56 protein-coding genes (2 of these 56 running past the window's edge) are annotated in these 57,671 nt (G+C 46.4%); 29 read left to right on the top strand and 27 right to left on the bottom strand.

Annotation, left to right across the window (positions count from 1 at the left end; translation table 11 throughout):
- Positions 1-514, bottom strand: partial view of a 4-hydroxyphenylpyruvate dioxygenase gene (hppD, locus tag L4D19_RS06160; protein WP_428451698.1) — the 5' portion only. It extends 563 nt beyond the left edge of the window; only the first 514 of its 1,077 coding nucleotides appear in the window; its start codon is at positions 512-514; its stop codon lies off the left edge, out of view.
- A gap of 310 nt (positions 515-824) precedes the next feature.
- On the opposite strand from hppD, the gene L4D19_RS06155 reads away from it, so the two are divergent.
- Together L4D19_RS06155 and L4D19_RS06150 are read left to right on the top strand one after the other, a co-directional pair.
- Positions 825-1,790 carry a CHAD domain-containing protein gene (locus L4D19_RS06155; protein WP_428451697.1) on the top strand — a complete coding sequence of 322 codons (966 nt, stop codon included), beginning with the start codon at positions 825-827 and terminating at the stop codon, positions 1,788-1,790.
- Positions 1,791-1,867: 77 nt separating this feature from the next.
- Positions 1,868-3,691, top strand: coding sequence for a hybrid sensor histidine kinase/response regulator (locus L4D19_RS06150; protein WP_428451696.1), 1,824 nt, complete (start codon positions 1,868-1,870; stop codon positions 3,689-3,691).
- A 94-nt stretch (positions 3,692-3,785) separates the two neighbouring features.
- Here L4D19_RS06150 and L4D19_RS06145 read toward each other — a convergent pair whose 3' ends face one another.
- Positions 3,786-4,265 carry a glutathione peroxidase gene (locus L4D19_RS06145; protein WP_428451695.1) on the bottom strand — a complete coding sequence of 160 codons (480 nt, stop codon included), beginning with the start codon at positions 4,263-4,265 and terminating at the stop codon, positions 3,786-3,788.
- 196 nt (positions 4,266-4,461) lie between these two features.
- Here L4D19_RS06145 and yhfZ point away from each other — a divergent pair, with 196 nt between their 5' ends.
- The 9 genes from yhfZ to L4D19_RS06100 all read left to right on the top strand — a co-directional run bounded on the left by yhfZ (position 4,462) and on the right by L4D19_RS06100 (position 13,122).
- Complete coding sequence (gene yhfZ, locus L4D19_RS06140; RefSeq protein ID WP_428451694.1) at positions 4,462-5,358, top strand: GntR family transcriptional regulator YhfZ; 897 nt, start codon at positions 4,462-4,464, stop codon at positions 5,356-5,358.
- Positions 5,359-5,396: 38 nt separating this feature from the next.
- Positions 5,397-5,774, top strand: a complete 378-nt coding sequence (locus tag L4D19_RS06135; protein WP_428451693.1) for a hypothetical protein — start codon at positions 5,397-5,399, stop codon at positions 5,772-5,774.
- Entirely contained in the window at positions 5,768-6,646 is an 879-nt protein-coding gene (locus L4D19_RS06130; RefSeq protein WP_428451692.1) for a phosphotriesterase family protein, read from the top strand. The genes L4D19_RS06135 and L4D19_RS06130 overlap by 7 nt, the downstream gene beginning before the upstream one ends.
- Positions 6,647-6,662: 16 nt before the next feature.
- On the top strand, positions 6,663-7,022 hold the full coding sequence (locus L4D19_RS06125) for a DUF2620 domain-containing protein (RefSeq protein WP_428451691.1): 360 nt from the start codon (positions 6,663-6,665) through the stop codon (positions 7,020-7,022).
- Between the two features lie 12 nt (positions 7,023-7,034).
- Positions 7,035-8,336, top strand: coding sequence for a YhfT family protein (locus L4D19_RS06120; protein ID WP_428451690.1), 1,302 nt, complete (start codon positions 7,035-7,037; stop codon positions 8,334-8,336).
- 98 nt (positions 8,337-8,434) lie between these two features.
- On the top strand, positions 8,435-9,613 hold the full coding sequence (locus L4D19_RS06115) for a YhfX family PLP-dependent enzyme (protein WP_428451689.1): 1,179 nt from the start codon (positions 8,435-8,437) through the stop codon (positions 9,611-9,613).
- A complete protein-coding gene (locus tag L4D19_RS06110) occupies positions 9,606-10,817 on the top strand; it encodes a phosphopentomutase (RefSeq protein ID WP_428451688.1) in 1,212 nt (403 codons plus the stop codon). Before L4D19_RS06115 ends, L4D19_RS06110 begins: the two co-directional genes overlap by 8 nt.
- A gap of 251 nt (positions 10,818-11,068) precedes the next feature.
- Complete coding sequence (locus L4D19_RS06105; protein WP_428451687.1) at positions 11,069-12,394, top strand: PTS sugar transporter subunit IIC; 1,326 nt, start codon at positions 11,069-11,071, stop codon at positions 12,392-12,394.
- A gap of 146 nt (positions 12,395-12,540) precedes the next feature.
- Positions 12,541-13,122, top strand: a complete 582-nt coding sequence (locus L4D19_RS06100; protein ID WP_428451686.1) for a hypothetical protein — start codon at positions 12,541-12,543, stop codon at positions 13,120-13,122.
- A gap of 59 nt (positions 13,123-13,181) precedes the next feature.
- Here L4D19_RS06100 and L4D19_RS06095 read toward each other — a convergent pair whose 3' ends face one another.
- The 10 genes from L4D19_RS06095 to L4D19_RS06050 all read right to left on the bottom strand — a co-directional run bounded on the left by L4D19_RS06095 (position 13,182) and on the right by L4D19_RS06050 (position 21,279).
- Positions 13,182-14,201, bottom strand: coding sequence for an adenosine deaminase (locus tag L4D19_RS06095; RefSeq protein WP_428451685.1), 1,020 nt, complete (start codon positions 14,199-14,201; stop codon positions 13,182-13,184).
- Positions 14,202-14,277: 76 nt separating this feature from the next.
- On the bottom strand, positions 14,278-14,556 hold the full coding sequence (locus L4D19_RS06090) for a molybdenum cofactor biosynthesis protein (protein WP_428451684.1): 279 nt from the start codon (positions 14,554-14,556) through the stop codon (positions 14,278-14,280).
- Between the two features lie 354 nt (positions 14,557-14,910).
- Entirely contained in the window at positions 14,911-15,687 is a 777-nt protein-coding gene (gene befA, locus L4D19_RS06085; RefSeq protein ID WP_428451975.1) for a beta cell expansion factor BefA, read from the bottom strand.
- Between the two features lie 53 nt (positions 15,688-15,740).
- Complete coding sequence (gene mog / locus L4D19_RS06080) at positions 15,741-16,274, bottom strand: molybdopterin adenylyltransferase (protein ID WP_075765793.1); 534 nt, start codon at positions 16,272-16,274, stop codon at positions 15,741-15,743.
- Positions 16,275-16,466: 192 nt separating this feature from the next.
- Positions 16,467-17,192, bottom strand: a complete 726-nt coding sequence (locus tag L4D19_RS06075) for a 3-ketoacyl-ACP reductase FabG2 (RefSeq protein ID WP_428451683.1) — start codon at positions 17,190-17,192, stop codon at positions 16,467-16,469.
- Positions 17,189-17,653, bottom strand: coding sequence for a hotdog family protein (locus L4D19_RS06070; RefSeq protein ID WP_428451682.1), 465 nt, complete (start codon positions 17,651-17,653; stop codon positions 17,189-17,191). The genes L4D19_RS06075 and L4D19_RS06070 overlap by 4 nt, the downstream gene beginning before the upstream one ends.
- Entirely contained in the window at positions 17,646-18,878 is a 1,233-nt protein-coding gene (locus L4D19_RS06065; RefSeq protein WP_428451681.1) for a beta-ketoacyl-[acyl-carrier-protein] synthase family protein, read from the bottom strand. Before L4D19_RS06065 ends, L4D19_RS06070 begins: the two co-directional genes overlap by 8 nt.
- Before the next feature lie 57 nt (positions 18,879-18,935).
- Positions 18,936-19,364 carry an acyl-CoA thioesterase gene (locus L4D19_RS06060; protein ID WP_428451974.1) on the bottom strand — a complete coding sequence of 143 codons (429 nt, stop codon included), beginning with the start codon at positions 19,362-19,364 and terminating at the stop codon, positions 18,936-18,938.
- Positions 19,365-19,413: 49 nt separating this feature from the next.
- On the bottom strand, positions 19,414-19,785 hold the full coding sequence (locus L4D19_RS06055) for an ApeI family dehydratase (RefSeq protein ID WP_428451680.1): 372 nt from the start codon (positions 19,783-19,785) through the stop codon (positions 19,414-19,416).
- Positions 19,786-19,803: 18 nt separating this feature from the next.
- Positions 19,804-21,279, bottom strand: coding sequence for an AMP-binding protein (locus tag L4D19_RS06050; protein ID WP_428451679.1), 1,476 nt, complete (start codon positions 21,277-21,279; stop codon positions 19,804-19,806).
- A gap of 1,037 nt (positions 21,280-22,316) precedes the next feature.
- Here L4D19_RS06050 and L4D19_RS06045 point away from each other — a divergent pair.
- The gene (locus L4D19_RS06045) at positions 22,317-24,062 is read left to right on the top strand and encodes a CHRD domain-containing protein (protein ID WP_428451678.1); all 1,746 of its coding nucleotides are present in this window, start codon (positions 22,317-22,319) and stop codon (positions 24,060-24,062) included.
- Positions 24,063-24,116: 54 nt separating this feature from the next.
- On the opposite strand, the gene L4D19_RS06040 is transcribed toward L4D19_RS06045, so the two are convergent.
- From L4D19_RS06040 to L4D19_RS06030, 3 genes are all read right to left on the bottom strand, one after another.
- Positions 24,117-24,485 carry a hypothetical protein gene (locus L4D19_RS06040; RefSeq protein WP_428451677.1) on the bottom strand — a complete coding sequence of 123 codons (369 nt, stop codon included), beginning with the start codon at positions 24,483-24,485 and terminating at the stop codon, positions 24,117-24,119.
- A 376-nt stretch (positions 24,486-24,861) separates the two neighbouring features.
- Positions 24,862-27,966 (bottom strand): efflux RND transporter permease subunit, encoded by a 3,105-nt coding sequence (locus L4D19_RS06035; protein WP_428451676.1) that lies wholly within the window; start codon positions 27,964-27,966, stop codon positions 24,862-24,864.
- Positions 27,966-29,045, bottom strand: coding sequence for an efflux RND transporter periplasmic adaptor subunit (locus tag L4D19_RS06030; protein ID WP_428451675.1), 1,080 nt, complete (start codon positions 29,043-29,045; stop codon positions 27,966-27,968). Before L4D19_RS06030 ends, L4D19_RS06035 begins: the two co-directional genes overlap by 1 nt.
- Positions 29,046-29,279: 234 nt before the next feature.
- Here L4D19_RS06030 and L4D19_RS06025 point away from each other — a divergent pair, with 234 nt between their 5' ends.
- Positions 29,280-29,975, top strand: a complete 696-nt coding sequence (locus tag L4D19_RS06025) for a TetR/AcrR family transcriptional regulator (protein ID WP_428451674.1) — start codon at positions 29,280-29,282, stop codon at positions 29,973-29,975.
- Between the two features lie 95 nt (positions 29,976-30,070).
- Here L4D19_RS06025 and L4D19_RS06020 read toward each other — a convergent pair whose 3' ends face one another.
- From L4D19_RS06020 to L4D19_RS06010, 3 genes are all read right to left on the bottom strand, one after another.
- Complete coding sequence (locus L4D19_RS06020; protein WP_428451673.1) at positions 30,071-30,934, bottom strand: GNAT family N-acetyltransferase; 864 nt, start codon at positions 30,932-30,934, stop codon at positions 30,071-30,073.
- Positions 30,935-31,019: 85 nt separating this feature from the next.
- A complete protein-coding gene (locus tag L4D19_RS06015; protein ID WP_428451672.1) occupies positions 31,020-31,799 on the bottom strand; it encodes a ribonuclease H1 domain-containing protein in 780 nt (259 codons plus the stop codon).
- A 161-nt stretch (positions 31,800-31,960) separates the two neighbouring features.
- Complete coding sequence (locus L4D19_RS06010; protein WP_428451671.1) at positions 31,961-32,869, bottom strand: LysR family transcriptional regulator; 909 nt, start codon at positions 32,867-32,869, stop codon at positions 31,961-31,963.
- A 152-nt stretch (positions 32,870-33,021) separates the two neighbouring features.
- Between L4D19_RS06010 and L4D19_RS06005 the strand changes: the two genes are divergently transcribed.
- Both L4D19_RS06005 and L4D19_RS06000 read left to right on the top strand, forming a co-directional pair.
- On the top strand, positions 33,022-33,570 hold the full coding sequence (locus L4D19_RS06005) for a carboxymuconolactone decarboxylase family protein (protein ID WP_428451670.1): 549 nt from the start codon (positions 33,022-33,024) through the stop codon (positions 33,568-33,570).
- 74 nt (positions 33,571-33,644) lie between these two features.
- The gene (locus L4D19_RS06000) at positions 33,645-35,225 is read left to right on the top strand and encodes a 2Fe-2S iron-sulfur cluster-binding protein (RefSeq protein ID WP_428451669.1); all 1,581 of its coding nucleotides are present in this window, start codon (positions 33,645-33,647) and stop codon (positions 35,223-35,225) included.
- A gap of 103 nt (positions 35,226-35,328) precedes the next feature.
- Here L4D19_RS06000 and L4D19_RS05995 read toward each other — a convergent pair whose 3' ends face one another.
- Entirely contained in the window at positions 35,329-36,228 is a 900-nt protein-coding gene (locus L4D19_RS05995) for an AraC family transcriptional regulator (protein WP_428451668.1), read from the bottom strand.
- Positions 36,229-36,414: 186 nt separating this feature from the next.
- On the opposite strand from L4D19_RS05995, the gene L4D19_RS05990 reads away from it, so the two are divergent.
- The gene (locus L4D19_RS05990) at positions 36,415-37,566 is read left to right on the top strand and encodes an iron-containing alcohol dehydrogenase (protein WP_428451973.1); all 1,152 of its coding nucleotides are present in this window, start codon (positions 36,415-36,417) and stop codon (positions 37,564-37,566) included.
- A gap of 381 nt (positions 37,567-37,947) precedes the next feature.
- Here L4D19_RS05990 and L4D19_RS05985 read toward each other — a convergent pair whose 3' ends face one another.
- Entirely contained in the window at positions 37,948-38,400 is a 453-nt protein-coding gene (locus L4D19_RS05985) for an Lrp/AsnC family transcriptional regulator (protein ID WP_428451667.1), read from the bottom strand.
- 149 nt (positions 38,401-38,549) lie between these two features.
- Here L4D19_RS05985 and L4D19_RS05980 point away from each other — a divergent pair, with 149 nt between their 5' ends.
- Positions 38,550-39,485 carry a DMT family transporter gene (locus L4D19_RS05980; RefSeq protein WP_428451666.1) on the top strand — a complete coding sequence of 312 codons (936 nt, stop codon included), beginning with the start codon at positions 38,550-38,552 and terminating at the stop codon, positions 39,483-39,485.
- Positions 39,486-39,578: 93 nt separating this feature from the next.
- Here the strand turns inward: L4D19_RS05980 and L4D19_RS05975 are convergent, their stop codons facing one another.
- Positions 39,579-40,400: a MipA/OmpV family protein gene (locus L4D19_RS05975; protein WP_428451665.1), complete on the bottom strand. Its 822-nt coding sequence runs from the start codon at positions 40,398-40,400 to the stop codon at positions 39,579-39,581.
- Between the two features lie 169 nt (positions 40,401-40,569).
- The gene (locus L4D19_RS05970) at positions 40,570-41,577 is read right to left on the bottom strand and encodes a succinylglutamate desuccinylase/aspartoacylase family protein (RefSeq protein WP_428451664.1); all 1,008 of its coding nucleotides are present in this window, start codon (positions 41,575-41,577) and stop codon (positions 40,570-40,572) included.
- Positions 41,578-41,802: 225 nt separating this feature from the next.
- Between L4D19_RS05970 and yidA the strand changes: the two genes are divergently transcribed.
- Positions 41,803-42,612, top strand: coding sequence for a sugar-phosphatase (gene yidA / locus L4D19_RS05965; RefSeq protein ID WP_428451663.1), 810 nt, complete (start codon positions 41,803-41,805; stop codon positions 42,610-42,612).
- Between the two features lie 65 nt (positions 42,613-42,677).
- Here the strand turns inward: yidA and L4D19_RS05960 are convergent, their stop codons facing one another.
- From L4D19_RS05960 to L4D19_RS05945, 4 genes are all read right to left on the bottom strand, one after another.
- Positions 42,678-42,857, bottom strand: a complete 180-nt coding sequence (locus L4D19_RS05960) for a hypothetical protein (RefSeq protein WP_428451662.1) — start codon at positions 42,855-42,857, stop codon at positions 42,678-42,680.
- Positions 42,844-43,143, bottom strand: coding sequence for a hypothetical protein (locus L4D19_RS05955; RefSeq protein ID WP_160648985.1), 300 nt, complete (start codon positions 43,141-43,143; stop codon positions 42,844-42,846). Before L4D19_RS05955 ends, L4D19_RS05960 begins: the two co-directional genes overlap by 14 nt.
- A 356-nt stretch (positions 43,144-43,499) precedes the next feature.
- Entirely contained in the window at positions 43,500-43,691 is a 192-nt protein-coding gene (locus L4D19_RS05950; protein WP_075765859.1) for a hypothetical protein, read from the bottom strand.
- Positions 43,692-43,995: 304 nt separating this feature from the next.
- Positions 43,996-44,406 carry a GFA family protein gene (locus L4D19_RS05945; RefSeq protein WP_489685910.1) on the bottom strand — a complete coding sequence of 137 codons (411 nt, stop codon included), beginning with the start codon at positions 44,404-44,406 and terminating at the stop codon, positions 43,996-43,998.
- Between the two features lie 109 nt (positions 44,407-44,515).
- On the opposite strand from L4D19_RS05945, the gene L4D19_RS05940 reads away from it, so the two are divergent.
- Entirely contained in the window at positions 44,516-44,875 is a 360-nt protein-coding gene (locus L4D19_RS05940) for a winged helix-turn-helix transcriptional regulator (RefSeq protein ID WP_428451661.1), read from the top strand.
- Between the two features lie 129 nt (positions 44,876-45,004).
- Here the strand turns inward: L4D19_RS05940 and L4D19_RS05935 are convergent, their stop codons facing one another.
- Positions 45,005-45,988 (bottom strand): SphA family protein, encoded by a 984-nt coding sequence (locus L4D19_RS05935; protein WP_428451660.1) that lies wholly within the window; start codon positions 45,986-45,988, stop codon positions 45,005-45,007.
- Positions 45,989-46,721: 733 nt separating this feature from the next.
- On the opposite strand from L4D19_RS05935, the gene L4D19_RS05930 reads away from it, so the two are divergent.
- The 10 genes from L4D19_RS05930 to L4D19_RS05885 form a co-directional block, all read left to right on the top strand.
- A complete protein-coding gene (locus L4D19_RS05930; protein ID WP_428451659.1) occupies positions 46,722-48,254 on the top strand; it encodes a hypothetical protein in 1,533 nt (510 codons plus the stop codon).
- A gap of 14 nt (positions 48,255-48,268) precedes the next feature.
- Positions 48,269-49,105, top strand: a complete 837-nt coding sequence (locus L4D19_RS05925; RefSeq protein ID WP_089153686.1) for a hypothetical protein — start codon at positions 48,269-48,271, stop codon at positions 49,103-49,105.
- A gap of 292 nt (positions 49,106-49,397) precedes the next feature.
- On the top strand, positions 49,398-50,522 hold the full coding sequence (locus L4D19_RS05920) for an OmpA family protein (protein WP_428451658.1): 1,125 nt from the start codon (positions 49,398-49,400) through the stop codon (positions 50,520-50,522).
- Between the two features lie 258 nt (positions 50,523-50,780).
- On the top strand, positions 50,781-52,226 hold the full coding sequence (locus L4D19_RS05915) for a catalase (protein WP_428451657.1): 1,446 nt from the start codon (positions 50,781-50,783) through the stop codon (positions 52,224-52,226).
- Positions 52,227-52,377: 151 nt separating this feature from the next.
- Positions 52,378-53,445, top strand: a complete 1,068-nt coding sequence (gene dhaK, locus L4D19_RS05910) for a dihydroxyacetone kinase subunit DhaK (protein WP_428451656.1) — start codon at positions 52,378-52,380, stop codon at positions 53,443-53,445.
- A gap of 14 nt (positions 53,446-53,459) precedes the next feature.
- On the top strand, positions 53,460-54,185 hold the full coding sequence (dhaM, locus tag L4D19_RS05905) for a dihydroxyacetone kinase phosphoryl donor subunit DhaM (RefSeq protein WP_428451655.1): 726 nt from the start codon (positions 53,460-53,462) through the stop codon (positions 54,183-54,185).
- A gap of 238 nt (positions 54,186-54,423) precedes the next feature.
- Positions 54,424-54,837 (top strand): FixH family protein, encoded by a 414-nt coding sequence (locus tag L4D19_RS05900; protein ID WP_428451654.1) that lies wholly within the window; start codon positions 54,424-54,426, stop codon positions 54,835-54,837.
- Positions 54,838-54,934: 97 nt separating this feature from the next.
- A complete protein-coding gene (locus L4D19_RS05895; RefSeq protein WP_428451653.1) occupies positions 54,935-56,092 on the top strand; it encodes a cytochrome-c peroxidase in 1,158 nt (385 codons plus the stop codon).
- 21 nt (positions 56,093-56,113) lie between these two features.
- Entirely contained in the window at positions 56,114-57,133 is a 1,020-nt protein-coding gene (locus tag L4D19_RS05890; protein ID WP_428451652.1) for a hypothetical protein, read from the top strand.
- A 409-nt stretch (positions 57,134-57,542) separates the two neighbouring features.
- Positions 57,543-57,671 carry the 5' portion of a hypothetical protein gene (locus tag L4D19_RS05885; RefSeq protein ID WP_160648977.1) on the top strand. It continues 69 nt past the right edge of the window, so only the first 129 of its 198 coding nucleotides appear in the window; its start codon is at positions 57,543-57,545; its stop codon lies off the right edge, out of view.

Genomic DNA, 57,671 nt, shown 5'->3' with positions numbered 1-57,671 from the left:
TAACGTTATGGGTAAGATGATCGATATATTCCAGCCCAGCATCCAATGCCGCCATCCGTTCTTTGTAATCCGGATAGTAGTCAAAATCAATTTCGTATATATCATGCTCGCCATAGCGATCAACCAGGTAAATCAGGGATTCACCGATACCATAGATAGCAGGTATGTTCAGCTCCATCGGCCCCGCCTGAGGCGCACACGCCGTCGCCCCTTTTTCAACCGCATAGGCAAGTGCCTGAGTAGAGTCAGCCACGCGAAACGCCATGGCATTCACACTGGCACCGTGTATACCAGCAAAACCTGATGCCTGAGAATGAGCCTCACCATTAACAATAAAATTAATATCGCCCTGTCTATACAACCACACCGACTTGTGCTTGTGCTTGGCGACCTCTGCAAACCCCATTAAGCGAAAGAGGTTTTTCAAATTTGCGATACCCTCTGGGGTCGGAGCTGTGTATTCCACAAATTCAAAGCCGTCCGTGCCCATTGGATTATCAATCATCTTGCTCATCCGTATTATCCTCACTGTATGTCTTCAGCTGCCGTGTTTCAGGAGATCCGGCGCTTACTAATAGGATTAGCATTTCTAACGAAATGATGAGACATTTCCCGGGCAAAAGATGTTACACAAATGTAAATCAATTTCGTAAACTCAGATTGACAATATGCAACTTAAGTCTTGAGCAAGGTAAAGAATAAAAAGTTGCCAGCTAATAGTGGTAACAAGATTATTTATATTTTTTGCAACCCAGCTAGCAGTTTCGAAAGCTTTACGCCATTCCTCAGCAACAACTACTAAGCTTTGTTAAAGAGGTGAAGGAATGAACGTTAATAAGAGAGACCAGCTAAAACTACCCAAAAGAGTTAACCCTAAAATAAAGCTATCGGCCTCAGCCGAAATATACCTACCCACTTTCCATTTTCTCAATAATGAATATCTCCATGCATTACGGCATGAAAAAGGTATTATCCGTGACGATGATATCGAGTTTCTTCACCAATACCGAGTAGCACTTCGCCGATGCAGGACGCTGATCAGCTTGCTCAAGGCCTTGTTCGAGCCCCGCCCAAAAGCCATGCTCAACAATGAACTCAAAACCATGATGCAAAAGACCAATCTGCTGAGGGATCTCGATGTCTTTCTGTTCAAGATGGATGAGTATTTTGTCTGCCTGGACCACTCTCACCACCAGGGACTGATCCGGTTTATCGACGAGCTGCAAGACGAACGGCAAAAAGCTTTCAAGGAACTAAAGAAATGGCTAAAAACAGACAACTATGAACAGCAATGTACCCTCATTCAAGGCTTACTGGCCGAGATGGAGAGTACCCAAACAGAAAAAGGACATATCAATAGCCGGGAGTTTGGCCATCTGGTCATTTGGCGCCACTTTCAGGGAACACTGTCACTCTGCAATCAACTCGATAGCAATAGTACTGACAATGCAATACATCGACTAAGAATTCGCAGCAAGAAGCTCAGGTATCTACTCGAGTACTTCTCCCCTATCCTGCCGCCTAAAGTCCGTAAAAAGCAGATAAAGAGTTTGAAGCAACTGCAAGATGAACTCGGTGAGTTCAATGACTCTTCGGTACAGATACAGTTTTTTGAACACTACCTACTTGGTAAGAAAACAAGCACCCACCGTTATAAGGCAGTCACCCAACTCAAAGAGATAACTAAGCGACACCATATCGAATCAAAACAACAAGTTATTACCAAAATCGCATTGTTTACACAGCCCGATAACGTTGAAAGCTATAAAATCTACTCTCCTAAGAAGTAGCTATTTTTTCGTGATAATTCATATTGTTGAACTATACTCGCAAATGAAATCGATTGAATTGCTACTGGGTGCAAACCATGCCACAAGACCTGAACAAGGTGAAAAAACTAAAAGTCTATATCATTACCTTGATATGCATCTTGGGGTTTAGCGTTATCTTACTCATCCCGTTTTTAGTCAATAACCTGCAAGAGAGAAATGCCTTAGACAAGAACCTCTTAGCAATTAAGCAAGCAACGCAAGATATTATTTACTTTGACGAAGTGTTAACCATGTCTGCCCGCATGTACGCATTCACCCAAAATCCTTCTTGGGAAAAACGCTATTTGCACACGACAAATAGTTTAGATAACGCATTAGAAATGGCGCAGTCTTTAGAGCCAACAGTAAAAGATGCTATTCAAGCCACTTCAAAAACTAATAACCAGCTCATTGCGATAGAAATGAATGCTATCGAGTTAGTCAAAAGCCAACGCTTCACGGATGCTCAATCTTTACTATTAAATGATCAGTACTTTGAATTAAAAGCCGAGTACGAAGAGTATGTACACCGAGCACTACAAAATGCCATACACCACAACGAGGTAGTCATCTTACAAAAGATTACCAAAACCAAAAACTGGCTACTCAGTTCAGCGTTTTTACTATCCATTTTGTTTTTTTCACTGCTTATCTACTTCTATTCTTACAACAAGAAAACAGAAGCTTTAATTCGCTCAAAAATTGATGAATTAAACAACAAAGTGCAAGAACTCGAAGCGTTAGCCTATGAATTGGACTCAGCAAATAATGCAAAATCTGAACTACTGGCAAAAATCTCCCATGAACTCAAAACACCTATCAATGGCATCCATGGCAGCCTACAACTGATTAAGTCCCAGAAAGTAAACGAAGAGGCGCTATTACTGGTTAACAATGCAATATCATGTAGCGACATGCTAGTAAGGCTAGTTGACGATATCCTAGACTTCTCCAAACTAAAATCAAGCAAATACACCCTCAATTCAGATGACTATGACCTCAGCGCTTTGTTCGCTTCTGTTCAACAGATCTACACTCAAGAATGCAATGCCAAAGGCATCAAGTTCCATTTATCTCAGAAGATAAGCTGCCCAAATCGATTCTGCGATGGATTACGCCTGAAACAAATAATCTTTAACCTGCTCAACAATGCCGTAAAATTTACTCACAGCGGAACCGTTTCTCTTACCGTAAAAGAACATGCTAACCCGGAACTGATATTCATAGAAATTACCGATACCGGAATCGGGATGGACCATTCAACACAAGCCAAGTTATTTAACGATTTTGAACAAGGTGACAGTTCAATCACACGTGTTTATGGCGGCACAGGCTTGGGGATGTCTATCGTTAAAGCGCTTGTGGAACTTATGGGTGGAAAAATACATGTTTCAAGTGAGCCGAGCATGGGAACCAAAGTCTCTCTGCAGCTTAACTTAGCTATCCCCAGAGATGTGACATCGAAACCAGAAACAACATGTAAACCTGATTATCTTGATTCACTAAAAAACCTAGATGTTCTTGTGGTAGAGGACAACAAAGTTAATCAGTTCATCATAAGTAAACTTCTTAAGAGTGTTGGTATTTCCCCTGTAATCACTAATAACGGACAAGAAGCACTGGATTCAGTCTCTAATGATACTCAACTGGTCTTAATGGACATTCAGATGCCGGTAATGGATGGTGTGACCGCATGCCAATACATTAAACAATCCAGGCCAGAGCTGCCTATTCTCGCTGTAACAGCAAATGCGCAAGAGAGTGATATCAAATACTACCTCAACAAGGGATTTGAAGATGTTATTCCCAAACCAATTAAAATGGACGACTTATATTTATCTATGCACAAAGCCGTTGCCGCCTCCAACATTCAACTTTAGAGAACATAAAGTAGGATTCAATTCAGCCCGCTAGATATAAAAAAAGCCTGACAAGTTCAGGCTTCCGAAGATCTGTCATAAGCTGTGAAGACAATCAGCTCAAGGCTCTTTTAATATCGCCTTCAATCGACTCCGGCGCTTTGGTCGGCGCATAACGCTTCATGGGCTTGCCGTCTCTGTTGATCAGGAATTTGGTAAAGTTCCATTTCACTTTTTGTCCGAGTAAACCAGGTAGCGCCTTTTTCAAATATTGGAATACCTCATGGCTATCCGGGCCATTCACATCCACTTTTTCGAACATCTGAAAATCAACGCCATAATTAATCTGACAGGCTTCAGCGATTTCATCGTTGCCACCCGGCTCCTGACCACCAAACTGATTGCACGGAAAACCTAAAATAACCAGCCCCTGGTCTTTGTACTTGGCATATAAGTCTTGCAGGCCCTGGTACTGAGGGGTAAAACCACATTCACTGGCCGTATTAACGACTAACACCACTTTACCGGCGTAATCACTCATTGAAATCTGCTCACCGCGGATCGAATTAGCAGAGAGGTCGTAAAATGTTGTCATTTTGAATCTCCATTAGCTACCTTGCCATCATTCTGATGCTAGCACTTATACGTAGTAACTTATCAGATCAGATTAGAATTATTATTCTAATTTTAAATTAAGAACCTGATCGCATATTTAATTTACCTCACTATAAATAAATTACTGCTGTTGATAAATTAAAACTTCAGAATATTGAAGATAAAATAACAGCATTATGACAGCACAGTACATCAGTAAAGAAGGCGCGGCGATCATCAACGTTGCCCGGTATTTAATGACAACCTCAGTCAATGACAGACTAAGAACCATAGACTCTTTATCTGAAGAAATCGGTGTGTCTGTCGGTTTTATTCAAAAAGCGCTGATCACCATCGAAAAGCAAGATGCTGTCTCGTTATCCAAACAAGGAAGAAATGGCACATTTATCTCCCGGCTTGACTATCAGGCACTGGTCAAGCTTGCCGGTTTTTTACATGTTGTCTGCGCCATGCCGCTACCCTATACCAAGCACTATGAAGGACTTGCCAGCGGGCTAAAGAAACAAATTGGCGACCTGCCGCTGTACTTTGCCCATATGCGAGGTGCAGACGTTCGAGCCGAATGTTTAAAAGCAGGCACCTATGACATTGCAATCATGTCCAAGCTGGCTGCACAAACCTATTCAGACGGCTTTGTAACCGCCATCGACCTTGGTAAAAACTCCTATTCCCACGAACATAGGTTGATTTATCGAACAGGTGAATATGATGCCATTAAACGTGTCGGTGTTGACCCCGACTCACCGGATCAAAAAGTACTAACGAAACTCGCATTTGAAAATTCGCCTGTCGAGGTTGTAGAAATCAATTATGCCGATAGCCTTACTCACTTAGTTAACGGTGAAATTGATGCTGTTGTCTGGCTGCCGGAAGCCATCGACATGAAAAAGTATGGCCTGACAGAAAAATCACTTGGCCATATCGAACAATGTAACCTGGCTTCAGATGCTGTGATGCTAGTACGCGGTGATGCAACACACATCAATGCACTGCTTCGAAAGCTCATCAATATTCACGAGTTACTGGACCACCAGCAGCAGGTCGTAAAAGGGATGATTACCCCTAGTTACTAAGCACTGCCTGTAAATGGCTCAACAGATAAGAGGTTGCTATGAAGGAACGACTCGCCTTGCTAAGGCAAGCTGATGTTATAAGCCAACATGCCTATACAGGGACACTCGAAGCGGCACAGTTTCTTTCCGGGCACCTGAATATCGACACTTGTAATGAGCAATTCCAGATGGCAATGACGCATCTGGCAAGGGCTATCGATCGCATCACTGCCGGGGAGCCTATTTCAGACGGGTTGGATCCTGAACTCCTCGGCGAAATCTACCAGGATGACGCATATGAACAAATATCAGCACTCAATCTCGCCACGTTGACATTTTATGATATTGCAGCAGTGCCCGAGGCTGAGAATTCTTTTTTAATCAGCAATTTATTTTCGCTCTTCTGCGCTAGTCAATATGAGGAAGAAGCATGTTAATCAACGCCGACGGTTATACCTACTGCCACGAGCACCTGCACATTGATCTCTCTTTGCAAAAAGGGGATATCGACTGCCGACTCGACCAATATGAGCTTCTTCGCGACGAGATGCGTGATTTAATCCACGCCGGCGTATATAACATCATCGAAGTGACAAATTCTTTTATGGGAAGAAATCCTCATTTTATTGAAAATTTAATCAAAGACACTGGTATTAATGTTGTTCTTTCAACAGGCTATTACATTGATGGTTTCTTCCCTACCCAGTTGTACACGCAATCCGCGCAAACGATCTGCAAAGAAATGGTCAGAGAAATCGTCGACGGTATCGACGGTAGCCACCTCAGGGCCAGCGTCATCGGGGAAATTGGCAGTAGTGAGAACCACTTTACAGATACCGAACAAAAAGTCTTCAAAGCCGCAGCAATGGCACACTATGAAACAGGCAGACCAATTTCGACCCACCAGTCGATGAGCACCATGGGACGTCACCAAATTGAACTGCTCAAGGGCTACGGCGTCGATATGGAAAAAGTCACCATCGGCCACTGTGATTTAAAAGATAACCTCGACGACATTCTCTGGCTGCTTGATCAGGGCTGTTTCGTCCAGTTCGATACAATTGGCAAAAACAGCTATTACCCCGACGCCAATCGCGTAGCAATGCTCAAGGCATTATCCGAATACGGTTTACTCGACCGGGTGATGTTATCCATGGATATCACCCGTCGCTCTCACTTAAAACAAAATGGCGGACTGGGTTTTTGTTACCTGGTCGACACCTTCATTCCAATGCTGCGGAACAGCGGCATTAGCCAGAAGGAAATCGACGCCATGCTCAAACATGCCCCCTACTCTCTATTTGGTTAAACACAAGGTTATTCCTATGAAAAAGATTGGTATTGCTGGCCTTCAACGTGAGCAAATAAAAGAACAAATCAAAATCGCCGCACCGGACCAATTCGAGTGCTTCATCCTCAACGATATGGATGCTGCATTAAAGGTGAAAGCCGGTGAGCTTGATTACTATATCGGCTGTTGTAATACAGGGGCTGGCGCCGCACTCTCCATCGCGATAGCCATTATCGGGTTTAACCAGAGCTGCACCATTGCCAAACCGGCAATACGAGCCAAAGAAGATGAAGTACAGCGTTTTGTCGCCGAAGGAAAAGTTGCCTTTGGCTTATCGGTCGAACACGTCGAACATGCTGTCCCCATTCTCGTCTCAGCACTTGCTAACAACTGATAGGGCAAGAATATGGATATCATGAACTTAGGCCTGGTCGCCATACTCTGCGCCATGACGGCACTGATTGCCAACATGAGCGCCTCTGTCTTTCATGATGGGATCCGCCCCATCTTGCCGCAACTGGTCGAGGGCCATATGACCCGCCGTGATGCAGGCTCTGTCGCTTTCGGCCTGTCGATTGGCTTTGTTGCTTCTGTCGGGATCTCGTTTACCCTGTCAACCGGCCTGCTAAACCCATGGCTGCTTTTTCTCCCGACCGATATTCTCGGCGTTATGATCGGAAGCAGGCTACTTGCGGCATTGGCTGGCGGTCTATGGGGCATACTGGTGGTAACTTCACTGAGCGGGGTTAATGCCGTCCTGACCGGGTTACCTATCGATGCACTGGGCGCATTAGGCGAGCTCGGTACACCCGTTATGTCTGCCTTTGCTCTTTTCCCTTTGCTAGCCATCTTCTATCAATTCGGCTGGAAAGCCGGGGCGTTAGCAGGTGTCGTTATTCTGGTATCACGCCTATTAGTGATGAAATATACCGGTATTTATCCCGAGTCTATCCAAATCTTTGTCGGTATGCTGATGCTGGTCGGTATTGCTATCAACAAGGATATTACGGATAAAAAGAACGGCATTAACCCGCCAGATATGTCCGGTATGCATAGCCTGTTCGAAGAGCGCACCAAGCGCATCGTAAAAAACCTGCCGCTGCTGGCAGCTACAGGGGCATTGATCGCCATTATCACCAATGCAGGGATCTTCGCAGGCTCGGAGGTATCCATTTACTCCCTGGCCGACGCCTACAAGATTGCCGATCCTCTCGAGCAAGATAGTGCTATCAAGCAGGTCGCACTTTCTGAATTTATGCGGGGACTTGGCTTCATTCCGCTAATTGCTACCACAGCCCTGGCAACAGGGGTCTACGGCGTAGTCGGTATGACCTTCGTCTTTGTCGTGGGCTACCTTTCACCCAATATTCCAGTCGCAGCCATACTTGGCGCACTGACAATCTGTATCGAAGTGATGTTGCTACGTAAAGTCGGCCACTTTCTCGAGCGTTTTCCCTCTATCCGAAACGCGTCCGACAATATCCGGAACTCGATGAATACCCTCATGGAGTTTGCGCTGCTAATTGGTGGTGTCCTTGCCGTAATGAAAATGGGCGAGACAACCGGCTTCACCATTTTCGCCGTTTTATACTTCCTCAACGAAGTGATGGGACGGCCAATCCTGAAGATAGCAGCACCGGCAGTGGCGGCCATACTGACAGGTATCATTTTAAACCTGCTCTATATTCTGGGACTGTTCGCTCTCTAACCACCGGGTCAACAGAGCCAGTCTCACTCCCCCAAATGGTCATGATTATTTGATTGCCCTTGTGGGACTGGCTCACCTCGTCTTGAAAAGGTAATTTCATGTTCCTTACAGCGCTAAAACAGCAAAATCCGGCTCTTATTGATAGCGCCATCACATTGCTAGAACGTGGCTTAATCCTTCCCGATACCTACGTGATCGACGTTGATCAGTTCAGGGAAAATGCCCGGCTGATAAAAGCACAAGCAGATAACTACGGAATCCGCCTTTACGCCATGACCAAGCAGTTTGGTCGCAACCCCGTATTGGCAAAGATACTGATTGATGAATTCGACTATGCCGGCATTGTCTGTGTCGATTTCAAAGAAGCTCGGACAATGCATCAGGCTGGGGTGAAAATCGGTCATATTGGCCACTTGGTGCAGCCGCCCAGCCATCATGTACCTTTCGTTGTTTCAACCATCCAACCTGAAGTCATCACCGTATACTCATTAGATAAAGCACAAGAAATATCACTCGCCGCGCAACAGGCAGGCCGGTATCAAAACATTCTGCTTAAGTTCTATCGCTCGACAGACCGTCTCTACGTCAATCAGGAGGCAGGGTTTCCATTAGAGTCACTCGCCGAGATCATCGCGCAAGTCAGCCAATTACCAAACATCCATATTATGGGCCTTACGCACTTTCCCTGCTTTCTCTACGATGCGGAGGAAAACAGCACGCTGGCAACCCCGAATATGGACACACTGCGTTTAGCAAAACAACGTGCAGACGAACTAGGCTATCAATTGGAGCAACTCAATTGCCCCTCTTCCACCAGCTGCGAAACCATCCCTCTTATCAAGCAACTTGGAGGTACCCACGGTGAACCCGGCCATGCCCTGACAGGGACGACGCCATCAAACAGAAACGGAAGTCAGCCTGAAAAGGTTGCCATGCTGTATATCACCGAAGTATCTCACCAGTTCGAAAATAATAGCTACTGCTTTGGCGGCGGCTACTATCATCGCTGCCAACTCGAAAAAGGCTTGATCAGAGAACAGCTGTCAAGCCGTACCGAAGACAAGCTCGTCACTATCAGCAACGACGATGATTCGAATATCGATTACCACCTGAAACTTGATTACGCATGCGCCGTCGGTACACCGGTCGTTATGGCATTTCGAACCCAGATTTTCGTCACTCGTAGCGATATCGCCCTTGTTGAAGGCATTCCTACTACAGCCCCCAAGCTGCTTGGCATATACGATTCACTAGGAAATGAGGTTCATCATGGCTAAATTCATTGTTGTGGTATTAGATGGCTTCGGTGTCGGTGAGATGTCTGATGTACCGGCCGTTCGTCCGCAAGACTGCGGCGCCAACACCGCTGCTAAGCTACTCAATCACTTTCCGCTCAAGCAATTACCTACTTTGGAAAAGCTGGGACTGATCAACATCGTAGACGCAACAAACTCAGTCATGACCCCCAACCCAAAGGCAAACTGGGGGATAGCGGACTTAGCCCACTACGGTTGCGACACATTCATGGGGCACCAGGAAATCATGGGTACCCGGCCCAAACCCCCGTTAGAAAAACCATTCAGTGAATCGATCGACGATATAGAACAAGCATTGCAACTCGCCGGTTATCAAGTTAAGAGGATCTTCGTCAAACACCTTCAGCTACTCATGGTCAGTAACAGTATTGTTATCGGAGATAATATCGAGGCTGACTTGGGCCAAGTTTACAACCTGACCGCAAACTTCAACCAAATTAGCTTCGAAGAGCTCAAAGAAATCGGTCAAATCGTACGATCTGCCAATGCGGTGAGCCGAAATATTGCCTTTGGTGGTTATGTCCCCTCAATGGACAATATTCTCAACGCCATCGAACTCAAAGCAGATGAATTCGGAATCGAAAAGTATATCGGGATCAACTCGCCTGACTCTGGAGCCTATGACGATGGGTTCCAGGTTGTTCACTTGGGGTATGGTGTCGATGCCAATACTCAGGTCCCTTTACAGCTAAGCAAGGTTGGCATTCACACCTACCTGTACGGCAAAGTTGCCGATATAGTCCAAAACGAGGCCGGGACTTCTTACACGTCTGTTGTCGATACTGATCAGGTATTCGAGTTACTCATCAATGATCTTAAAGATAAAAGCGGCTTCTTTTGCGCCAACGTTCAAGAAACCGATCTCTCCGGTCATCAACAAGATCCCAAGAGATATTGGAATATTCTGGAAAAAGCCGATCGCGGATTAGCTGCCGTCATAGAGACAATGGACCAGAACGATCTTTTGGTGGTAATGGCTGATCATGGCAACGACCCTTTTATCGGTCACACCAAGCACACCCGTGAACAGGTTCCATTAATGCTATATAGCTTAAAGATGCAGGGCGTTGCTTTAGGTAAACGAAAAACAATGGCCGACATCGGCGCCAGCGTTTCAAGCTACTTTAAAGCACAATTACCCGAATCAGGCCAATCCATAATATAGGAAACTAGAAACTAATTTATCACTATACATTGAACTATATAAACAAATTAATATTAATAACGAGGGGTCAATATTAACACCGTTAATTACATAAAAATCAATTTGTAAATAGTCATCAAACTTTAAATAAACAAGGCTTATGCAATGAAACTACGTCTTTGCTGTTCAGTTGGCATATATATCCACATGCCAAAAACAATAGTGGAACGTGTAATAACAACTAATAACCCAATAACGTAGAAGGACCTACCATGTCTATTTTTTCAAAAACGATGGACTTTGTAGAAACAATAGTTTCTCCCATGGCGGCAAAGATATCTTCTCAACGCCACATCAACGCCATAAAGGATGGTTTTGTCGCTACAATGCCGTTCTTGATTGTCGGCTCACTGTTGCTGGTATTGGCTTACCCTCCCGGCGACGGTAACTTCTTTTTGGATGGCTGGCATGCACTGATAGACATCATTGGGCAGCAAAACATCCTGGCTCCTTTCCAAATAAGCATGGGTATCTTTGCCATCTATGCCGCATACAGTATTGGCTACAGCCTGGCTGAATCCTACGGCCTGAGAGCACTTAACTCTGGCTTGCTGTCAATGTTTACCTTCTTGCTAGCCGTTGCCCCGGTGCAGTTCATCGACAATGTCGGTGGCATAATGCCTATCACTAATATGGGAGGTACCGGTGCGTTTACAGCCATCTTATCCGGCTTGTTCGTCCCAGAGCTACAACGCTTCCTTAAAGCCAAGAATATCAGGCTCAACCTTCCTGAAGCTGTACCGCCAAAAATTTCTGCATCATTTGACTTGTTGATCCCCGTTATCGTTATCAGCATTATTGTCGCTGCAATCAATGCAGTGCTGGGTAATTATGATTTAAATATTCCATCGGCAATAATGGCTTTATTTGCCCCACTTATCTCTGCCTCAGATTCATATATTGCATGTCTATTTGCTGTCATTATGATTCAACTGCTATGGTTTGGTGGTATTCATGGTTCATCCGTTGTCGTTAGTGGTATTTTATATCCGATATTAATCATCAACCTTGGACTCAATCAAGACGCGCTAGCCGCTGGTGAAGAGCTTCCTAAGATATTCGTCAACCCGATCCTCGACTTTTTCATCTTTGTCGGTGGCGCTGGCGGTACATGGGGATTTGTTGTTCTTATGATGCGTTCTAAATCAACCCACCTTAAAACCATTGGCAAGATGTCAATTATCCCAAGCTCATTTAATATTAACGAACCCGTTATTTTTGGTACGCCTATCGTAATGAACCCTAACTATTTCATTCCCTGGATGCTTTCACCGATCGTGAATACCAGTATTGTATGGTTAGCTTTTAAAACAGAGATCATTTCAAAAATCATCGCCCTTCCACCCTGGACAATGCCGGCACCTATTGGTGCAGTCATTGCCACCAACTCAAGTACAGCTGCAATAGTTGTTGTATTGTGCGTTGCGGTCAGTGTCGTAATTTACTACCCCTTCTTTAAAATACACGAGAAGCAATTGCTAAAAGAAGAAAATGCGACCACTAACGAGACAACTGAACTGAAACCTTCAGAGGCATAAGAGGTTTTGGCCAGGAGAAACACATAACCTAATCTCCTACCGGCAGGGCCTTAACTCAAGGATAACCATATCGTTGAAAAGGTTCTGCCTTTCATGTTTCGACATGCGTATACTACCAGCAAGACATATCCTTTTTCTCGGGTACCATGACGCAACTACACAACGCGCTTCAACAAATGGGGCTTTCCGCGCTGGATTTCAGCGAACACGAGCATACTTTTCTCGATCAGTTTCTGAACATTAGTGCTCCTTTATTCGACAAAATCTGCCAGCATCGGCCAGACAAACCCAGTCATGATTTGATACTCGGGCTGTTGACCAAATCGCACCAAGAAGCACTCGATAACTTCCAGGCGACTGAACCTAAAACGGCTGAACTAAAAGCAATGTTCAGTGATAAAATCGGGGCCGAACATGCCGATAAGTTTACCGAGCTGAGCCATGATGAAGTTACTGTTATCTCAACTCTGTGGTTTATGGCACAAGGTTATACCGGCATTGATTATAGCTATGCCAATGATCATGCAGTGGAAATCGCAGAAAAGCTGAATAAAGATGCAACGGCCGAAACAAGGCAGGAAAAGACAGAACATTACCGAAATCGCTTCATGAAAGCCTATTACACTGGCATCGATTTTGCGCGTAAAGAATCTAAAACTAATACCCCTTCGGCTAATTTCGCTGAAGCCATCAAAAACGGTCTAAAACGATTGCTTGGTAAACGCTAACAAGTCGTTCCCCATCGCACTCCTGTTGATATAGCGCCTACCTAACACAGGTAGGCGTCTTAAATAATCGGTCTAAAATTCAGATCCAGATAATGCTGCAAGCGCGCATGGAGTGCCGCCTTCTCATCCGATGTAAGAAAGCTCGCCTCAATGGCATTAGAGCTAAAGTTAGCCATATCCTTTTTAGATAACTTAAACTCGTTAGCAACCGCCATGAAATTATCAATCATATAGCCATCGAAGAAAGCCGGATCATCGGAATTGATCGTGACACATACGCCCCTTTCAAGTAGGTCGGCAATATTGTGTTCGTTCATCGCCGAAAACACGCCCAGTCTGACATTCGACAAGGGACAAACAGTCAACGGGATACGCTTTGATACCAAGTGCTCGACCAGCTTTTCATCATCAGTACAACGCACCCCATGGTCAATTCTAGTAACTTGTAATTGCTCCAAAACGTGCCAGATATTATCAACAGGGCCATCTTCCCCGGCATGTGCAACGGTTAGAAAGCCAGCCTGTCTGGCCTTTTCAAACACCTGAGCAAACTTCTCGGGCGGATTTCCCACCTCTGATGAATCTAAACCAACAGCAATGATGTTATCTTTATATGGCATCGCTTGCTGCAATGTCTCCAACGCCTCATCTTGCGATAAATCCCGCTGGAAACACATAATCAAACGGCTAGTAATCTCCATTGTTGAACGTCCTTCTTGCAGGGCGCGACTAATGCCATTCACAACAGTTCCAAATGCAACGCCTCTTCGGGTATGAAGCTGGGGATCAAAAGAAATCTCGGTATGCACTACATGCTCTTCTTTGCACCGCTCTAAGTACGCCCATGTCAGATCATAGAAGTCTTGCTCGGTATTCAGTACTGAAACACCCAAGCTATACAGTGCGTAAAATGCTGACAAATCGCTAAAAGCATAGGCCGCACGAACATCTGCAATAGTTTGATATGGGATAGACACCTGATTCCGCTTTGCCAATTCCAGTATCATTTCAGGCTCTAATGTGCCTTCAATATGGAGGTGTAACTCAATTTTAGGCAGCGCTCGAATAAACCCTTCCATACACATCTCTCTCGATAATCGCTCGCTTTAAGATCATCTGAGTAATAGTGTAGTTGCTGAGCGGCATTAGCTGAGCTTAAAACTTATCGAGCCGACCTCGCATCATGAGCATGCCAAACAGAGACAGCACAATTCCGGTAGAGATAATGACCACGTTTTTATTTTTGGCTTCTGCAATAGCGTGCTCTGCGCTGAATGAGGAAAGCAAATCACCACCACCAGCGGCCAAAAACTGGTTCATATCCGAGAACACCTGCTCCTGGCCGAGCATACCGCCCAGTGACACGCCTCCCCACAATAATGAAAGCACACCAAGAAGAATTGATATCAGCCCCCAACTTCTTTTAACATCCATATTATTACCCATGTGAATAGATGAGACGAAAATAAGATAGCGATACCATGCTAAAACCTTGAAGAAAGCCTGAATAAATATCAGTTTGATATGCGCTATGAATTATCTAAAAAGAAAATGAGGACTAAATCAAAAGCAATTCACCAAGCTACGAGCCACCGCACTTAATGATAAAACTATTCTTTGTGGGGATGAGAAATTGCAGAGTTTTGTTGAGACAAGTAGTAATTATTAATTAAGGCAAAATAACCGAAAATAAATATAATAAACACATCTCACTCTTTAATTAATAGACAAACAAACCCTTCCGAATATAACCGGAGTAAGAGTATTGTGAATACAGTATTCCTCTATTTATTTAGTCGTCAAATCCGTATCTATCCAGTACTTAGAACCAGAGATATTGGCATCGAGCAACAGTCCCTTTTCATCAATCTGATAGATCGCCATTCCTCCATTGTATTTGGCTGTTAATTCCGCACTTTCGGTACCAGCGACAGCACCCATTTCGGATGTCGCTTCCCAACCATCGTCGACAAAACCGTCGAAGGTTTTCTGATCTTCAAACAAAATAACCTGCTGATAAAACTTTCCGCCAATCCCAGCAGCCAGCCCAGCCCCAAACATTTTCATGTAGGTACGCTGATCGGTTTTACGGTTCACGGCAACACCTGCACCTTGACTGGTATGAAGCATCAGAGAGAACTTGCGCGAATCAAAAACGGCATAGCCATAGGCGTTATCAAACAAAAGTTTGGCTGAGGGTTGCTCATTGAACAGTCGGACCAGCGCGGTATCAGACATCGTATCCAGGGCCAATCGTGCTTCTTCGGGGGTTTCAGGTTCCAGCATCTCATCGAGCTTGGCTTCACCGGCTTCAAGCCACTCTTTGCCCTTCTCGATAGAAGCATCAGTCCACTCACCGGCGGTATTAAACGCCTCCTCGCCCCAGCTTGATACCGAATCCCATGTCTCTTTCGAAAACTCCGAAACGCTATCCCAGGCTTTTTTTGAGCTCTCGCTAACTTTGCTGCCTATGTCCGAAGCGGTTTCTTTAAGCTTCTCCCAACTGGCATGTGCAGGCATCGCCAATAAGCTCATGGCAACAATAAGTGCTTTAACCTTCACGATATCTCTCCGAGTAATGCTGGCAACCCAAACGGCTACCAGCATATCAGTTACGATTACTTCTTTTTAGGACGGAAAGGCTTCATCACCTCTTCGTTACACTCAAGGTAAGGGCCTTCCATCAAATCAATACAGTAAGGTATAGCAGGGAAAACGGCATCCAGACATTCACGAATAGATTTAGGCTTACCCGGTAGGTTAACAATTAGGCTGTCGGCACGAAGACCTGCTGTCTGACGCGACAGAATTGCGGTAGGTACAAACTTCAACGACTCGGCACGCATCAGCTCACCAAATCCCGGCATCATGCGATCACAAACAGCCTCTGTTGCCTCAGGAGTAACATCACGCTTGGCCGGGCCAGTACCGCCTGTTGTCACAATCAGACTACAGTCTAGTTCATCGGCCATTTTGATTAGCGTCGCTTCGATAACGTCCTGCTCGTCAGGGATCACTTCGTAGACAGGCTCCCACTCCGACACAAGATAGTCGTTCAATGTTTCGATAATTGCCTTGCCCGAAATATCATCGTACACACCTGCACTCGCACGGTCGCTAACCGTCACAATACCAATTCTAGCTTTTGTCATTTGTTATCCCTCAGACCTACGTCTTGCTTGTTAGATAGAGCGATTACAAGCCGACAAGCTCTGCCGACTCGCAATACAATCACATTAAATGCAAGTTTAAGGAATATAGTGAGCGGGATAAACCTCTAAATCGAAAAAAACGTGCCCAAAAAGTGGTTTACTGTCTATCCCGTGCCAAAACTCAAGCTACTGCTATATCAACCCGCCGTTCACCGATATCACCTGGCGGGTAACATACGCAGCAACGTCTGACATCAGGTAGCCCACCAGCCCCGCGACTTCCTCTGGTTCACCCATGCGGCGCATCGGAATAATGGGTAGAGACTGCTCTTTGACATGCTCTTCCACCATGCCGGTATCAATGAGCCCCGGTGCCACACAGTTAACGGTGATTTTGCGTTTCGCCAATTCCAGTGCCAGTGATTTAGACGCTCCTATCACCCCGGCCTTGGCCGCACTGTAGTTCGTCTGGCCGCGGGTTCCCATAATGCCGGAGACCGATGCCAAAGTGACGATCCGCCCTCCCTTGCGCAGCTTAATCATAGGCATTACACAGGGGTGAAGGACGTTGTAAAAACCATCCAGATTAGTATGAACTACGCCGTCCCAATCATCTTCGCTCATTGCCGGGAACGCCGTATCGCGTGATATACCGGCATTGCTGACAACCCCATAATAAGCACCATATTCAGCAATATCAGCCTCAATAACGTCACGACATTGCTGGCGGTCTCGGATATCAAACTGGATCAGCCGCCCTTCCCCACCAAGTTGCCGGATCTCGGCCAGGGTTAATTCAGCCCCGGCGTGATCACCCATATAATGGACAACTATTGTAAAACCATCTTTAGCAAGCTGGATGGCAATAGCGCGTCCAATTCCTTTACTTGCGCCTGTCACTAGCACCTGACGAATCATATAGGGTCCTTTTTTATCGTTTGTTCCAACTTTTTCTTTGACGGTATAAATAAGTTCAACTGACTGCTGGCAAGCAAGTTCCCCTGATGTTCTATACGACAGGCAAACACAGCCATGCCGTTATTTTCCATCACTTGCTCGGCGTAGATATCCAGCACCTGATGTTCTTCAAAAGCACTGCATTCGGCCTGATAGCGACGACAACCAAGCAGAAACCCCACAGGGGATGCTTCTCCCCGCTTAGCCGCATGGTAGCCAGACCAGCCCGCCACAGTCTGCGCCATCAGCTCGACCCCGACAAAGCCGGGAATAACCCGGCTCTCGGTATCAAAAAACAGATTCTGCTCGCCTACGATCACCCTGCAATGAACATGGCTGTCGCCAACATCCACCAGCTCGTCAACCAGTGCCATCGGCGATTCATGAGGCAGCAACTGATGCAAGTGAGGATATTCAGCCATGAGCATACCCGAAGATTAAACTGATATTGTTTCCGCCGAAGGCAAACGAATTGCTCAGCAGCGCAGGTTCAACCAACGGTGTTCCAGGTTTAACCAATGCCACCGGTGCCAGTGACGGATCTATCTGGCCGTCATTCACCTGAAACGGCAGTGGCAACTGATAGCGAAGAACGTGCCAGCAAATGGCGGCTTCTACCGCACTCGCCGCCCCCAACGTATGCCCGGTAAGCGGTTTAGTTGAGCTGACGGGGGTATTGGCGCCGAATACACGGTGAATCGCCTTGGATTCCATGGCATCATTGAGCGGCGTCGATGTTCCATGGGCATTGATGTAGCCAATGCTCTCAGGCTTCAGGCCGGCATCATCAAGCGCCTTGCGCATTGCTTCCTCGGCACCATTACCTTCTGGATGCGGAGCTGAGATATGGTGGGCATCGGAGCTGTCTCCAGCTCCCAGCAACGCAATCGGCGGGACGTTTTTTGTATGCTCGGAGTCTTCTGTCGCCAGTGACAACAGCATAAACGCGGCCGCCTCACCAAGGTTTATTCCCTTGCGGTTTTCACTGAACGGGTTGCAGAATGTATCGGACATGGCCTCCAGACCACTGAAGCCGTTTAGCGTGAACTGGCACAATGAGTCACAGCCACCAACTATCACCGCATCCACCATACCAGCCTTGAGCAACCGCTTGGCAGAGATAAACACCCGTCCGCTCGATGAGCACGCTGTCGAAATCGTATATACAGGTCCGCTCAGGTCAAAATAGGCCGCGATAAACTCACCGAGGTTATTCGCTTCATGCACACTGTAATCAAAGTGCTCCGGCAATTGGCCAGACTCTAAGTTCTCTGTGAGCGCGATTTCAGTATCAGACGTTCCAGAGGTGCTGGTACCGGCGATGACGGCAACGCGATCACGGCCGTATTTATTAATTGCCTGCTGAATCGGATCGGCAATTTGCAGCAAGGCAGACAGTGCCAACCTATTATTATAAGCATTATAGATTTGAAGATTTTCGGGGATCTCGGGAAGTTCACCGGCCACTTTACCAATCACGGTATCTGCCCCGCTATTTAGCAAATTGGAGACCGGCTGCAATTGGGGGTGTGTTCCATCCCGAAGCCGCTGGTGAATATCCTGATGATTATCACCCAACGCTGAATTAAATCCACACCCGTGAATATAAACCGGTGTAGAGGTGTACTTCGCTATTTTCGTAGTCATTGCTATCCTTCGCTTATTATATCGACAACGCTTGTATTCAAGGCTCTCAATGAATCATTAGACGTGGGCGCTCAACGCCTCGACCTTGTCGGTGAACACGCGGGGTGAAGCCAGTCGCATTTCATCGTCATCAACACCCACGGCCACCTGCACGGTATGTGCCCGGCTCATCCGCTCGCCAGTCTTGGCATCTTGGATCACATAGTTAACCCGCAGTCGGTTCTCCCACTCCACCAAAGTTGCTATCACGCGGATTTCGTGATTAAAGGGGATCGCCCTGATGTACTTGATCTGTGCATCGATCACCGGCCAGGTATAGCCGGATACCTTCATCTCGCGGTAACCATATTGAAGCTTTTCCATTAACACCCGGCGAGCTTCCTCAAAGAAACGAAAGTAGTTACCGTGGTAGACAATCCCCATCGGATCGGCATCGTTGAAAGAGGTCACTAAGGTGACTTCTGCACTCAGTGCCGGGCTCTGCATTGAAATGGTGCCCATCGTTTTCTTCCTTACAACAAATACATCAAAACGGTTATTGCGCTGCTTCCAGCCTAATTTTTCCCGAAGAGTGAGTTACACGCTCTTCAGCTCTGTCGGTGACAGAATAAAAACTGAACTGCAACTTCCCTTTTTCCGCGAGCCAGTTCAGCGACAGCTCGACTATCGAGTCTGGCCTAATGGGTTCCTGAAATTTAATAGCTTCCATACCACCAAACTCGGAAGGCGTTTTTAATAAGGTCTTACCGTAGTAGATCGCCCAGTCAATTTGGGTGACACCGGGCAATAACGGGTAGGAAGGAAAGTGCCCCTGAAAATCAACGATATCGGCATCCACCTTGAGCCGAAGAAGGGCACTGCTGTTCGTAAGCTGGGTATCGATAACGGTCGGCTTGCGTTTATTCACTGTGACTGTGCTCATGAGTTATTTGAAAAACTTTTCCAGATCCCGGACCAGACGTTTCCCCTGGCTATTGAGCGGGATCTCTTCGACCTCCCGAAACCGGCGGGGGATCCCGACAGGTTCCAGCCAACGTCTTAACTGCTGTCGCACATCGAGCCAGAACTTCCCTTTGCCTATGGCCTGAATATGCTGCTGCCCTTCAGAAGTCAGAGTGATCACAGCAGCAAGCACCACTCGTCTGGAGCCGTCCACCGGCAAAACAGCCGCTTCTTCAACCCAACGTAACTGGCACAGGCGGCGCTCAACTTCAGTCAGGGAGATCCGCTTTTCTTCCACCTTTACAACCCGATCCGAGCGACCATTTAGGGCAAAGTGGCGCTCACCCATTAGTTGGCACTGATCACTGGTCTGATACCAATTATCCGGGTCGATAAAAGGCGAACAGACACGCAGGCAGCCATCGGCGTTAAGAGCTACATTAATGACATCAAAAACAGTCCATGACGTGCTCGCCTGATGCTGCTGACGATACGCAATTCCGCCAGTCTCCGTGCTACCAAACACTTCAATCGGAAGTTGACCAAATAAAGCATGGCTTTGCCTGGCAGCCGCTTCACTCAGCGGCCCGCCGGAAGAGAATACGGCGCGGTATGGGCGGGTGGTTTGTTCATCAAACAGGCGCTTAAGCAAAGCTGGACTGGTGATCAAAACCGTATTCGCGGTTGCCTGTGCCATCACCTGCTCCGGATAACTCAAGTCCTCCCGCCCAAACGGACGACCAGCACAAAGCGGCCATAGAACACGAAAAAGCAAACCATAGATATGCTGGTGAGAGACCGTGCTGACCACTATTGAATTGCTGATCAGATCGCCCCAGGTTTTCTCAAGCTCTACGATCTCGGCATTCACACACTCGAGCGTTTTGGTAACTGCTTTAGGCTGTCCACTCGAGCCGGAGGTAAACAAGGTAATGGCGACCTTATCCAAGGGTAATTCAGAAAGAGGCGGGAAAGTGTCGGGAGAAGAGGAATAATCGAAACCCTCGTTTGTTGGCTTTGTCTTTGAGACTAAGCCCAGCTCAGGGGTATGGGTAGCGTCAGCGTTAATTATCGAAGGCATCAACACTTGCTGACCAATGAACTTACACAATTCAAACCTGTCATGAAGCAAGACATCAAAATGAATGGCCAACTCAGCCAATGCGTCTTCCTGGTGATTGCCCGGTAAGATTATGTGCTTCTTGGCATAAGCTGCTGCTATAAAGGCAACAGCAAAATGGTAACTATCATCAAAACAAAGAGCCCATTTTTCTTGCGGACTCGCCACTAATTCCTGGGTTAACGCTTCTACGTCAGCTTTAAACTGAGACCAGCAAACAAAGGAATCGGAGCCGAAGGCAACACTACATTTGTCATCTCGTTCAGCGTTCATCAATACTGACAACGGGTAAAAAAGTGTCTCTGGCCTGCTCACCGCTTTTATATGTTGGATGTCCATATCCGCTTTCTTTTCACCTAGCTATACCACTGATTTATAAAGTGAGTTCAAGATATAGATACAACAAAAAACATGCAATATGACTCATATGATATACCCAGAGTTTATAGTTGTTTTTTCCTGTCATGCGATGGACTTCACCCTCTCTGCGGATATTCCTATGCCCATATTGATAAAACTGTTGTTTTGAATACGCTTTTCTCGGTCAATCATGAGGGCAAGGTATACCCTGTGAGCGTTATGGTGGTAAAAGGCAGAACACAGAGAAGAGGAGAATTCTGGATGTCATGTGAAAGCCAATTCTAAAAGTTCTAACTGAGTCACATTTTCGCAATAAGTATGAAGCACTCAAAAACAAAGATAAAAAAGGCCTTACCGCTGCATTCAGATGTCAATAGAGCAATAATCACAATCAAAATCATCTGATTGCATATAATCTTTCGTACCCCTAGGTTACTTGACAAGTTTCATATCAGCCTAAGTGACAACATTAAGGATTCCGATCCCCTGTCATTTCGGTATATTGAATCTAAGCCTTTGGGAACATTCGGATCTAGGGAGTGTATTCTCCCCGAAGTTGGAACCGACAGGTGACATCGTCACACCAAATCTCAGGTTCTTTATTGATGTTTTATTAATGTTGTAATCTTTGAAAAGGAGTTTAATTATGGCCAAGCGTGTATCGAACAAACGCATCAAAGAAATTCTGGACAATGCGAAATCTAAAAAGTAATCATTGAAAGCCTCCACCCCGGAGGCTTTTACCTTCTTGCTGTATTCAACTGAAATATTCCACAAATAAACACCAAAAAACCATAATTAATCAAAGCTGCAGCATGAGTGACTAATTAATAGTAAAAGGTTAATGAAAAAATATAGCCCCTCGCCCAAACGGTAACCATCTGTCTTTCCACTCGACTTTTAGAAAATTCCTCGCCCTCAAGATCTTCGCCTCACCACTAAGACCGAGAATCAAAACTGAGAATCCTCTCTCTGGCTACACTCCTGTTGGTATTAATACCGTATAGGAGCAACCCATGAGTAAAAGACTCTGCCTAGCAGGCATGTTGGCTTTATTTTCTCTACTCGGTTGTCAGGAAGAAGAGCTTACATTTGATGTAGCCCTTTCTGGCGATCAGGAAGTCCCGCCTGTTAATACGGAGTCACAGGCGACAGCCACAGTGACTTTATTAATAAGCAGCGGCGATGATGGTGATGGCGGCGATGGAAAAGACAATGATCTCGATTTAGATCTTGACCTAGATTTGGATCTGGATCTTGATCTGGACCTCGACCTTGATGGCGACACCAACAAACACTATGGTGACAACGACTCACAAGACTACGATGACACAAACTATAACGACGACTCTGACTACGGCCATAAAGATAAGGATGATGGTACTCCCCCAGATCCTGAGCCTGAACCGGATCCAGAACAAACCTACACCCTCAGCGCTGAACTCGATATCAGCATGGTAGAAAACGTACAGGCTGCTCATATTCACCAAGGCGGTATTGGCGAAAACGGCCCTGTTGCGTTTGAATTTATCGATAACGGCGACGGTACAATGTCCGTCGAAGCGACTGAAATCACCCAGGAGCAATCTGACGAGCTATTAGCCGGCCAGTGGTATATCAATGTTCACACTCTCGATAATCCTTCAGGTGAAGTCAGGGGACAGATAGTCGATAGCAATATCATCGTTATTGTCACCTTCAGCCTCGACGGTTCACAGGAGGTACCTCCTGTTGATTCCGAAGCATCGGGTACAGGCTATGCCACAGTAAATACTGATACCAACGAAGTTGAATTAACGGTAGTCACCGAAAATGCCGAAGATGCCACAGCAGCACATGTTCACGAAGGTTTCGTTGGCGAAAATGGAGATGTTGTCATTGAGCTAGTTCAGGGTGACTCACCTGGCGTATGGACAACCCCTGACGAGTCGATATTGGACGATGAGACACTTCAACGACTGGTTAGCGGCGGACATTACGTCAACGTTCACACACCTGCCAACCCACCAGGAGAAATTCGCGGCCAGATCCTCAGCAGCGATTTCACCCTCATTACCTTCTCACTGGATGGTGGCCAAGAAGTGCCTCCGGTCGAATCCGAAGCCAGCGGTAATGGTTACCTTACCTACAACAGTGCAACCGAAGAAGTCGACCTCAAGGTAATTACAACCGGTGCTGAAGATGCTGTTGCCGCCCACTTACACGAAGGGTTTGCGGGCCAAAACGGTGATGTGGTAACCGCTCTTGAGCAAGACGCAGAGGATCCGGGCAAATGGACAACATCTGAAGGTACGACATTAAGCAGTGATGTCATTGAGCAGCTGCTCAGTGGCGGTCATTATGTCAACGTCCATACTCCAGCCAACCCTCCGGGCGAAATTCGCGGACAGATTCTGACGGCGGACTTCACCTTGTTCATCTTCCCACTGGACGGTTCTCAGGAAGTCCCACCGGTAGAAACTGAAGCCTTCGGTACGGGTTACGCTACCTTCAATAGCGAAACCAACATACTTCAGGTTAACGTTGTGACTTCCGGCGTAGATGATGCTGAAGCCGCTCATGTTCATGAAGGGCCAATTGGTGAGAACGGTGATGTCGTCGTAGGCCTGGTTCAGGATCCCGATGATGTTGCCGTCTGGTCAACGCCTGAGGACACTGAACTTGATGACGACACTGCCGAGACGCTGCTCAGTGGCGGACACTATATCAATGTCCATACCCCGGCCAATCCTCCAGGCGAAATACGTGGACAAATAGAATAAGCAAGAACTGACTATTGATAATTGCCGTCGCTGGCTCTCAGCCTAGCGGCGGCTTTACTCTAACTCTGAGGTATCCCAATACACGTAAACAGATTCTTCCTGCAGCTTAAAAATCAGCCCTTTCTGCCCTAGCCCTGATTGTTTGTACACCGGGTAGCCCCTGCTATCTTTATAATTTCCGGGTGTATCTCCGACAGGTGTAAAATCATAGTAAACGCCGTCATCACGCTCGATAGTGATATAACCCTGACGCTGAGAAAAGACACACAGGTACTGTGCCGAAGGTTTATCCGAACCCGGCAGATGAATGTCGCATCGCGCATCTGTTGTATCAGCAAACGCCTGCGGCATACTCCCCAAAATCAGGACAGCCGCCAGTGATGCCTTTAGACCCACCCATCGTTTCCAGCAAAGCGCTTTCATACCTTCACCTCCTAGCACTTGAAGACAAGAATAAACCCACCTAACACAGGCGGGTTTATTCTAAGGTAGCACCTTTCAGGGAACACTGAGGACTACCTCACAACAGGAGTTGGCCAGTCATTATGTACAACCAAAAGCCCCTTGGGTTAGCTAATTGTGCAACGACATTAAAAAATCAAACAACTCGGGCAAAATATAGTATCCGAAAATAATGGATACCATTACTGTAATGCAAAGTACGGCAAACTCTGCAATGAAGCTCTTAATGCAACCCATAATATAACCAAGGCTTATCTTATTTTCATGTTGCATGAATATAATTCCCTATCAATCATAGAGAAGGTCAGGCGAAGTATTATTTTCGCCTGACCTCATGTTACGCAGTTTGAATCCTAAACGGTTGCTCTTCTTTCTGTTGTTTAATCGGAATACGGAACATAAGCGTATAAATGACGGGCAATATGACTAACGTAAAGACAGTCGCAAACAACAAACCAAAGATAATGGTTACCGCCATCGAAACAAAGAAGGCATCAAACAATAAAGGGAGCATCCCCAGCACAGTGGTGATTGCAGCCATACATACCGGCCTGACACGGCTTACTGTTGAGTCAAATACTGCATCAAACGGCAGCTTGCCACCAGCCAGCTCGGCATTAATCTGATCAACCAGCACAATACCATTCTTAATCACCATACCGCTCAGACTGAGCATCCCCAACATCGCCATAAAGCTTAGCGGTGCATCCAATACCAGCAAGCCAAACGAAATACCTATCAGTGATAATGGAACCGTGAACCAGATAACCAGTGGCTGACGAACGGAGTTAAATAGCAACACTGTTATCAAAAACATGGCCAAATATCCCATCGGTAAGGATTGTAAAACATTGCCCTGAGCTTCATTCGATGTTTTATATTCCCCACCCCACTCAAGCTCATAACCTGGCGGTAGTGGAATTGCTTCAACGTCGCTTTTAATAAGGTTCAGCACTTCATCTGTTGTCATACCCGCTTTAAGTGACGGGTTCGCCATCACGGTCAATATACGCTTCCGGTCACGGCGCATAATAATCGGATTTTCCCAAGAGGTAACAAAGTCGTCGACCACTTGGGTTACAGGCACAAACATACCAGTCTTATTACTCCAGACCTGGAGTTTATATAAACTGTCTGCATCTAGACGTTCGCTTTCCGGTGCCCTGGCAACAATAGGCAACAAATGGCTTTTCTCACGATAGATGCCGACCGGCTTGCCGCTAAAGTTAACCAGTAATGCATTGTCCAAATCGCTTTTACTGATGCCAAGCTCCGTTGCGTTAGCTAGGTTAAACTGAGGGCGAACAATGAGAGACTGATTTCTCCAGCTATGACGAATATTCTCAATGCTAGGCTCTTGATGCATTATCGCTTCTGTTTTCGCCGCTAGCTGGCGTAAAACCTCAGGATCATCGCCATAAAACATAGCTTCAATCTTGGCCGGAGGGTTTGGGCCATTTTCCAGTAACTTAATACCAAACTGCGCTTCAGGGTAAGTTTCGGTGAGGTAATCTGCCAATTTTATCGAACCGGCTTGTAACGACTCCAAATCATCCATTTCAATTATCAGCTGGGCATAAGCTTCATAAGCTTTCTCTGGCGTATAAGGCAATACAAAGCGCTGTGCTCCCTGACCGATAACCGCCGTCACATTCTTCAGCCCCACATTTTTTTCAGCCTGATACTGCAGTAACTCATTTTCAATCTGACTAATAAACTTCTCTGTGCTGATGATATCCGTTCCTTCCGGCAACCAGACATCGGCAAAAAATATCGGCGTATTCGATGGCGGAAAAAATACATTCTTAACATGTCCAAGACCGACTACAGCAGCCACCAGCATTGCCACTACAGTTGTGATAGTTAGCACTCTAAATCGAAGCGCAAAAGACAAAATCGCCTTGAACAGAGAGAAGAACCAGCCTTGATACAGTTCCTGATCATCACCTTCAGCAACACTGCCATCTTTGAACAGCACATTACACAAGAACGGGGTTATCGTGACTGCCGTGATCCAGCTTATAAATAATGAAATAAGCAGTACCCAAAAAAGCGTCCGACAAAACTCACCTGTCATATCTTCAGACAGCCCAATCGGTGCAAACGCAAGAATGGCAATAACGGTTGCTCCGAGCAGCGGCCATTGCGACTGTTTAACAACTTGCCCTGCCGCTTCATAGCGAGTTTGGCCTTTCTGGAGGCCAATCAGGATCCCCTCAGTAACGACGATTGCGTTATCGACCAACATCCCCAGCGCAATAATCAATGCACCTAATGAGATTAACTGAAGTTGAATTCCGAAGATGTACATGACAATGAAGGTGCCTAGTATCGTCAGAAGCAATACTGTCCCAATAAGCAAACCAGATTTCATTCCCATGAAGATCAGCAGCACAACGATAACGATAGCAACAGACTCAACAAGATTGATGATAAAGCCGGAAACAGACTCCTCAACCACGGCACCCTGGTCATAAATGGTGTTCAGCTCAATTCCAACAGGCTGCTCTGTTTCAAGCTCTGCTATTTTGGCGCGAAGACTTGCAGACACATCAACGACATTAATCCCTGAACGAAAGGAGATCCCCAAAGACAATGCCTTGCTACCATTGTTGTGATAAATCACCGAAGGCGTATCTGACAACGTCTTGTACACATCGGCAATATCGCCCAAATACACCAAATCAGAACTGCCTGGCGGGCTGATCAAAAGCTGCTTCATCTCACTAACACTGGCAAACTCCCCCGTCGGGTGAATACGGATACGATTATTCTCTCCGAAGATTTTGCCGGCATTGGAAACGACATTCATATTCTGAATCTGGCTATAAATAACCGCTTGATCTAGCCCAAGCGCAGTCAGTTTTTGCTGGCTTAGTTCGACCACAACCTGCTCTTGCGGTGCCCCAATAACAGAGACTTTCTTGACGCCATCGACCAGCACTAACTCACGACGCAAAAAGTCCGCATAATTCTCAAGCTCCCGGTAACTGTAGTCATTACCGGTAATGTTAATCAGAATTCCAAAAACATCTGAAAAGTCATCGATAATTATTGGTGCTTCCACACCGGTCGGCAGTTGTCCGGTCGTGTCGTTGACCTTTCTTCGCATTTCGTCCCAGATCTGAGGCAGAACAGCCGAATCATACTTATCCAGCATTTCGACCTCAATCTGAGACAGTCCGGCACTATTGGTCGATGTCACGTGCTTGATCTGAGACATTTGCTGCAGTGCATCTTCCAACGGCAAGGTGACTTCTTCTTCCACCTGTTCAGGCGATGCTCCTGGATAGGTCGTTATTATCAGGGCCTGTTTAATCGTGAATTCCGGAAACTCTAATTGCCCTAACCCGGTAAACGAAATGCTGCCACCAATCAGCATCAGCAGGATAAACATCCAGCTGATAACTTTATTTTTAATGCTGTATTGAGCAATGTTCATTACACACCTCTCTGCCACCGGAGAGGCTTCACTTCCGAGTTCTCAGTTAACTGACTACTACCTGCGATAACAACCTTGTCGCCATGCTTCAGGCCTGACAGGATTTCGACACCATCACTCTTCACTCGACCGAGTGTTACCATGCGGCGTTCAAGCTTTTCGAGTTCAGTGTCATAAGACCAAACGAGTGTCTCGCCACTATCGTCATCATTCACCACCGCCGCTACCGGTATAACCGCAATAACATTTGAAGACTCTGAAGAGTTGAGAAGCAGCTCGGCACTCATCCCTGGCAATACGTTCAGCCCTGCAGGCTGGCTTAAGGTAAATGTCACCTGGTATGCCTGTGTTCCTGGACTGATTTTACTGGCATGTTCTTTATAGGTAACCGGATAGGTAGCTGCACTCCCGCTGAATCTGACTTTAGGCTGGTTACTGCTCTGCCATTGGTTGTCGTTCATATCAATAAGCATGGACTCAGGCATCTGAATGGTAACATCCAGTTGCTTTTCGGATTGCAGCGTGAGTACTGTTTGACCAGCCTGTATCATCTGGTGGTTATCCAATGACACTTGTGCAATGACGCCTGAGAACGGAGCTTCTATTCGGGTATACTGCAGGTTATCTTTCGCCGACTGCAATGACGCTTTTGATGCCTTAAAAGACGCACTTGCAATATCAAATTCCGACTTAGATATCAGTTTCTTTTTCAGTAGTTCCCGCTTACGCTTGTAGTCAAGATCTGCAAGCTCATAGTTTGACTCTGCGTTGAGCATCGTGTTTTTAGCATCTCGCGCGTCCAATTGCGCAAGCAACTGCCCTTTCTTGACCCGCTGACCTTCTATTAAATTAAGAGACACCAGCTGGCCGTTAATTCTGAATGCCAAATCAGCCTGTTGATGAGCCTCTATTTTGGCCGGAAAAATTCGAGACTGCTCTGAACCTGTATTCTGTATAGTCAACAGCTTTACAGGCCGAACTACGGGGGCCAAACTAGTCGAACTTTCTGCTGAATAACAACCGCTTAACAGCATAGTGGTTAGCAATACCACAGCTGCAGCTCTATGTTCACTTCTCATATCACCCTCAATACAAACACTAAAAATCAACCCATTAACACCAGCAAGAAATAAAACCCATTCAACATTTCAAGAGCCATCCGTAGCCTATGAAACTCGCTTTGTGCTTTTTTATTAAAATCAAAACCACCAGTCATATTGTGACCATCAGTCACGCTTGGGCGATTGAGATAATATGACCAGCGGTCACGAAACTCAAGAAATACTTGGTAATATTTTCAATTTGGACTTTTTATGACTGTTAGTCATAATGAGCAGGGAATTTGTTTTTATTGGATAATTATGGCTTTATCAGACCGCAAAAGGCGTCAATTTGAGCAGCGTGAACGTGAAATCTTAGACGTTGCCTTGGAACTGTTCTCTCAGGCGGACTGGGAGTCCGTAACAATAGAGAAAATTGCACGTGCTGCAGACATTGGCAAAGGAACAATTTATAAACATTTTTCCAGTAAAGACGAGATACTCTTTCGGCTCACAATGCAATTCGAAAATGGATTGTTCAGCCACTTAACAAGCGATTACGAAATCGTTGATGATGATTTATTACGCTACATGCGCTCCATAATTCAGGGGGCTCTCCAGTACCACCGACATCATAAGCAATATCGGTATGTCGTGGAGTATGTTCACTGCGCTGCATTTAAAGAGCGCATTGACCATTCATGGTTTGAAGTGATGGACTCCTTGAATAAACGCTATGAAGAATGGTTTGGCCCGATGTTACATGAAGCGATGAATAGAGGGATAATTACAAAGCGTTCATTCAGAGATGTATACATAGGTTTTTATACAAGCCTACAGGGCTCTGTTAACATGATCTGGGCAGAGAAAGACTGGATGATGGCTCAACCAAGCGAGCACCTGATTACTATCATTACAGACTTTATTATGGCTGGAATCATTGGTAACCCTAAAGCACAAAATCAGTAATCACTATTCACTCCCTGAACCTGTCATTCTCTCTTGTTAACAAAGGCAAACATACTGTGTTTGCCTTTATTCACACACAGAGTTTGGCTAAAGAATCAACCAAGCTCAAACGTCGTCACCCCGAAGATTCGATCCAGCGGTAAATCTGGAAATTCCTTGGTATACATACGAGCCGTTTTGAACACCGGTGTCATCGTATATTTCTCGGCGAGTGCAACAGCGTTTTTATTGAGTTCGGGTACATCGAGATAAACCAAGTCGGAGGGTTTTGCCTTGGCCTTAAGAGCAAGAAACAGCTCCTCCGCCAATTCTGTATCCTCGGCCAGAAGCGGGCCAACCTTATAACCAGAGCGACAAGGACGGATCACGCCGTAGCCTGCTAATTGCCCATCACGTTCAACCCCGATGGCGTAGGATCCTTCCTGCTTGATCCAATGCTTCAAAAATTCCGTTCGCTCTGCAGGAAAAAACGATTGATCGTAGGCATCAATACGTTCAAACGGGAGATCCGAGAGATCGACCAGCCCTTCGACTGCTGGCGCATTTCCTCCTCCCTGCCCTTCATAGCGAATATTACCGTATGCCAATTTAAAACCAGACTTTTTATAGTTGCCCTGTTGATCCTCAACCCCATCAAGCCCGATATTTCGCCCCGCCAGGTATTCAAGGCCCGCTTTCCATATCTGCAGTCCGTAGCCTTGGCCGCGATACTCGGGCTTAACAATGTAAAAACCAAGAAAGCCAAACGAATCGCCGTATTTAACAACGGATATCGAAGCTATGGGCTCTCCGTCTAGTAAACCGACAAGAAAACCATTCAGATCTGCATTTCGAAACGAGTCGGCATCATGTAAGCCAGGGTTCCATCCCTCCTGCGCCGCCCACTCGATGGCAAGGTCCAGCTGCTCTGGTGTCATCACTTGGATTCGATATTGTTTGTCTGCCATGATTCCCTCCATAGATCCCAATGCACATTAGTAATCAGCAATTATCGAATTATAATAAAGTTCTTGCGTGTCCGTTTTACAAAGTAGTACAGGTTAATCAGCCCGCTCTTAGCGCAAGTATCGCCTCAATATCCAGCGGCTCCCTATAGCGGCAAAAGTCAGTATCCCGTCGGTCTACAGCCAGTACAGACATACGATCGGCAAGCTCGTTGCCCTCAATACCGGCATGGCCTTTTACATGGGACAGGGTTATCACATCCTTGAGAGAAAGATACAGCTCATGGGAAGCCTGAATAATTTCCAGATTTTTGATATCACCCGGCTCTTTGCGCTGCCAACCTTTTTTCTTCCAACTATGGGCCCACACCGAGATACAGTTAATCGAATAAACAGAATCACTCAATACCTGCACAGACTTCCCTTTGGCAACATTTTCTTTGGCAATAAGCAGAGCCTGATAGAGCGCATTGAGCTCAGCGCTGTTATTGGTGCCGTTAGGATTATACAGACCGTACCAAAGCTCTATAAGGCGGTTGTCGCTGTATACGGCAACACCTGATCCCGCTTCTCCGGGGTTTGGATCACAAGCCCCGTCACTGTAGATACTAATATCGAAGTCCGACATTTCCGGTTTAACAATTGTGGCTACAGTCTGCTTCTTAGTCGGTTCCTTTGTAACCTTTTTATTAGTACCTGGTGACCGTTTAGATTTATGGGAAGCCACACCGGAACTGAAGGCATTTTCCGCTTCTTCCCGCGTCTTAAATGACTTGTATTTGGCCTGTGGGTATTTATCTACGAGCTTCTTGGTGTAGTCCCAGCTTGTAAACACCCCGGTTTCCCGCCCCACCCATACAACATAAAATTTTTGTACCATTTATTTTTCCAGTCTCTGATATGTACAACGTGCTCGAAGCACGCTACAGCGAAGGTGTAACCAGGTAGAAACAAGAGTCCCTTACCAAATAATATCTTTGCAACAAGGTTAATGATTCATAGATAACTATCAGTAACTTCACGCTAGTAACGTGGAGTGTATCAACACTTTGAGCTTAGTGCCGCATCACTTCTTAACCGCTGCGCCAGCATATCAATAAAGGATCTCACTTTAACGGAAGCATAGCGCCCTTCCCTGTGCACTATATGTACAGGGCGCGGCTTCAATTCATGCTCAGAAAGCAATACTTTCAGGCTTCCGTCAGCTATATGGCTTGCCACCTGATAGGACAGAACACGGGTGATTCCCAATCCTTGTACGGCAGCTTCTATCGCGGCATCATTAGTCGTCACAGTGAGGCGCGGCTGTAGCCTGATCGACTGCTCTCCTCTTGGAGATGTAAATCGCCAACCTATTGCAAAATTACCCGCACTGGACGCGATAACAGCGTGATGTTGAAGTTCACTCGGAATCTCCGGCTCACCATGTCGTTCAAGATAATCTGGCGATGCCACCACCACCATACGAACAGTGCCGACTCTCAGCGCGCGCATACTTGAATCTGGCAGCTCACCAATACGAACACCAACATCCAGTCCTTCCTCAACCAGACTGACAACCCGATCAAGGAATGTGGCATCCACTTTCATCTCCGGATAACGCTGAAGGTATTCAACAATGCCTGGCATGACAAACATTCGGCCAAACAGGACCGGTGCCGTTACCGCAAGGTGCCCTCTTGGCTCTGCATTTATTCCGGCCGCGGCTTCATCAGCCGCTTCAACCTCAGCCAATAATCGCCGAGCATCTTCTAGGTAGCGCTCCCCCGCCTCGGTAGTACGGACATAACGCGTAGTTCGGTTCAGCAGTTTAACGCCCAGCCGCTCTTCCAGGGCTGCTACGGTACGAGTAACCGCTGGCGGGGACATTTGCAGCCGCCGGGCTGCCGCGGCAAACCCCTCTTCCTCGGCGACAGCCTGAAACACCTGCATCTGATGAAAGCGATCCATACATAATTCCACTAAATGAAATAATCAATTGTCTTTAGAGGATATTCTTTAATTTAACGAAATCAACCATAGTTACCTTATTCGATGCCCACTCGCCTCTGACGCAACACAGCAAGGCAAACACAACAAGCATCTTTCAACATGAGGAAACAATGATGAATCGTATTACCGCAATCGAACGTAACCACGCCAGCAATGAGCAAATTGCGCTATTGGACGCTATCCAGGAACAGCTCGGGATGGTACCCAACTTTCTGAAAGTGTTCGCCAACTCACCCGCTGCACTGCGCGCCTTCCTCGGTTTACACGGTATTGCCGGAGAGGGCAGCCTGGACGCACAAACCCGGGAGCGAATTGCTCTTGCCATCGCCCAGCAAAACGAGTGTCAGTACTGTGTTTCGGCCCACTCAGCTATCGGCCTCAAAGCGGGACTCAATAGCGCTGAGATCGAAGTTAATCGTGCTGGCTCCAGCCAAGATGCAAAAGCGGCAGCAGCCGTAAAATTTGCCAAGGCACTGGCCGAACACAATGGTGAGGTCACCACTGCCGAGTTGCAGGCTGTGCGAAATGCCGGTTACAGCGAGTCCGATATAGTGGAAATTATCACCCATGTCGGCATGAACATACTGACCAATATTCTGGGTAAAGCCAGTCGGGTCGATATCGACTTTCCAAAAGTCTCACTCCGTCAGGCGTCCTGATCCCACTCTCGCCGTGACTCGCCAATGTAGCGGCGCGATTCAACTCCGCAAGTAAATCTAGCGAGGATAACACCATGGGACATAAATATGCAGAAATCGCTTTTACCCGTAATGTGCGAGATATTCAAACGGCCAATGGTAGTAGAGATGGCTATTCAGCGATGGATCAAAGCCCGGATCACAATCACCTTCTTAGCGAACGGGAAACGACTTTTATCCATGCCCGAGATAGCTTTTACATGGCCAGCGTGGGTGAAACTGGCTGGCCATACGTGCAGCACAGGGGCGGACCAATAGGGTTTATAAAAGTACTGGATGCCCGGACCATTGGCTTCGCCGACTATTCCGGTAATCGGCAATTTATCAGTACAGGCAACTTCATCAACGATGATCGTGTCTCACTGTTTTTTATGGATTACCCAAACCGTACGCGTCTGAAAATGTTCGGCCGGGTCCGTGTGATCGGACACGATGAGCACGATTTGCTTGCCCTACTCGAAGATGAACATTACCGTGCCCGGATCGAGCGTGGTTTTATCATTACCGTCGAAGCCTTCGACTGGAACTGCCCGCAACATATCACCCCACGCTATACAGAGGCGGACATTGACAACTTGCTTGCCCCACTGATTGATGAAAACCGGCAGTTAAAAGAAGCGGCTAGCTCGATGGTGAAGCCCATGACCAATGTACTTGGTACCGGGGAACTAGAACTGGTCGTCAGTGGTATTCGCCAGCTCACCTCCCGTGTTCGCGCCTTTGAACTACGCGCGCCAAATGGCAGTGAATTACCCGCAGTAGAAGCAGGTGCCCACCTTGAAATACCCATTATGTTGGAATCGGGCGATGTCGAAACACGGCATTATTCTATCGCCTCCAACCCTGCCCGTCGGGACGCCTACGAAATAGCCGTTCTAAGAGAAGACGATGGAACCGGAGGCTCCAAGGCCGTACATAATAGCTATCAGATTGGCATGACAATTCGTACGCCACAACCTGCGAATTACTTTAAGCTTCACCAAGATAACCGCCCGGCGGTATTGATCGCAGGCGGTATCGGGATCACGCCGATAAAGGCGATGGCACAAGCTCTTGTTACCCGTGGAATATCAATGCAGCTTCATTACGCCGGTCGCAGCTTCGCCGATATGCCTTACAGAGACCGCCTGCAAAAAGAGTTTGCACAGAAAATAACCCTCTACAGCTCGGCTGCCGGTGAACACCTAGATATTCTGACGATTCTAAAATCTGTACCTGAAAATGCCGCTTTCTATGTGTGTGGCCCTACCCGGCTTATTGACGAAGTACTGGCTACGGCCCAAGACGTTGGCATCAATGAAGACCGACTTCGCTTCGAGCGCTTTAGCGCCGAAAAGCCTAGCGATGCAAAACCAGTCCACATTGAACTAGCGCGATCTGGTGTGGCAATTCAAGTGAGGGCTGATCAGACTATCCTGGATGCCATTCAGTCTGAAGGAGTAAATATCCCGCATAGTTGTAAGGCGGGAAACTGTAAGTCCTGTGCTGTCAAAGTGATCCAAGGACGTCCCGACCATCGCGACTCAGCACTTTCAGCCGATGAAAGAAACGAGCAACACTTGATGTGCCCTTGCGTTTCCCGCGCTGTTACCGACAAACTCGTACTGGATATCTGATAACACCATAACCACCTGCCAGCTCTGCTGCCGAGCTGGCCATGAGATCGCCAATGAAGCAGATAAAGCCCAATCAAGACACAATGATTAATAGTAGCGACGCCTATTGCACAAATCCGATATCGGCTGCCTTACTCGGCGGCAGACCAAAGTAACGCTTGAATTCGCGGCTGAACTGGGTAGCACTTTCATAACCGACTTTTACAGCCGCAACATTGGCTGGCATTCTGTCTTGTACCATCAGGGTCCTTGCTTTATTTAATCGGATTTTCTTGATGTATTGCAGCGGAGGATCCGTCACAACCTGCTTAAAGGCACGATGAAATGAAGACACGCTCATCCCAGCCATATCGGCCAGATCATCAATCGCCAGCTTTTGCTCATAATGGGCCTGCACATGATTGATAACTTTAGATACCCGAGACAGGGCGCTATCTTGCTTACAGTATTGGGCAAGTAGGTAACCTTGTTCCCCCTGCAAGAGCAGATAAAAGAACTCCCGTACAATCTGAGGCCCCAACACCTTTGAATCAAGCGGATTATGTAACGCCTTCAGCAAGCGAGTCATACAACTGGTTATATCAGGGGTGATCCGGGCAGCTGCGACACCACGCCCATTCGGCTCGGCGCTTAATATGCCAGGATCTCCATGTTGTTCGATTAGCTCAACAAGCTGTTGGATGACAGTAAGGTCGAACCCTATATCAATCCCGATGAGCGGTGACTCTTCCGATGCAAAGGTTTCACAGGCTATAGGGTAAGGCGTTGCCACAATCAGACAATGCTCCGTATCATATTCAAAACGGTAGTCATTCAAATGGCCTACCTTGTTGCCCTGAAAAATAATCACCACGCCCTGCTGGTACATCTGAGGCGTCACTTTATGGTATTTATTTATTCTGAATAACCTGACACCCGGTAAGCTGGTATCGACCCGCCCTATCTGCTTATCCAGCCCGTGTTGTTCACATAGCGATGTCGCTAAGCTGACTGTATTGTTCATGTCTACCTCCGATAGAGCCATCATCGCCGTTACAGTCACGAATGCAAGCACCTCCCATAAAAAAGTAGAATTAGGCAAGCATTAGAGAGAATCGTGTATTAAACAGTTACCAGAACTCTCCTAGACTATACCCTATCAATTTAAGGCCGTGTAAAGGCTGATAATGACTCTCACCGGAGAACAATGATGAACAAGTTCACTTATCAAAACCCTACCCGTATTCATTTTGGTGAAGGCCAGATCGCTGCTATCACCAATGATATTCCGAAAGATAAGAAAGTTCTGGTTACCTATGGTGGTGGCTCAATCAAAAGCAACGGTGTCTACGCGCAAGTAGAAGCGGCACTGGCTGATCACCAATGGGGAGAGTTCGCTGGTATCGAGCCAAACCCACAATACGATACCCTGATGAAAGCCGTTGATATGATCAAAGCAGAAGGTTATGACTACCTGCTGGCCGTTGGCGGTGGTTCAGTTATCGACGGTACAAAGTTCATTGCTGCAGCAGCTAGCTACGAAGGGGAAGACCCATGGAACATCCTGGCAGCAAATGAAGCGGTAAAAGCAGCCGTGCCACTTGCCTGCGTACTGACCTTACCGGCAACTGGCTCGGAAAACAACATGGGCGCTGTTGTCTCTCGCGGTAAAGACAAGCTGGCATTTATGTCTCCGCTGGTTCAGCCAATTTTTGCTGTACTGGATCCGAAAACAACCTTGAGCCTGTCGCCTCGCCAGGTTGCAAATGGCGTTGTTGATGCCTTCGTTCACGTGATGGAGCAATACCTGACCTTCCCTGCAAACGCCAAAGTGCAGGATCGTTTTGCCGAGGGTCTATTACTTACCCTTATTGAAGAAGGCCCTAAAGCACTCGCGACTCCAGATGATATGGATGTACGTTCCAATGTTATGTGGTCGGCAACTCAGGCGCTTAACGGCCTGATCGGTGTCGGTGTTCCTCAAGACTGGACGACCCACATGATTGGACATGAGCTTACTGGCAACTACGGTATCGATCATGCCCGTACTCTGAGCATCGTTCTGCCTGCCGTCATGCAAGAGCGTCGTGCCGACAAAGAAGCCAAACTGCTTCAGTACGGCGAACGTATCTTTGGTATTACCGAAGGCTCTGTTGATGAACGCATTGATACTGCCATTGCCCAAACTATTGCTTTCTTCAAGCAGATGGAAGTACCAACACGTCTTGCAGATGTCGACCTTGATGCATCAGCGATTGACACACTAGTCGCCGGCCTTGAAAAGCATGGCATGAAAGCACTGGGCGAGCACGGAAACATTGCTATTGCAGACAGCCGAGCTATCTTAGAAACAGCGCTGTAATCAGTAAGAAATTAGCCACGAGTAACAGTAAGCCCATCACATATTGTGGTGGGCTTCTTTATTGCCAACGTATTCTCTTTTGATCACTCATAGCTTGATAACATGTTCACAGTTAGAGCACTTCCAGATGGACGCATAAACCAGCCTTTGCCACCAATTGCGATGAACACGAATCATTGCAGCATTGCATTTTTCACACATAATCAACATTAACCTCAATAGCAACAGCTTATATTTGCCACCGGTGCGTATGTTGCACCGTAAATAAACACGGTTCGGCAAACAATTTCCATCTGTTTGATTTATAGGAATATAAAACCGTAAAATCAAATAATAGCGAAGCTGTATGTGAGTCCATTGAGAGTGAGCAGGCACTTTCTGCTAGGTTACCGGCAAAGGTGTTCCTTGTTTCACAGGGCGGATCGCAAGGTTGGTATTGATATCCTTGACCATATTGAGAGTCTGTAGCTTACGCATAAAGCCTTCATAGTGCTGTAGATCTTTACTCACGACTTCTAACAAATAGTCATATTGGCCCGAAATCACATGGCAACTGATCACTTCAGGCATGCATTCGACGGCATTTTCAAACTCGCTGATAGCCTGGTCACGATGATTGCTTAAACTCACGTTGACGAAGAATGTCATCATCAAACCCAGCTTCTGCCGATTAAGCTTGACCTGATAGCCCGCTATCACCCCCTCAGATTCAAGCAATTTGATCCGTCGGGCGCAGGGAGAGACAGACAACCCAACGGCATCTGCAATTTCTGCCGTGGTTTTACGTACGTCACCCTGTAGCTCCGCCAATATCTGCTTGTCTTTCCTGTCCATCCACACCTCACTAACCAAAATAACCAATTATCCTTCACATATTGGTAATATTTATCAAGCAAGGTGTCAATACCCTGCTCTTTTGCCAACTTTAACCCTGGATAATTATTCATACTGTTATTCCAGACAAATAAATCGCGGACTATAAAATGGAACTAGCGGCAAAAAAGGAAAAAGGGTTGGGTTTACTCGCAATGTTGGCAACCCTACTCATTTGGGCCAGTTTCTTCATCTCGCTAAGGGCTTCAGGTCAGTCACCGCTCACTGTCGGGGATATAGCACTACTACGTTTCATACCTGCGGCACTGGTATTCGGCGTCTTGAGCCTGCCCAAGGCAAATCAAATCAAAGCGACACCCAAACGCTACCTTCTTGCCATCGCTTTCGGCGCCGGTTTGCCTTTCTTTCTATTGGCGGCCAATGGACTACGCTTAGCACCTGTTGCCGATGGTGCCTCACTAATTCCGGGGATCCTCCCCCTCTTCGTGTCATCCATCGCGGCTTATTGCTATCGTGAAAAAATATCCCATATCAGGAAACTGGGCATTGGTTTGATATTTATCGGTATAGGTTTGTTTATCGCCCACTCGTTATCGAGTGGTCAGCATCAAATTATACAAGGGCACGGGTTACTACTGGCAGCAAGTTTCAGCTGGGCCTGGTACACCATTGGGTTGCGGGTGAGTGGCCTGTCTCCCATTGTTGGCGGCGCCATACTGGCCATCTCGGCCTGCCTGTTGTTACCGGTTTTCTATGTGATGGACTGGGTTGAATTTAACGTGATGGCAGCCCCGGCTAGTAATGTCGTCTTTCACCTGTTAATTCAAGGGATCGCCGCCGGGATCATCGCCAACTTCAGTTATGGGTATGCTATTTCGCGGCTTGGTGCAGAGATGAGCGCGGCCCTGGGCTCGTTTACTCCTGTTATCGCGGCCTTGATGGCTGTTGTGATTTTTGATGAATCACTGACGCTTACAACAGCGACTGCCATGGGGATGATTGTTATAGGGGCACTTTCGGCCAGCGAAATCATCAAGCTAAGGCCGAAGGTCATTCGCTCGCTTGCCAAGCCTACTAATCCATAGACGAGATTAAGTCTGATAGTATGGCAGAGGTAAAAGAGGTCAGTAAGTATTTACCAGCTTACTGACCTCTTAGCATTTAACTAGTCGATTAACTTAAAAAACATAAGAAATACCGATAGAGCCCTGGCTGGTTACTGACGCCGCGATAATCGGGCTTTTCTCGATATCACCTTCCAGGTTGGTATATCGGACACTTGCATTGAGCCTTAGGCTTTCTGTTACAAAGACATACCCGCTCAACCCCACGAAATATTGGCCATCCCAATCGGCATCAAATACATCCAGACCAGAACGTAGCGACTCCTCATTTGAAACACCATATAAATGGTTGTTAATACGATCACTATTATACGAATAACCAAGCTGTGGCGTGATACCGAAGCGGTTCATCCTGATTGGTAACCTCCAAGACGCTTCCGCGTACAAGCCGTTATGCTTGTTACCCAGATCAGTACCGGCTCCGACTTCAAAAACACCAACCTGCGAGATCATCTGATAGCTGATACCACCAAGCACCGATGCTTCACGCTCATCCAGTTTCTGAATTTTGGCATCATTTGAGTCTGAAGGCTTCAGTGTTCTTGGATCATAGGCCAGCCGGAAGATCACATTTGTCGGAGTACCGATTGGATATAACCTTACCCCTGCAGAAAAACCACGGAAGAATACATGTTCACTTTCGTAGCCTACGGCAGGTATTACAACAACATTAGCATCGGTATCACGATAGACTTCAGGCGCATAAGAGGTTATTGCACCTAGTGATACCTGGCCTGCAGTGGCAGTACCTCCGAATGCAATCAATACAATGCTAGTAGCTGCTTTCAATGCCCTTTTGAAGCTTCCCCAACCAGCTATACCCACTTTTGAGACTGTTGCCTTCTTTACCATTAACACTTCTTCTTTTATGTTCATTACAACTCTCTGACTTCTGCTTTTTCTACACTGCAACTTTTCACCTGCGCGAACGCCGTACGGTATAAGGCCAAAATAAAAGGCGAATAAATCGCCCTCTACATAATGCCCCGCACTATACCGTCATGATGCCCGTAAATCCACAAGTTCCTTATATCAATGCGACATACTACTTAAGCAAGCGAACCAATAAGGTGCCCGGCTCACGCATAGGGTCCTGATTGACACTGAGCACATAGCCGCTTGATGGGGCTTCATAACGCTGAAGTTCATCGCCGAAGCTATCATATTGAATCGCAACCAACTGTCCGGCTTCAACACGAGAACCAATTTCCACCTGAGGCAATGCAAAGCCTCCGACTTCTGAACGTACAGTGATCACTTTCTTGCCCTCATAATGTTCCTGAGTGGCTGGCTTCGGCTCACCTTCAATAACACCTTCGGCTTTTAGAATGTTCAAAACGCCCTGCAAAGAGCGCTCGATCATATCAGGTTGTAACACCTTGCCAGCACCTACCTCAACGGTAATCGATGGAACACCACTTCGATTCCAGACAGTCTCAAGTACACCTTCATCACCGGGATCATCAAAAATGCAATCCGGGTTCATCAGGCGTGCCATTTTTACAGTTTGGGGAATACGGTAATCCGCAAAAACATAAAGCGGATACTCAGCACCTCGGGTTTGGGTGTGTAAGTCGATCGCAAAATCAGCATTATGGCCCAGCAAATTCTGCCAAATCGCAGCGATATAGCGCTGGGCAGCATCGCCATCCGGGTTGCCCGGAAAAATACGGTTGATGTTCGTCGGTGAGGCATCGGGATCAGACGGGATAAAGTCTCGGCTATGCATGAGCATCCCTGATACATTCACTATCGGCACAACGGTTACTGTCCCCTTGATAGGCTGCGACTGCAATTGCTGGATGATCTTCTGCGCCGTGATCACGCCATTTAGTTCATCACCGTGAACACCAGCAGTGATCATGACTTTTGGGCCATCGACCTCTGGTTCTCCACGAAAAACGATCACCGGTAAATGCCAGCTTTGGCCGATACCGTTATTTTGCGGCCTAAACCAAAAACTGTGGATCCCTTCAGGCAATTCTTCAGCCTGGAGATGTTCTATCACCTGCCGGCCTTGCAACACATCTTGCGTATATACCGTTTTACTCACTTTACTTCCCCTACCCTAGCTCTTATGACATGACTTGGTTTCATTCCTCAATGTAAGCAACATACCATTCAAAATAAAGCAAAGTGTCGCTAACAAGTACTTGCAACTAAGTTTTCTATCGGTAATAAGCGAACAGGTAAGCACACTGTCATCTATTTATGTCGAGTTGATCACATAAATTGATTATTATGTGCGTTCTAAAATTTTTGACTGTGGATACACACTATGTACAAACTGGTTGCACTCGATATGGATGGCACCCTGCTTAACTCGCAGAAAGAGGTTTCTGCACGTACCAAGCAAGCAATTAAAGATGCCAGAGCACAAGGCGTTCATGTCGTATTAGCATCAGGCCGACCACTTGAGGGAATGGCGGACTACCTTGCACAGCTAGGCATGACCAGCAATGACGACTATGTACTTAGCTATAATGCATCGCTGGTACAGCGCGTTGAAAGCAGAGAGATTATCAGAAAACAAATCATGAAAGGCAGTGATGCCAAGAATATTGCCAGCCTTAGCCACGATCTGGGTGTGTTCGTCCATGCATTTTCACCGTCTCGCGGCCTGATCACACCTCAAAACAACACCTACACCCAGCACGAATCGACGATCAACGGCGTAGAGGTCACTGAAATTGATTTTGCCGAGCTCGACAACGACGAAGAGATCATCAAAGTTATGATGGTCGCGGATCCTGAAGTTCTGTCATCAGCGATTACCCAGCTGCCTGAGTCGCTATACCAGCAGTACACGATTGTGCAAAGTGCGCCATTCTTCCTTGAGCTGCTAAACCCTAAAAGCAACAAAGGCGCTGGTGTTGCCATGCTGGCTGAGCACCTCGGGATTGATGCAAGTGAAGTGATCTGTATGGGTGATGCCGGTAACGACCATCACATGATCAAATATGCCGGCCTTGGTGTGGCGATGGGTAACGCCACCGAAGATACCAAAGCCTTAGCAAACCATATAACAAGCAGCAATGACGATGATGGTGTTGCCCTGGTGATTGAAGAGTTTATTCTTAAGAAATAACTAAATAATAAAAAGCAGGCTGTAAACACAGCCTGCTTTGTCACAAAACCAATACCTACGATGGCCTAACCAACTTCAATTGTAACTTCTACCGTTTCTACCGCTTCGCTACTGCCCGGAGGGAAATGCTTAAATAAAACACTTCCTGTCCCTTGACGGATTGCTTCAAATTGATAAATGTTTTTACCCGGGCTACCAATTAAACCAATATTAGTTTCTAGGTCGCGGACATTAAGGCGCAACACGCTCAATTTCAGTAATGGAATAATGGACTTTTCCTTCCTGGTCTGGCAGAGATACAAAGATATGTACTTTAGCCATGTAAGCTTCGGCATCAGGATACACAGGTTGTGCGCGGCAGAAATAGACATAATTCATACCGGCGACGACCTGTTGCTGACCAGCAAGCGGTTTGTAATCAACGCCCACAATAGAGTGCATGACTTCGAAAGCCGCGACCATTTGTAAGGGAAACTCTTCAGGTAGAAGAAGAGAGCCGTAAGCGCCAACGTTACTGACATTGTTTGACATAATAAGTCTCCTGATTGATGGTGTTATTATTTGACTGACTAATTCAAAAGAGATGTTATAGCCATTCAGGGACGGAAACGATTACACTTTATTACACGAACTATAGGAATTTGATTACTAAAGCTTTCTTTACGGGTTATTCTTTATTACGGGTTGATATTAGCCACAGGCCGTATCATGCAATATACCCGCAGCGAGACATACAATTGCAACAATGAGATAGTTGTATTTAGCGCATTATCACTGCCAACAAAAAAGCCGATCATATGATCAGCTTTTCTTCAGTTATTCAGCGATTCAATTATCAGTTAGTCGCCGTGTTGAGCGCCCTCAGTTAGGGGCAACAGACCGCTTGTTCACAACAAGCCTTCAACGCGAGCCTGGTGCAAAACGATGGGATCCACAGCGGCATAAGCAGCATCCCATAGCGCACCGATATACATCCTTTCTTTTCCTTTAGCCGCGCGTTCCAACTGGTCGAGCTTTCGTAGCTCATCCAATGTTAGCGGCTGCTTAAACAGTGCTTTAGCCCTCTCTAGTTTTTCCATGTGCCTATCCTCGCAATATCAAATTGAGAAGCTAACTAGGCATTACAAGCTAGCTGGCCAGTTTAATATCACGATGGCGACATCCATTCAGATTCCCGTCGCCAATGTTCGCAAAACCATTATAAATGTAAGTGTATTTTGATGCGTGAGAGATAGCGTGACTCAAGCCTCAATAGCTGAAATATTATTCATGGATTTGTAAGTAAAAAATGCGGAAGATAAAAGAAAAGGCATCGCATTATCGTTCAATAGTCAGCCTCCAGCTTTTTACTGGAGGCCCTTCTTATTATCTTGTGTGGCATCACTACATTTCAGGCATCGTCTCAAATTTCGGTAATGATGGATCCATATGGTCCCAGGATGCTCCGCTACTGCCATATACGACCATTTCAGGTTTAAATAACTCCAAATTGTGCAAGCTACCTACCCGAATAAACTCAAATAGTGGCATACCACTATTTTCTGCATATATGTGACAGCCACAGCTAGGGCAAAACCCTCTTTTTACCACATTGCCACTATCAGCAGTCTTCTCGTGAAAACTAAGCTGCCCAACTATCTTTAGGCTCCCTTTGGGCACAGCAATGTTTGAAATATGGCCTGCCCCACTAATCTTCTGGCAATCATTACATTGGCAGTGTCCTGCCATAACTGCATCTTCGGTACATTCATAAGATATTGAACCGCATAAACACTCGCCTGATAGCCTTTCCATGAGTAGCCTCTTAGTTGTTTACATAGTTGAAATTAAAGATAGTAATGTAACTTCAAAAACGCAAGTTACTATACTAAGATCCAGAAGTGTTGCTTTTGTGGAGTGCTCAATGGATAACAAACCTTCGTTTAAACGCTCTGGCTGCCCAATCGTGAATAGCCTAGATATATTTGGAGATAAATGGACACTTGTTGTACTGAGAGATCTTCATTGCGGTAAGAAAACCTATAGTGATTTGGTCAGCTCACCAGAGAAGATCCCAACTAACAGGCTGGCTGAAAGACTAAAACGGCTTGAAGCTGAAGAAATTATTTCGAAGAATGCATATCAAGATCACCCCAAAAGATATGAGTACCTTTTAACGCAAAAAGGAAAAGATATCTTGCCTATTCTTCAAGAGCTAGCAAGGTGGGGAAATAAATATGTTAAAGGCTCCTGGATACCACCAGAGTGGTTTATGAAAGCATAGATATATGCTTTAAGCCAATTAAATAGAATCTCAAAGTCATAACAGGCTCTAAGACAGATTATATGTAAGGTAAAGGTTGCAGGCAGCGCATCACCACTGTTTTTTCTTAGACAAACCCGCCTGCAACCTTTAATACTCTGCGCGTACTTTTATTGAAATGTTGTCACCTTCAAATCGTCGGCTCACCTCTATGTCATGAAGCCACTTCATTTCAACAGCAAGTTTGGTACGATGCCACTGAGTTCGGTAACTCAATACAGGGCCAATACCAATAGCCTGGCTCTTCATTTCTCCCAGCACAGCCCCTTGGCCACTATCGCCAGTTAACTGTTGATACCAATAACCGCTGACGCCGATACCGGTAAAGCCTCCTAGCAAGATTATGTTCTGAACAAATGTCGACTCGAGGTGAGCTTGTGTCCCCGTCTGGTAATCAGCATCACTGTTACTGCTATTGAAATCTATTCCACCATATACAGAGAACTCTCTGCCGATAGCAGGCTCGATATGCACAAGTCCCAGCGAAGGACTAATGGTCCAGTAGTTCTTACCCGTATTGGCCAGGCGCCCTAGTTCGTAATCGCCCGTTGGGGCATAAAGAGCGAGACGATAATCCCCCCACCACCCTCTGTTGATTGTATGAGAGAACATCAGAGGCTGGATAATCACATCCCCTAAACCGCTTTGCTCTGATACGACTCTTCTAGAAACAGTATCTTGCCCCCCCGTTTCATTCACAATATCAGCCGATACTCTCATCGAGAGATAAGGAAATGTCACTCCCGCACTAAACACCCAGCCGTCGGCAAATTCACCGGCAGGGCTCCAGCGAAGATCTAGGGCGACCTCGTCAGTCTCAATATCCGCCTCTGTTACAGTTTGACCAGCCATTGGCAACTTTGAATTGCCCGATGTTCCTTCAAAGCTGTTAGCTATCAAGCGCACTAAAACGGCTTCATTTGACAGCGACATATCAATGCTCGACGCCATAAAACCGGGAAGGTAATGGCCACTTCCTCCCTCTTCGGCAAAAACCGATGTTGAGATAACAATCAACCAGCAGTCCAGCATCAATAATGTCCATCGCAATAAACACAAAGCGTACTCTGCCATAATACAACCAATCCGGCTTATAAATAGGCGACTCAATTCAGGCTAGAGTGTCAAAATTTCGTCAGGAGCTTGGGTATATACAGAACAGCTTAGCCAACACAAGTCTGAAAGCTGTAGCCGCGATAAGAAAACCCTCGATAATATTATTGATGAGATGCTTCACTGAGAATGAGATAAGGCACTAGCGATACTATGATGGCAAAGCTTCCCATAAGCCCATATCAAAAGTGTGCATTTTTTGCACTTTTAATAAATCCCATAATAAATTTTACGTACATTTATCATAAAACCGTACATTGCAAGAAGAGCAGCAATAAGTAAGTATTTACCGCTTGGATGAGCTGCATTTACATAACCTTTACATTGCTCAATGTCACACACTGTTCAAGTCGTCTGACCAGAATGTAACACAATGAAAATGAAAGCTAACTGGAAAAATCAGTATAGTTTATGATATTATCATTTAGTTAAGAAACTAATAGAGCTAACTAAATTTACATGGCTAAGTTTTGTAGTTCTTGCTATTACCAAACTGCTCGAAAGCGAACAATAATCAAGCAAGATAAACATTGGTAATAATATTCATAACCCATAAGCAGCATGTTTTTGAATTACATTCACTTGTGAATGTTCAATCGATAATGCCTGCCTGTTTTTCGAAACAAACATTAAACAATCATCAGGGACTGATGATGCTAGGTATATCAACAAACACTAAAATAAGAGAGAAGCTATGAACGATTTGATTCAGTTAGCCTCACAATACCGTGGGCTACTGACTATTGTGGTATCCACACTGTCCTTCTTGGTAATTACTTACGTGTGGTGGAGTAGAATTTCACTGTGGCTAAAGTCAATTTCCTACCGCCTTCCACTCATCGGTATCAACAACCGCCTATCACGTCGTCTTGAAATGGACGATCAGGGTTGGTTTAACGCTGAGCGTGAAGTCTGTAACTCATTCGTTCGCGAATACGATAAATACAGCGCCGATAAAGAACATTACCAACAGGCAAGCATCTACCTGGACAAAGTCGGAGACAAAGGGATCACTCCGCTTAAATGGTACCACTGGCTTGGTCTATCGGTTCTGGTTCTCATTGAAGCGGCTGGTTTCGCCTATGTATTGGCTGGCTTTACCCTTCAGGACGCGAGTGAAGCACTGCAAAAAGAAGCGGCGGTTGCTATTGCAATGCTGATCAGTGCTTTGTTGGTCGTGCTTACTCACGCTATGGGTGGTGAGCTATACCGTAACCAGCAAATCGACAAAGTACGACTACGTTGGCAGAACTCGCCTAACAAGCCAAACATCATCGAGCCAAACAACAGTGTGAGCTTGAAGTCGAAGCTAAACCACATCGATGACAATGAACCGGGCTGGCAGCAAATGGCTAACCGTCTGGACAAGGTTAATGCCAACTTCTCCAAAACCTGGGTGATGACAATCGTAACGTTGATCTTCATTGTTATCGTTGCCTCGGGTGCAACCTACGTTCGTGGGCAGGTACTTGAAAAACTTGCCATTGAAGAAGTTCAAGGTGAAGTATCTTCAACTGACGACGTGTTCACATTTGACGACCCGTTTGCGCCACCAGCAGAAGCGATCGAAACGAACGACGCTGCAGATAAGAAAGCCTTGCAAGAAAAAATGTCAGCCCACAAGAAAGCAGGCTGGACGACCTTCATCATCCTGGCCGTTATCTTCATTGCTATGCAGTGTTACAGTATTTACCTGGGTTTCAAAACAACCTTCTCGGGGAAAGAATCCAAAGATGCCTACGGCTCTGTTCATGAGTTTGAAAACGTAACCAGCTTCGTCGCTCACCACAATGCGAAACGCGATGAAGTCGCCCGTATTGCTCAGAGCGTCCTGTCTCATCTGCAGGCTAAAATTTCTCGCTTTGCCCAGAAGAACTCTGGTGAACAGCAAGTACTGCACGCGGCAGCCAACCCGACTAACCGTAGTTTCATCAACTTCATCAAGCTGGAAGTGTTGCGCCACACCCAAAAAGTGGAGCTGGTTGAGCAGGTAAAACCTGCGCCAATTCAACCAACCGCTCAGCCGGCAGCTGCACCAGTTACACCTGCAGCACCAGCTGCTGCTTCAACTGATGGTGAGATTGACCCTGCTATTATTGCTCGAGTGAAGAATGGCGATATCCAAGGCCTGTCTGATGACGTTGTTATCAAGGCAATGACACAAATCAAGCAGCAGAAAGAAGAAACGCCGGAAGAGCGTCTGGCACGTCTTCAGGCAATGGTATAAACAAGGATCACATAATGAAAAGATCATGGATTCTTCCGGCTCTGCTGACTCTTGGTTGCAGCCTGTCTGCCAATGCTGCAATTGATCGCAATGATGTGCCGAGCTGTACAAGTTCACTACCTCAAGAGCTGGTTAACCACTCGAATGAGCGTGAACTGTTCATCGTTCTCGACCGCACGATGGCGCACAGCCTGCATGACAACATGAAGAGCGAAATGTATCAGCAGATCAAGCGCTTCCTTGAACCTGGTGATGCTGTTCAAATGGTTCAGTTCTCGTCGTTCTACAACGATGGCTATACCAATATCGCGTTTCAGGGTAAAACAGATCTGCCACTTGCTCCCGAGCAACGTAACCATGTCAGAAAATCTCAGCTGGCGAAGCTTGATAAGTGCCTGAAGAAGCAGTCGGTGTTCTTCGTCAACAAAATCGGTCAAACACTGAAAGACTCTTTTGTTGCCCAGGAAACCCCAACCAATACCGAGCTGATTGGCACCCTTAGTGACATTGCCAGCCAGATTGTCGCCAACTCTTCTGCCAAGCGTAAGGTTGTTCTGCTCGTTAGCGACATGCTGGAAAACTCGGATATTACCTCCTTCTACGGTAACGGCCGTATCCGTACGATTGACCCGCAGAAAGAGCTTGCTCTGGTTAGCCAAAAGAGCATGTTTACAGACTTTGCGAATGCGGATATCTACATCATTGGTACCGGCGTACTACCTGGCGGTCAATCCTATGTATCAACTCAAAAGATGAAACAACTGCAGACTTTCTGGCAGGGATACTTCCAGCAAAGTAATGCCAAGCTCCTGGGGATGGGGCGGCCTATGTTACTTAGCCAAATGAAGTAACACTCAATACCCAACAAGCCAACTTATGTTGGCTTGTTGGGTGTTTGCTTTAAACAAATAGAATCTTGTAGTCCAATCGCTGACTTAACCCTGACTGCAAAAGATCCACTTTGAAAAGGACTAGGTTATCAACGTGCTTAACGTATTCACTGGCTATCAACACAACTGCTCGAAGCTTGCCAGAAAACTACTCTTAGGCTTGGGTCTCCTCTTGGTATTATCTGGTTGTTCTTCCACCGATAAGGTAAAGACCACCGAAAAAAAGGGCTATTCGGACCAGCAACTTGCCCAAATGTACGCATCCGAGATGGACATCCGGACTGAAGATATCTACCTGTCTAATAACGGCAGCAAACAGAAAGTGGGCACCAAAACCACGTTTCTCAAATTATTCAAATCCGGTGAGACAACGATCACCAACCGCTCTTACCGAGGCTACTTCTACGGTCGCTCGCTAAATATCAACAAAAGGCAGTCATATGTGTTAATCCTTGGCCATACTGATAACAGCGGTAAGGCTGACTTGAACCTGAAAGTCTCTGATAAGAGAGCCAAGTCAATCAGCAACGAATTGCTCACGTTCAAAGTCAACAATAAACATGTCTATTACAAAGGACTAGGCGAATACCAGCCTGTCGCCTCCAACAAAACTGCCGCGGGAAAAGCCCTTAACCGCCGGGTAGAATTGCTGGAATTCTATAACTTCGACGATCTGCAAGCCTACTACGATCACCACTATGCAACGCTTTTAACCGCCAAGTATTACGAGCGCAAAAAGCAGAACCAACAGCAGCAGAAAAAGAAGAATCAGACAGCCAGCAACAAGCGTAAAACACCACCCAAGAAGCTTCCAACGAAGAACTATATCAACTTTGGCGGCGAGCCTTACGATATCAATAAAGTCGATATTGTTGACGCCCTTGGTCCGATCAAGCAAAGTCGCTGGGCCTTGTTCAGCAAGGCATTTGCCAACGAGCCACCGCCCCCAACTTGCCTTGACGATATGCCGAAAGACAAGATTAAGGAAAAGACCCTATCGACCAGCGACTATCTACCGGGAATGAGCCACAAGGCCTGGTGGGCAAAAATGGGGAAAAATGCTGTGCTAATCAACCCTGTCGCCATCGCTAAAAAAGACGCAACGCCAGTCGCAATCCCGACGGTAAGCATCTATAAGAACTATAAAACAAACAAGAAAGCGCTAGCGAAGTATCCTTCTGCAGTAAAAGTTTACAATGCAGAGGACAACATTCTTTTCCGCCTGTTCATTGAAGATAAAAAGTCTTCACTGCGCTGTATTGACCTTGTACTTCCAAAGTACGCAACTTCAAAAGAGTACTCTGCACTCAAAGGCAAACTCTATTACAACGCAACAAGAGGGATCAGAATGGTTGATTTTCTTCCTAAGAAACCATAACCCCTTATCTGCAGGATACCCACCCTACTCTTTGGGCGGGTATCCCGTTTACTGCTTTCATTACTACTCTCGACATAACACCTCATAACCTCAATCCACAAAACGTCTTTCCACCAAACGCTTATCCACAATAAGCTCTTCAGGCTTGTAACCTCTTTTCATTAAGTGGTTTTACTTATTGATAAGATAGAAACTACGAATTTCACCTATTGAACGGGCTAGCTTATCTTTAATTCAGACCCCAAAAGGAGCTGTCCCATGACAAAGAAAACACTGACTCAAGCAAATGGTTCGCCTGTCGTCGATAACGATAATAGCCTTACCGCCGGTGCCAGAGGCCCCGTTTTGCTGCAAGACACTTGGCTTATAGAGAAGCTGGCTCATTTCGACCGGGAGAGAATCCCCGAGCGTGTCGTACACGCCAAAGGCTCTGCCGCATTTGGTACGTTTACAGTAACCCATGACATCACCCAATATACCAAGGCCGATATTTTTTCTGAGGTAGGCAAACAAACCGATGTCTTATTGCGTTTTTCGACGGTAGCTGGCGAGAAAGGTGCGGCCGACGCCGAGCGTGATGTGCGTGGTTTCGCACTGAAATTCTATACCAATGAAGGCAACTGGGATCTTGTCGGCAACAACACGCCGGTTTTCTTCATCCGCGATCCGCTGAAGTTTCCTGACTTTATCCATACCCAAAAACGCAACCCAAAAACAAACCTTCGAAGTGCAACAGCCGCTTGGGATTTCTGGTCTCGCCATCCCGAATCGCTTCATCAGATCATGATCCTGTTCAGTGATCGAGGTATTCCGACAGATTATCGCCACATCAATGGTTACGGCAGCCATACGTTTAGCTTCATCAATAAAAACAATGAGCGTTTTTACGTCAAGTTCCATTTCAAAACCCAACAAGGGCATCGCCACTATACCGACGAGGAAGCCGCCACTATCGTTGGTAAAAGTCGGGAATCCTCTCAGGTCGATCTGTTTATGAGTATCGAAGAAGGACAATTTCCACGATGGGACGTCAAAGTCCAAATCATGACCGAAAAGCAAGCCGGTGAGTATGCCATTCACCCATTCGACCTCACCAAGGTCTGGCCCCATGGCGACTTCCCGCTGATCGATGTGGGTACCCTGGAGCTAAACCGGAACCCGGATAACTACTTTGCCGAAGTAGAACAAGCCGCTTTTACCCCTGCCAATATCGTTCCGGGAATAGGCTATTCGCCAGATCGCATGTTACAGGGCCGCCTGTTTTCCTATGGCGATACGCAACGCTACCGCCTCGGTGTCAACCATGGCCAGCTACCGGTAAACAAGCCAAAGCCTGCGGTTAATACTACCCATCGCGACGGCAGTATGCGCACTGACGACAATGGCGGCAGCAACCTTAACTACGCGCCAAACCACCACAATAGCTATACCCCGAGCCACGATGCCGAACCGGCACTGGCGCTAGAGCGCGAGGCACTACACTTCGATTTCAGAGACTACGATGATGACTACTACAGCCAGCCGGGGAACTTGTTCCGTCTGATGGACAAAGACCAGCAACAACGCCTCATCGGGAATGTTATTGCGTCGATGAGCGACGTTGAAAACGACCAGATCAAAAAACAGCAAGTACTCCATTTCTATCAGGCAGACAAAGAGCTGGGCCAGGCACTCGCTGAAGGCCTCGCCATTAAGATCGACTAGCAGCGGCTATCGTTCGCAATACGAATATAATTTGTGATCCCTTGTTCAAGGCTCCTCTATGGAGCCTTTCATTCTGTGTTCAGTCCTATGAAGCAATTTGGCGACCGTCTACTAACATAAACAGACAGCTTCCCTGTCTGAAAGGCCGCCAATGAAAAAGATGATCAACCACGTTGATAACGTCGTCAAAGAACAGCTTGAGGGAATGGCCAAAGCCTATCCTGAGCTCACTATAAACCTTGCCCCTTATTACATCTGTCGCTCGGCTCAAGGACGTCCGAAGGTTGCTTTGATATCTGGCGGAGGCAGCGGTCACGAACCTATGCACGGCGGTTTCGTGGGTTATGGGATGCTTGATGCTGCATGCCCCGGTGAGATTTTTACCTCGCCTACCCCAGATCAGATGTACGAATGCGGCCGACAGGTGGATCGTGGTGAAGGGGTACTATTTCTTGTCAAAAACTATACCGGTGATGTCATGAACTTTGAGGCAGCCGTTGAACTGCTGCATGCCGATGGCATAAACGTTCAGGCCACCCTGATCGACGATGACGTCGCAGTTAAAGACAGCCTTTACACAGCCGGTCGCAGAGGTGTTGCCGCAACCGTTCTGGCAGAAAAAATACTCGGTGCAGCCACTGAAGTCGGCTACACCCTGGAGCAATGTTGCGAGTTGGCCAAACGCATTGCCAACCAAGCGCGTTCGATAGGGGTTGCTCTCTCTGCCTGTACGGTGCCCGCAGCCGGAAAACCCGGGTTTCAACTCAAAGACAACGAGGTTGAGTTTGGTGTTGGCATTCATGGCGAACCGGGTATCAAAAAGGTGCCGTATTCAGATTGTGATACAACCACCAGCGACATGATGGCGCAACTGCTCGACAACACACCGTATCAACGCACTGTGCAACGCTGGAACGGCAGCAGCGATCAATGGCAGGATGAGCAATGGGTAACCTCGGCAATCGAGCAGGGAGACAAAGTCATCGTGCTGGTTAACAGTCTCGGCGGCACACCGTTATCTGAATTATTTGCTGTTTACCGGAAAGCTGAAGATATTCTGGCTCAGGTAGGGATCATCATCGAGCGCAGGCTCATCGGTAGCTATTGCACGTCGCTCGATATGCAAGGCGTCTCCATCACCCTGCTTAAAGTAGACGATGAGATGCTGACGCTGTGGGACCAGCCCGTTAACACGCCAGCCCTGCGCTGGGGCATCTAGTTGTAACAACGCTAATGGTTAGCCTTGTTATTGTTTCCCACAGCCTGAAGCTTGCACAAGGATTGTTGGAGCTTGCCGAACAGGTAACTAAGGGCAAGGTCAACATTGCAGTAGCCGCTGGTATTGATGATCCTGAAAACCCGATTGGCACAGATGCCGTTGCGGTCATGGAGGCGATTGAAGCAGTATATTCGGAAGATGGCGTGCTGGTAATGGTCGACTTAGGCAGCGCGATCCTCAGCGCAGAAACAGCGCTAGATCTCATTGCACCAATGCACAGTCAATCCGTCCGAATCTGTGCCGCCCCAATTGTCGAAGGCTGTATTGCCGCCAGTGTCTCAGCGGCATCAGGCTTGCCGCTGGAGACGGTTTTCCAGGAGGCAAACAATGCCCTTGCTGCCAAAATCCAAGCGCTTAAGCAGCCACTGAAACCAGAAGAGCCGAAAAGCAGAAATGTAGAAGTTGATGCCAGCCACCATGAACCACAAACCTTTATCTGGAAGGTTCACCACACCCACGGGCTTCATATCCGCCCCGCCGCAATCCTTGCCAAAGCACTTAGCGCTTTTAACGCTGAAATTAGACTGGCAAAAGCCGGCAAGTCCATCGATGCCAAGCATATCAATCAGATTCTCTCAATGAACATCCAACACAATGACACGCTTATCTTCACCATCCTTGGCGAGGATGCCGAACAAGCCGTAGAAGTCTTGAAGCACATATCAACAAACAATCTTTAGTTAATTGACGAAAAGCCGCTTCTATATTTGTCACGCAATTGAGTTTTAAACAAGTGCACAAGAAACCATTAAGCATCAGATATAAAATAACAATATTACGAACCCTGTTATATAACGTTAACTCTCCAGTATTTATCAATATATTTATTGTGGTTATTCTCAAAGCTGAGGTTGAAGATAACTATCACCAAAACAATACTAAAACAACAAATACAACAATTAATAAAGCTAGGTTTCCGTGTTTATAAAACATATCTCAATTACTTTCAGCCTGATGTTAACTCATCCTCTGTTTGCTGGTACTGCGCTGCCTATTAGCGTGCAGAGTGCCAACTATAACGTCAACGCCGCACCGGAAGACTTCCCTATCACATTGAATAGTATGCACTCTTGGCTCATCATCATTGATGACACTTCAGGGCAGCCTGTTGAGGATTTAGATTTTACTGTCAAGGGAGGCATGCCTGAGCACCAACACGGCCTCCCCTCCCAGCCTAAGCTAATTGATGAAATCAATCCTGGGAAATACATTATTGATGGCGTGAAGTTTAATATGTACGGGAAGTGGCAGATTGAACTTATTGGTATTAATAATAGTTCAGACTTCTATCAAAATTTAGAAATTGATTTAGATCATGACAACGCTAATTAAAATATCGTTAATAACTTCATGTGCTATAGCCTTGTTAGGTATTAGCCTAATAATAAATATATCGACTTCTGAAGAAGCACAATGGAGTCAAAATGAGTTGGCTATTCTTAGCAGCTTACGCCTCCCTGAAAAGTGGGAGGTAAATGACGCCTCAAATCTATATCTACACGACAAACAGGCGGTATTGCTTGGAGAACTACTTTTCAGTGACACCCAACTAAGCAGATCTAAACAAGTTGCTTGTGCTAGCTGCCATCAGCCAGAACATTATTTCACTCTTAAACCAGGTAATGAGCTATCAATAACAAAGCAAGTCCCGTCATTGCTCGGTACAGCCAAATTTAACTGGTACATGCTTGACGGAAGGGCTGATAGCCTTTGGGCCCAGGCCTTGAAGCCCCTGGAGAACCACATCGAACACGGCGGTACACGCACTCAGTATGTACTACACGTCCTTGACAAATATCCGCAGCTTTACCAAACAATTTTTGGTCCTATTCCTGATGAGCTCACCGGTGCAGTACTGCCAGCCCAAGCCTCCCCAAGCAGCCAGTATCCTGCTGAGCAGCAATTGTGGCACCAGCTAGACAAACCTATCCGAGAAGCCATTAACCGAGTTTTCGCGAATATTGGGAAATCTCTTGCTGCTTATCAGGCAACCCTATGGCCGGAGGATACCCGATTTGATCGCTATATCGATCAAATGATGGCTGCAACAGAGAAATCGGTTCCGACTCAAGATCTTCTCCTGGATGCACAAGAAGTCGCAGGGCTTAAAATTTTCATCAGCGAGCAAGGACAATGCTTACGATGCCATAATGGCCCATTGCTATCTAATGGCGGATTTCACGCCACAACCATTCCTGAACCTCATCCTGATGCGCAAAAAGGACACTGGAGTGGACTTGAACTTGCCATTGCCGATCCATTCAACTGCCTGGGTCGCTATAGCGACAGCCTGCCATCGCAATGCAAGGAGCTACTGTTCAGCAAAAGAGCCGCAGACGAACTCAAAGGGGCAACCAAGGTCCCAAGCCTGAGGAATGTTTCGGCAACTGCCCCTTATATGCATGCCGGACAATTTAGCACCCTTAAAGACGTACTTCAGTACTACAACCGCGCAGCAAAGACTATCGGCATACATTCAGACATCGCAGCACTTAAGTTATTACCCTATCAACTCAACCAGCTCGAAGCATTTCTCTTGACGCTGACGGCAGATCCCAATGATGAGTCAGCAAATGATCCGAGATAAACCTTTGAGAGGATACGATTAATGAAAAGAATGAAATTACCTCATGGTAAGGCTTGGCTAATTATTGCGGCCTATTTAGCTTGCCTTTGTTTTAGCAACCCCGGATACGCCCACGTAAGGTGGTTTATCCCCGATGGCACCAACCCAGATGTGAACCTCCCCTTCGATCTAATAGCACTTGCACTTACTGTGACAACACTCAGCCTGTTCACCTTAGCCGTACTGTTCACCCGAGTCACTATCGTGCCGCAGTCATTAAAAGTGGGTCTAACTCGCCCTGTCGTAACGTCCCATCCATGGCTATGGTACTTCTTGGTGCTGATTCTTAACTGTTACCTTGCCATTAACCTATTGCAGGGGGAATTCCTTGCCCCGAACCTTACTCTCTCACCCCAGCTTGCACTGTACGGTGTCATCATCCAGGCTGCTGCTATCGTCCTTATGGCAATTTCAGTCAGCCTCACGGGTGTTGCAATTGTGATCACTTCTCTTGCACTGCTGTTTTTCTTTCCTTTTTTTATCGCGCTTGATTATCTGTTCGAGTTCTTGTTCGTTGGCCTTGCACTGGTTTTTATTGGTCCGAGCCTTAACAGAAATGACTACAGCCTTTGTAAATCCTTGGGGCTGAATAAGAATCAGTGGCGAAGAACTGCTGTTCATCTCATCCGGATAGGACTTGGGCTTCAGTTATTAGAGCTGGGGATCCACAACAAACTTATGCTTCCAGGTATGGCGTTGGCATTTATCGACCAAAATGAGTACTACAATTTCTTTCCGCTACTCAACCTCCCCCAGATCAGCAATCTTCACTTCGTGCTATTCGTCGGGGTAAGTGAAACAGTTATCGGGTTACTCCTGATTGCCAATCTTGCCAACCGGATAATTTACGCCCTGTTGCTGGCGATATTCACCACAACTTTTCTGCTTTCAGGTTGGGATGAGCTTGTCGGACATATGCCAATCTTCATAATCCTCTTTATCTTGTTGTTGGAAGCAGGGAGTTCAGATTCGAAGCAAGCAAGAAGACACTCTTGGCCATAACGCTTGTTCATAAGCAAAGTGAATATTATGTGGGGGGAATGTACATATATGCAACTGGGAGACAGCAACATTCCCCCATTTTTTCAACTCGACTGGATAAGATGTAACCGTTTAATATATAACAGTTTTATTACAATTAAACTGCAGTAATAAATGGGGCGAAAACGACACAAAAAGAGGATGAATAAAACAAAACAGGTGTACGCAAAAAATTTGATCTGCCACCATGATTTCTCATGGGCTGGAACAGTCAAAGGTACCCCCAAACTCGTCTAATTCAAAGCATGTTTTCATTCAATTTGCACTATTATGCGATATGTCACAAAGTGGATTTTATCGTCTTAACTCTTCCAATTTCGTTTGGTAAAGATAAGTTGATTTCGACGCAGGGTTTCTTTAGGAGGTAATTGTGTCTATCAATTCTATCGACCACACAGAGATTGCAGATGTTGCTTCTAAGTGGGATTACAAAGATGAAACTGCCTCAAGCGTAGCTCAATCCAAACGCCAAAAGGCAGAAGCAAGACGCCGTATCGAA

This window comes from Photobacterium kasasachensis, assembly GCF_050336885.1.
GTDB lineage: Bacteria > Pseudomonadota > Gammaproteobacteria > Enterobacterales > Vibrionaceae > Photobacterium > Photobacterium kasasachensis.
Note: the sequence above shows the minus strand (reverse complement) of the source record. Positions and strands in the feature narration are given on the sequence as shown.

Coding starts and splice junctions, on each gene's coding strand:
- L4D19_RS06155 (WP_428451697.1), top strand. CDS start 825: ATGAACGTTAATAAGAGAGACCAGCTAAAACTACCCAAAAGAGTTAAC.
- L4D19_RS06150 (WP_428451696.1), top strand. CDS start 1,868: ATGCCACAAGACCTGAACAAGGTGAAAAAACTAAAAGTCTATATCATT.
- L4D19_RS06145 (WP_428451695.1), bottom strand. CDS start 4,265: ATGACAACATTTTACGACCTCTCTGCTAATTCGATCCGCGGTGAGCAG.
- yhfZ (WP_428451694.1), top strand. CDS start 4,462: ATGACAGCACAGTACATCAGTAAAGAAGGCGCGGCGATCATCAACGTT.
- L4D19_RS06135 (WP_428451693.1), top strand. CDS start 5,397: ATGAAGGAACGACTCGCCTTGCTAAGGCAAGCTGATGTTATAAGCCAA.
- L4D19_RS06130 (WP_428451692.1), top strand. CDS start 5,768: ATGTTAATCAACGCCGACGGTTATACCTACTGCCACGAGCACCTGCAC.
- L4D19_RS06125 (WP_428451691.1), top strand. CDS start 6,663: ATGAAAAAGATTGGTATTGCTGGCCTTCAACGTGAGCAAATAAAAGAA.
- L4D19_RS06120 (WP_428451690.1), top strand. CDS start 7,035: ATGGATATCATGAACTTAGGCCTGGTCGCCATACTCTGCGCCATGACG.
- L4D19_RS06115 (WP_428451689.1), top strand. CDS start 8,435: ATGTTCCTTACAGCGCTAAAACAGCAAAATCCGGCTCTTATTGATAGC.
- L4D19_RS06110 (WP_428451688.1), top strand. CDS start 9,606: ATGGCTAAATTCATTGTTGTGGTATTAGATGGCTTCGGTGTCGGTGAG.
- L4D19_RS06105 (WP_428451687.1), top strand. CDS start 11,069: ATGTCTATTTTTTCAAAAACGATGGACTTTGTAGAAACAATAGTTTCT.
- L4D19_RS06100 (WP_428451686.1), top strand. CDS start 12,541: ATGACGCAACTACACAACGCGCTTCAACAAATGGGGCTTTCCGCGCTG.
- L4D19_RS06095 (WP_428451685.1), bottom strand. CDS start 14,201: ATGGAAGGGTTTATTCGAGCGCTGCCTAAAATTGAGTTACACCTCCAT.
- L4D19_RS06090 (WP_428451684.1), bottom strand. CDS start 14,556: ATGGATGTTAAAAGAAGTTGGGGGCTGATATCAATTCTTCTTGGTGTG.
- mog (WP_075765793.1), bottom strand. CDS start 16,274: ATGACAAAAGCTAGAATTGGTATTGTGACGGTTAGCGACCGTGCGAGT.
- L4D19_RS06075 (WP_428451683.1), bottom strand. CDS start 17,192: ATGATTCGTCAGGTGCTAGTGACAGGCGCAAGTAAAGGAATTGGACGC.
- L4D19_RS06070 (WP_428451682.1), bottom strand. CDS start 17,653: ATGGCTGAATATCCTCACTTGCATCAGTTGCTGCCTCATGAATCGCCG.
- L4D19_RS06065 (WP_428451681.1), bottom strand. CDS start 18,878: ATGACTACGAAAATAGCGAAGTACACCTCTACACCGGTTTATATTCAC.
- L4D19_RS06060 (WP_428451974.1), bottom strand. CDS start 19,364: ATGCAGAGCCCGGCACTGAGTGCAGAAGTCACCTTAGTGACCTCTTTC.
- L4D19_RS06050 (WP_428451679.1), bottom strand. CDS start 21,279: ATGGACATCCAACATATAAAAGCGGTGAGCAGGCCAGAGACACTTTTT.
- L4D19_RS06045 (WP_428451678.1), top strand. CDS start 22,317: ATGAGTAAAAGACTCTGCCTAGCAGGCATGTTGGCTTTATTTTCTCTA.
- L4D19_RS06040 (WP_428451677.1), bottom strand. CDS start 24,485: ATGAAAGCGCTTTGCTGGAAACGATGGGTGGGTCTAAAGGCATCACTG.
- L4D19_RS06035 (WP_428451676.1), bottom strand. CDS start 27,966: ATGAACATTGCTCAATACAGCATTAAAAATAAAGTTATCAGCTGGATG.
- L4D19_RS06030 (WP_428451675.1), bottom strand. CDS start 29,045: ATGAGAAGTGAACATAGAGCTGCAGCTGTGGTATTGCTAACCACTATG.
- L4D19_RS06025 (WP_428451674.1), top strand. CDS start 29,280: ATGACTGTTAGTCATAATGAGCAGGGAATTTGTTTTTATTGGATAATT.
- L4D19_RS06020 (WP_428451673.1), bottom strand. CDS start 30,934: ATGGAGGGAATCATGGCAGACAAACAATATCGAATCCAAGTGATGACA.
- L4D19_RS06015 (WP_428451672.1), bottom strand. CDS start 31,799: ATGGTACAAAAATTTTATGTTGTATGGGTGGGGCGGGAAACCGGGGTG.
- L4D19_RS06010 (WP_428451671.1), bottom strand. CDS start 32,869: ATGGATCGCTTTCATCAGATGCAGGTGTTTCAGGCTGTCGCCGAGGAA.
- L4D19_RS06005 (WP_428451670.1), top strand. CDS start 33,022: ATGATGAATCGTATTACCGCAATCGAACGTAACCACGCCAGCAATGAG.
- L4D19_RS06000 (WP_428451669.1), top strand. CDS start 33,645: ATGGGACATAAATATGCAGAAATCGCTTTTACCCGTAATGTGCGAGAT.
- L4D19_RS05995 (WP_428451668.1), bottom strand. CDS start 36,228: ATGAACAATACAGTCAGCTTAGCGACATCGCTATGTGAACAACACGGG.
- L4D19_RS05990 (WP_428451973.1), top strand. CDS start 36,415: ATGAACAAGTTCACTTATCAAAACCCTACCCGTATTCATTTTGGTGAA.
- L4D19_RS05985 (WP_428451667.1), bottom strand. CDS start 38,400: ATGGACAGGAAAGACAAGCAGATATTGGCGGAGCTACAGGGTGACGTA.
- L4D19_RS05980 (WP_428451666.1), top strand. CDS start 38,550: ATGGAACTAGCGGCAAAAAAGGAAAAAGGGTTGGGTTTACTCGCAATG.
- L4D19_RS05975 (WP_428451665.1), bottom strand. CDS start 40,400: ATGAACATAAAAGAAGAAGTGTTAATGGTAAAGAAGGCAACAGTCTCA.
- yidA (WP_428451663.1), top strand. CDS start 41,803: ATGTACAAACTGGTTGCACTCGATATGGATGGCACCCTGCTTAACTCG.
- L4D19_RS05955 (WP_160648985.1), bottom strand. CDS start 43,143: ATGTCAAACAATGTCAGTAACGTTGGCGCTTACGGCTCTCTTCTTCTA.
- L4D19_RS05950 (WP_075765859.1), bottom strand. CDS start 43,691: ATGGAAAAACTAGAGAGGGCTAAAGCACTGTTTAAGCAGCCGCTAACA.
- L4D19_RS05945 (WP_489685910.1), bottom strand. CDS start 44,406: ATGGAAAGGCTATCAGGCGAGTGTTTATGCGGTTCAATATCTTATGAA.
- L4D19_RS05940 (WP_428451661.1), top strand. CDS start 44,516: ATGGATAACAAACCTTCGTTTAAACGCTCTGGCTGCCCAATCGTGAAT.
- L4D19_RS05935 (WP_428451660.1), bottom strand. CDS start 45,988: ATGGCAGAGTACGCTTTGTGTTTATTGCGATGGACATTATTGATGCTG.
- L4D19_RS05930 (WP_428451659.1), top strand. CDS start 46,722: ATGAACGATTTGATTCAGTTAGCCTCACAATACCGTGGGCTACTGACT.
- L4D19_RS05925 (WP_089153686.1), top strand. CDS start 48,269: ATGAAAAGATCATGGATTCTTCCGGCTCTGCTGACTCTTGGTTGCAGC.
- L4D19_RS05920 (WP_428451658.1), top strand. CDS start 49,398: ATGTACGCATCCGAGATGGACATCCGGACTGAAGATATCTACCTGTCT.
- L4D19_RS05915 (WP_428451657.1), top strand. CDS start 50,781: ATGACAAAGAAAACACTGACTCAAGCAAATGGTTCGCCTGTCGTCGAT.
- dhaK (WP_428451656.1), top strand. CDS start 52,378: ATGAAAAAGATGATCAACCACGTTGATAACGTCGTCAAAGAACAGCTT.
- dhaM (WP_428451655.1), top strand. CDS start 53,460: ATGGTTAGCCTTGTTATTGTTTCCCACAGCCTGAAGCTTGCACAAGGA.
- L4D19_RS05890 (WP_428451652.1), top strand. CDS start 56,114: ATGAAAAGAATGAAATTACCTCATGGTAAGGCTTGGCTAATTATTGCG.